62 protein-coding genes (1 of these 62 cut by a window edge) are annotated in these 52,938 nt (G+C 64.8%); 28 read left to right on the plus strand and 34 right to left on the minus strand.

The annotated features are described in order from the left end of the window. Positions 1 to 223, minus strand: the 5' end (the start) of a protein-coding gene (locus tag KUV26_RS04965; RefSeq protein ID WP_222507559.1) for an alpha/beta hydrolase. The gene continues 527 nt to the left of window position 1, outside the view; the window shows 223 of its 750 coding nt (coding positions 1-223); it begins with the start codon at positions 221 to 223; the stop codon falls past the left edge of the window. Positions 224 to 355: 132 nt separating this feature from the next. Between KUV26_RS04965 and KUV26_RS04970 the strand changes: the two genes are divergently transcribed. Beyond that, positions 356 to 1,363 (plus strand): DUF4105 domain-containing protein, encoded by a 1,008-nt coding sequence (locus KUV26_RS04970; protein ID WP_222507560.1) that lies wholly within the window; start codon positions 356 to 358, stop codon positions 1,361 to 1,363. 70 nt (positions 1,364 to 1,433) lie between these two features. Here the strand turns inward: KUV26_RS04970 and KUV26_RS04975 are convergent, their stop codons facing one another. Beyond that, positions 1,434 to 1,682 (minus strand): hypothetical protein, encoded by a 249-nt coding sequence (locus tag KUV26_RS04975; protein WP_222507561.1) that lies wholly within the window; start codon positions 1,680 to 1,682, stop codon positions 1,434 to 1,436. Between the two features lie 278 nt (positions 1,683 to 1,960). Here KUV26_RS04975 and thrS point away from each other — a divergent pair, with 278 nt between their 5' ends. From thrS to KUV26_RS05000, 5 genes are all read left to right on the plus strand, one after another. Continuing rightward, positions 1,961 to 3,907, plus strand: coding sequence for a threonine--tRNA ligase (gene thrS, locus KUV26_RS04980; protein ID WP_222502863.1), 1,947 nt, complete (start codon positions 1,961 to 1,963; stop codon positions 3,905 to 3,907). 221 nt (positions 3,908 to 4,128) lie between these two features. After that, positions 4,129 to 4,434 (plus strand): DUF2282 domain-containing protein, encoded by a 306-nt coding sequence (locus KUV26_RS04985; protein ID WP_222502862.1) that lies wholly within the window; start codon positions 4,129 to 4,131, stop codon positions 4,432 to 4,434. Between the two features lie 69 nt (positions 4,435 to 4,503). Beyond that, entirely contained in the window at positions 4,504 to 5,358 is an 855-nt protein-coding gene (locus KUV26_RS04990) for a DUF692 family multinuclear iron-containing protein (protein ID WP_222507562.1), read from the plus strand. Beyond that, on the plus strand, positions 5,355 to 6,110 hold the full coding sequence (locus KUV26_RS04995) for a DUF2063 domain-containing protein (protein WP_222507563.1): 756 nt from the start codon (positions 5,355 to 5,357) through the stop codon (positions 6,108 to 6,110). Before KUV26_RS04990 ends, KUV26_RS04995 begins: the two co-directional genes overlap by 4 nt. Positions 6,111 to 6,114: 4 nt before the next feature. Then, positions 6,115 to 6,678 (plus strand): DoxX family protein, encoded by a 564-nt coding sequence (locus KUV26_RS05000; protein WP_222507564.1) that lies wholly within the window; start codon positions 6,115 to 6,117, stop codon positions 6,676 to 6,678. 71 nt (positions 6,679 to 6,749) lie between these two features. Here the strand turns inward: KUV26_RS05000 and KUV26_RS05005 are convergent, their stop codons facing one another. Beyond that, on the minus strand, positions 6,750 to 7,118 hold the full coding sequence (locus tag KUV26_RS05005) for a hypothetical protein (RefSeq protein ID WP_222502858.1): 369 nt from the start codon (positions 7,116 to 7,118) through the stop codon (positions 6,750 to 6,752). Between the two features lie 42 nt (positions 7,119 to 7,160). Further along, a complete protein-coding gene (locus KUV26_RS05010) occupies positions 7,161 to 7,478 on the minus strand; it encodes an arsenate reductase family protein (protein WP_222507565.1) in 318 nt (105 codons plus the stop codon). A 190-nt stretch (positions 7,479 to 7,668) separates the two neighbouring features. Here KUV26_RS05010 and KUV26_RS05015 point away from each other — a divergent pair, with 190 nt between their 5' ends. After that, a complete protein-coding gene (locus KUV26_RS05015) occupies positions 7,669 to 7,875 on the plus strand; it encodes a cold-shock protein (RefSeq protein WP_222502856.1) in 207 nt (68 codons plus the stop codon). Positions 7,876 to 7,937: 62 nt separating this feature from the next. Here the strand turns inward: KUV26_RS05015 and KUV26_RS05020 are convergent, their stop codons facing one another. Next, complete coding sequence (locus KUV26_RS05020) at positions 7,938 to 8,417, minus strand: dihydrofolate reductase (protein WP_222507566.1); 480 nt, start codon at positions 8,415 to 8,417, stop codon at positions 7,938 to 7,940. A 31-nt stretch (positions 8,418 to 8,448) separates the two neighbouring features. Continuing rightward, on the minus strand, positions 8,449 to 9,282 hold the full coding sequence (locus KUV26_RS05025; protein WP_222507995.1) for a thymidylate synthase: 834 nt from the start codon (positions 9,280 to 9,282) through the stop codon (positions 8,449 to 8,451). Positions 9,283 to 9,533: 251 nt separating this feature from the next. Between KUV26_RS05025 and KUV26_RS05030 the strand changes: the two genes are divergently transcribed. The 3 genes from KUV26_RS05030 to KUV26_RS05040 all read left to right on the plus strand — a co-directional run bounded on the left by KUV26_RS05030 (position 9,534) and on the right by KUV26_RS05040 (position 12,444). Next, positions 9,534 to 10,568, plus strand: a complete 1,035-nt coding sequence (locus KUV26_RS05030) for a hypothetical protein (RefSeq protein ID WP_222507567.1) — start codon at positions 9,534 to 9,536, stop codon at positions 10,566 to 10,568. Then, the gene (locus KUV26_RS05035; RefSeq protein ID WP_222507568.1) at positions 10,568 to 11,950 is read left to right on the plus strand and encodes a surface lipoprotein assembly modifier; all 1,383 of its coding nucleotides are present in this window, start codon (positions 10,568 to 10,570) and stop codon (positions 11,948 to 11,950) included. Before KUV26_RS05030 ends, KUV26_RS05035 begins: the two co-directional genes overlap by 1 nt. Before the next feature lie 65 nt (positions 11,951 to 12,015). Beyond that, positions 12,016 to 12,444 (plus strand): VOC family protein, encoded by a 429-nt coding sequence (locus KUV26_RS05040; protein WP_222502851.1) that lies wholly within the window; start codon positions 12,016 to 12,018, stop codon positions 12,442 to 12,444. 408 nt (positions 12,445 to 12,852) lie between these two features. Here the strand turns inward: KUV26_RS05040 and KUV26_RS05045 are convergent, their stop codons facing one another. The 3 genes from KUV26_RS05045 to KUV26_RS05055 all read right to left on the minus strand — a co-directional run bounded on the left by KUV26_RS05045 (position 12,853) and on the right by KUV26_RS05055 (position 14,110). Beyond that, positions 12,853 to 13,350, minus strand: coding sequence for a MarR family winged helix-turn-helix transcriptional regulator (locus KUV26_RS05045; RefSeq protein ID WP_409996796.1), 498 nt, complete (start codon positions 13,348 to 13,350; stop codon positions 12,853 to 12,855). Between the two features lie 76 nt (positions 13,351 to 13,426). Continuing rightward, positions 13,427 to 13,684, minus strand: coding sequence for a succinate dehydrogenase assembly factor 2 (locus KUV26_RS05050; protein ID WP_222502850.1), 258 nt, complete (start codon positions 13,682 to 13,684; stop codon positions 13,427 to 13,429). A gap of 9 nt (positions 13,685 to 13,693) precedes the next feature. Next, complete coding sequence (locus tag KUV26_RS05055; RefSeq protein ID WP_222502849.1) at positions 13,694 to 14,110, minus strand: helix-turn-helix domain-containing protein; 417 nt, start codon at positions 14,108 to 14,110, stop codon at positions 13,694 to 13,696. Between the two features lie 97 nt (positions 14,111 to 14,207). Between KUV26_RS05055 and KUV26_RS05060 the strand changes: the two genes are divergently transcribed. Together KUV26_RS05060 and KUV26_RS05065 are read left to right on the plus strand one after the other, a co-directional pair. Then, positions 14,208 to 15,410 (plus strand): pyridoxal phosphate-dependent aminotransferase, encoded by a 1,203-nt coding sequence (locus tag KUV26_RS05060; RefSeq protein ID WP_222507569.1) that lies wholly within the window; start codon positions 14,208 to 14,210, stop codon positions 15,408 to 15,410. A 13-nt stretch (positions 15,411 to 15,423) separates the two neighbouring features. Further along, positions 15,424 to 15,837, plus strand: coding sequence for a hypothetical protein (locus tag KUV26_RS05065; protein ID WP_222502847.1), 414 nt, complete (start codon positions 15,424 to 15,426; stop codon positions 15,835 to 15,837). Positions 15,838 to 15,852: 15 nt separating this feature from the next. Here the strand turns inward: KUV26_RS05065 and KUV26_RS05070 are convergent, their stop codons facing one another. Next, entirely contained in the window at positions 15,853 to 16,617 is a 765-nt protein-coding gene (locus KUV26_RS05070; protein WP_222507570.1) for a hypothetical protein, read from the minus strand. Positions 16,618 to 16,826: 209 nt separating this feature from the next. Here KUV26_RS05070 and KUV26_RS05075 point away from each other — a divergent pair, with 209 nt between their 5' ends. Together KUV26_RS05075 and KUV26_RS05080 are read left to right on the plus strand one after the other, a co-directional pair. Continuing rightward, positions 16,827 to 18,458: a hypothetical protein gene (locus KUV26_RS05075; protein ID WP_222507571.1), complete on the plus strand. Its 1,632-nt coding sequence runs from the start codon at positions 16,827 to 16,829 to the stop codon at positions 18,456 to 18,458. 175 nt (positions 18,459 to 18,633) lie between these two features. Beyond that, on the plus strand, positions 18,634 to 19,308 hold the full coding sequence (locus KUV26_RS05080) for a hypothetical protein (RefSeq protein ID WP_222507572.1): 675 nt from the start codon (positions 18,634 to 18,636) through the stop codon (positions 19,306 to 19,308). Positions 19,309 to 19,324: 16 nt separating this feature from the next. Here KUV26_RS05080 and KUV26_RS05085 read toward each other — a convergent pair whose 3' ends face one another. Further along, entirely contained in the window at positions 19,325 to 20,308 is a 984-nt protein-coding gene (locus tag KUV26_RS05085; protein ID WP_222507573.1) for an NAD(P)H-binding protein, read from the minus strand. A gap of 216 nt (positions 20,309 to 20,524) precedes the next feature. Here KUV26_RS05085 and KUV26_RS05090 point away from each other — a divergent pair, with 216 nt between their 5' ends. Then, the gene (locus tag KUV26_RS05090; protein ID WP_222507574.1) at positions 20,525 to 20,887 is read left to right on the plus strand and encodes a PRC-barrel domain-containing protein; all 363 of its coding nucleotides are present in this window, start codon (positions 20,525 to 20,527) and stop codon (positions 20,885 to 20,887) included. A gap of 152 nt (positions 20,888 to 21,039) precedes the next feature. Here KUV26_RS05090 and KUV26_RS05095 read toward each other — a convergent pair whose 3' ends face one another. Together KUV26_RS05095 and KUV26_RS05100 are read right to left on the minus strand one after the other, a co-directional pair. Then, a complete protein-coding gene (locus KUV26_RS05095; protein ID WP_222502841.1) occupies positions 21,040 to 21,288 on the minus strand; it encodes an EF-hand domain-containing protein in 249 nt (82 codons plus the stop codon). Positions 21,289 to 21,598: 310 nt separating this feature from the next. Next, positions 21,599 to 22,042, minus strand: coding sequence for a nucleoside deaminase (locus tag KUV26_RS05100; protein ID WP_261398550.1), 444 nt, complete (start codon positions 22,040 to 22,042; stop codon positions 21,599 to 21,601). 176 nt (positions 22,043 to 22,218) lie between these two features. Between KUV26_RS05100 and KUV26_RS05105 the strand changes: the two genes are divergently transcribed. Next, the gene (locus tag KUV26_RS05105) at positions 22,219 to 22,587 is read left to right on the plus strand and encodes a DUF1428 domain-containing protein (RefSeq protein ID WP_222507575.1); all 369 of its coding nucleotides are present in this window, start codon (positions 22,219 to 22,221) and stop codon (positions 22,585 to 22,587) included. 27 nt (positions 22,588 to 22,614) lie between these two features. Here the strand turns inward: KUV26_RS05105 and KUV26_RS05110 are convergent, their stop codons facing one another. Beyond that, positions 22,615 to 23,994 (minus strand): MATE family efflux transporter, encoded by a 1,380-nt coding sequence (locus KUV26_RS05110; protein ID WP_261398549.1) that lies wholly within the window; start codon positions 23,992 to 23,994, stop codon positions 22,615 to 22,617. 115 nt (positions 23,995 to 24,109) lie between these two features. Here KUV26_RS05110 and KUV26_RS05115 point away from each other — a divergent pair, with 115 nt between their 5' ends. Further along, on the plus strand, positions 24,110 to 24,760 hold the full coding sequence (locus KUV26_RS05115; RefSeq protein ID WP_222507576.1) for a TIGR02453 family protein: 651 nt from the start codon (positions 24,110 to 24,112) through the stop codon (positions 24,758 to 24,760). 3 nt (positions 24,761 to 24,763) lie between these two features. Here KUV26_RS05115 and KUV26_RS05120 read toward each other — a convergent pair whose 3' ends face one another. The 3 genes from KUV26_RS05120 to KUV26_RS05130 all read right to left on the minus strand — a co-directional run bounded on the left by KUV26_RS05120 (position 24,764) and on the right by KUV26_RS05130 (position 27,883). Then, the gene (locus KUV26_RS05120) at positions 24,764 to 25,672 is read right to left on the minus strand and encodes a nickel/cobalt transporter (RefSeq protein ID WP_222507577.1); all 909 of its coding nucleotides are present in this window, start codon (positions 25,670 to 25,672) and stop codon (positions 24,764 to 24,766) included. Position 25,673: 1 nt separating this feature from the next. After that, positions 25,674 to 26,309 (minus strand): DUF1007 family protein, encoded by a 636-nt coding sequence (locus tag KUV26_RS05125; protein WP_222507578.1) that lies wholly within the window; start codon positions 26,307 to 26,309, stop codon positions 25,674 to 25,676. Between the two features lie 158 nt (positions 26,310 to 26,467). Further along, positions 26,468 to 27,883 carry a pyridoxal phosphate-dependent decarboxylase family protein gene (locus tag KUV26_RS05130; RefSeq protein ID WP_222507579.1) on the minus strand — a complete coding sequence of 472 codons (1,416 nt, stop codon included), beginning with the start codon at positions 27,881 to 27,883 and terminating at the stop codon, positions 26,468 to 26,470. 313 nt (positions 27,884 to 28,196) lie between these two features. On the opposite strand from KUV26_RS05130, the gene parE reads away from it, so the two are divergent. From parE to KUV26_RS05160, 6 genes are all read left to right on the plus strand, one after another. Then, a complete protein-coding gene (gene parE / locus KUV26_RS05135; protein ID WP_222507580.1) occupies positions 28,197 to 30,155 on the plus strand; it encodes a DNA topoisomerase IV subunit B in 1,959 nt (652 codons plus the stop codon). A 17-nt stretch (positions 30,156 to 30,172) separates the two neighbouring features. Next, a complete protein-coding gene (locus tag KUV26_RS05140) occupies positions 30,173 to 30,604 on the plus strand; it encodes a RusA family crossover junction endodeoxyribonuclease (RefSeq protein WP_222507581.1) in 432 nt (143 codons plus the stop codon). Continuing rightward, complete coding sequence (locus KUV26_RS05145) at positions 30,601 to 31,242, plus strand: hypothetical protein (protein WP_222507582.1); 642 nt, start codon at positions 30,601 to 30,603, stop codon at positions 31,240 to 31,242. Before KUV26_RS05140 ends, KUV26_RS05145 begins: the two co-directional genes overlap by 4 nt. A gap of 889 nt (positions 31,243 to 32,131) precedes the next feature. Continuing rightward, positions 32,132 to 32,896, plus strand: a complete 765-nt coding sequence (locus KUV26_RS05150; protein ID WP_222507583.1) for a hypothetical protein — start codon at positions 32,132 to 32,134, stop codon at positions 32,894 to 32,896. 29 nt (positions 32,897 to 32,925) lie between these two features. Then, positions 32,926 to 33,582 carry a DNA-3-methyladenine glycosylase I gene (locus tag KUV26_RS05155; RefSeq protein ID WP_222507584.1) on the plus strand — a complete coding sequence of 219 codons (657 nt, stop codon included), beginning with the start codon at positions 32,926 to 32,928 and terminating at the stop codon, positions 33,580 to 33,582. 14 nt (positions 33,583 to 33,596) lie between these two features. After that, positions 33,597 to 34,277 carry a hypothetical protein gene (locus tag KUV26_RS05160; protein WP_222507585.1) on the plus strand — a complete coding sequence of 227 codons (681 nt, stop codon included), beginning with the start codon at positions 33,597 to 33,599 and terminating at the stop codon, positions 34,275 to 34,277. Here KUV26_RS05160 and KUV26_RS05165 read toward each other — a convergent pair. Next, positions 34,258 to 34,935 (minus strand): hypothetical protein, encoded by a 678-nt coding sequence (locus KUV26_RS05165; protein ID WP_222507586.1) that lies wholly within the window; start codon positions 34,933 to 34,935, stop codon positions 34,258 to 34,260. The two genes, KUV26_RS05160 and KUV26_RS05165, sit on opposite strands and share 20 nt — an antisense overlap. 202 nt (positions 34,936 to 35,137) lie before the next feature. Between KUV26_RS05165 and KUV26_RS05170 the strand changes: the two genes are divergently transcribed. Continuing rightward, positions 35,138 to 35,572: a DMT family transporter gene (locus KUV26_RS05170; protein ID WP_222507587.1), complete on the plus strand. Its 435-nt coding sequence runs from the start codon at positions 35,138 to 35,140 to the stop codon at positions 35,570 to 35,572. Positions 35,573 to 35,588: 16 nt separating this feature from the next. On the opposite strand, the gene KUV26_RS05175 is transcribed toward KUV26_RS05170, so the two are convergent. The 4 genes from KUV26_RS05175 to KUV26_RS05190 form a co-directional block, all read right to left on the minus strand. Further along, positions 35,589 to 35,981 (minus strand): GFA family protein, encoded by a 393-nt coding sequence (locus KUV26_RS05175; protein ID WP_222503195.1) that lies wholly within the window; start codon positions 35,979 to 35,981, stop codon positions 35,589 to 35,591. A 41-nt stretch (positions 35,982 to 36,022) separates the two neighbouring features. Then, positions 36,023 to 36,340, minus strand: coding sequence for a polymer-forming cytoskeletal protein (locus KUV26_RS05180; protein WP_222502827.1), 318 nt, complete (start codon positions 36,338 to 36,340; stop codon positions 36,023 to 36,025). Positions 36,341 to 36,540: 200 nt separating this feature from the next. Beyond that, the gene (locus tag KUV26_RS05185) at positions 36,541 to 37,224 is read right to left on the minus strand and encodes an ABC transporter ATP-binding protein (RefSeq protein WP_222502826.1); all 684 of its coding nucleotides are present in this window, start codon (positions 37,222 to 37,224) and stop codon (positions 36,541 to 36,543) included. After that, positions 37,217 to 38,503, minus strand: a complete 1,287-nt coding sequence (locus KUV26_RS05190; RefSeq protein WP_222507588.1) for a lipoprotein-releasing ABC transporter permease subunit — start codon at positions 38,501 to 38,503, stop codon at positions 37,217 to 37,219. Before KUV26_RS05190 ends, KUV26_RS05185 begins: the two co-directional genes overlap by 8 nt. A gap of 300 nt (positions 38,504 to 38,803) precedes the next feature. Here KUV26_RS05190 and KUV26_RS05195 point away from each other — a divergent pair, with 300 nt between their 5' ends. After that, positions 38,804 to 39,292 carry an HPP family protein gene (locus tag KUV26_RS05195; RefSeq protein ID WP_222502824.1) on the plus strand — a complete coding sequence of 163 codons (489 nt, stop codon included), beginning with the start codon at positions 38,804 to 38,806 and terminating at the stop codon, positions 39,290 to 39,292. Between the two features lie 13 nt (positions 39,293 to 39,305). Here the strand turns inward: KUV26_RS05195 and KUV26_RS05200 are convergent, their stop codons facing one another. From KUV26_RS05200 to KUV26_RS05210, 3 genes are all read right to left on the minus strand, one after another. Further along, entirely contained in the window at positions 39,306 to 39,929 is a 624-nt protein-coding gene (locus tag KUV26_RS05200; RefSeq protein WP_222507589.1) for a GDSL-type esterase/lipase family protein, read from the minus strand. 110 nt (positions 39,930 to 40,039) lie between these two features. Beyond that, positions 40,040 to 41,395: a proline--tRNA ligase gene (gene proS, locus KUV26_RS05205; protein ID WP_222507590.1), complete on the minus strand. Its 1,356-nt coding sequence runs from the start codon at positions 41,393 to 41,395 to the stop codon at positions 40,040 to 40,042. Positions 41,396 to 41,600: 205 nt separating this feature from the next. After that, positions 41,601 to 43,202, minus strand: a complete 1,602-nt coding sequence (locus KUV26_RS05210) for a BCCT family transporter (protein ID WP_222507591.1) — start codon at positions 43,200 to 43,202, stop codon at positions 41,601 to 41,603. A 371-nt stretch (positions 43,203 to 43,573) separates the two neighbouring features. On the opposite strand from KUV26_RS05210, the gene KUV26_RS05215 reads away from it, so the two are divergent. The 3 genes from KUV26_RS05215 to KUV26_RS05225 are packed head-to-tail and all read left to right on the plus strand — an operon-like array spanning position 43,574 to position 47,004. Beyond that, the gene (locus KUV26_RS05215; protein WP_222502820.1) at positions 43,574 to 44,647 is read left to right on the plus strand and encodes an AI-2E family transporter; all 1,074 of its coding nucleotides are present in this window, start codon (positions 43,574 to 43,576) and stop codon (positions 44,645 to 44,647) included. A 4-nt stretch (positions 44,648 to 44,651) separates the two neighbouring features. After that, positions 44,652 to 45,359: an HdaA/DnaA family protein gene (locus tag KUV26_RS05220; RefSeq protein ID WP_222507592.1), complete on the plus strand. Its 708-nt coding sequence runs from the start codon at positions 44,652 to 44,654 to the stop codon at positions 45,357 to 45,359. Between the two features lie 52 nt (positions 45,360 to 45,411). Further along, positions 45,412 to 47,004 carry a Ppx/GppA family phosphatase gene (locus KUV26_RS05225; RefSeq protein ID WP_222507593.1) on the plus strand — a complete coding sequence of 531 codons (1,593 nt, stop codon included), beginning with the start codon at positions 45,412 to 45,414 and terminating at the stop codon, positions 47,002 to 47,004. A 33-nt stretch (positions 47,005 to 47,037) separates the two neighbouring features. On the opposite strand, the gene KUV26_RS05230 is transcribed toward KUV26_RS05225, so the two are convergent. The 9 genes from KUV26_RS05230 to KUV26_RS05270 all read right to left on the minus strand — a co-directional run bounded on the left by KUV26_RS05230 (position 47,038) and on the right by KUV26_RS05270 (position 52,683). Next, positions 47,038 to 47,418, minus strand: a complete 381-nt coding sequence (locus KUV26_RS05230; RefSeq protein ID WP_222502817.1) for a hypothetical protein — start codon at positions 47,416 to 47,418, stop codon at positions 47,038 to 47,040. Between the two features lie 262 nt (positions 47,419 to 47,680). After that, positions 47,681 to 48,202 carry a GNAT family N-acetyltransferase gene (locus KUV26_RS05235; protein ID WP_222507594.1) on the minus strand — a complete coding sequence of 174 codons (522 nt, stop codon included), beginning with the start codon at positions 48,200 to 48,202 and terminating at the stop codon, positions 47,681 to 47,683. 102 nt (positions 48,203 to 48,304) lie between these two features. Beyond that, the gene (locus KUV26_RS05240; protein ID WP_222502815.1) at positions 48,305 to 48,751 is read right to left on the minus strand and encodes a GNAT family N-acetyltransferase; all 447 of its coding nucleotides are present in this window, start codon (positions 48,749 to 48,751) and stop codon (positions 48,305 to 48,307) included. Positions 48,752 to 48,761: 10 nt separating this feature from the next. Then, the gene (locus KUV26_RS05245; protein WP_222502814.1) at positions 48,762 to 49,019 is read right to left on the minus strand and encodes a YjhX family toxin; all 258 of its coding nucleotides are present in this window, start codon (positions 49,017 to 49,019) and stop codon (positions 48,762 to 48,764) included. Positions 49,020 to 49,295: 276 nt separating this feature from the next. After that, positions 49,296 to 50,291 (minus strand): endonuclease/exonuclease/phosphatase family protein, encoded by a 996-nt coding sequence (locus tag KUV26_RS05250; protein WP_222507595.1) that lies wholly within the window; start codon positions 50,289 to 50,291, stop codon positions 49,296 to 49,298. Further along, positions 50,272 to 50,970 carry a molecular chaperone DjiA gene (locus tag KUV26_RS05255; protein ID WP_222502812.1) on the minus strand — a complete coding sequence of 233 codons (699 nt, stop codon included), beginning with the start codon at positions 50,968 to 50,970 and terminating at the stop codon, positions 50,272 to 50,274. Before KUV26_RS05255 ends, KUV26_RS05250 begins: the two co-directional genes overlap by 20 nt. A gap of 9 nt (positions 50,971 to 50,979) precedes the next feature. Next, a complete protein-coding gene (locus KUV26_RS05260) occupies positions 50,980 to 51,507 on the minus strand; it encodes a GNAT family N-acetyltransferase (protein WP_222507596.1) in 528 nt (175 codons plus the stop codon). Next, positions 51,504 to 52,112 carry a VOC family protein gene (locus tag KUV26_RS05265; protein WP_222507597.1) on the minus strand — a complete coding sequence of 203 codons (609 nt, stop codon included), beginning with the start codon at positions 52,110 to 52,112 and terminating at the stop codon, positions 51,504 to 51,506. Before KUV26_RS05265 ends, KUV26_RS05260 begins: the two co-directional genes overlap by 4 nt. Before the next feature lie 82 nt (positions 52,113 to 52,194). Then, a complete protein-coding gene (locus KUV26_RS05270) occupies positions 52,195 to 52,683 on the minus strand; it encodes an MAPEG family protein (RefSeq protein WP_222507598.1) in 489 nt (162 codons plus the stop codon). Between the last annotated feature and the right edge of the window lie 255 nt (positions 52,684 to 52,938).

Here is a 52,938-nt window from a genome sequence, read left to right on the forward strand (position 1 = left end):
AGCCTTCCTCAAACGTGCCGGAGCTTTCCCCGTGGCCGGAATAGTCAAACCGCAGAAACGCCTGGCCGCGGGTCTTGGCCCAGGCCTCCAGATGCACTGCCTTGGTGCCCTCCATGTCCGACTTCAGCCCGCCCAGGAACACCACGCACGGCCCCCGCCCCTCGCTCTTGTGATAGGCAATCCGGCGGCCCTGGGCGGTCTCTAGGTAAGATGCGGCTGGCATGTCTTTGCTCTCCTGTGCTTTTCCCCAGATGTGGCATGGCTCCGCCCGCCCCGCAAGCCGCAGCACAGCCTGCTTGCGACTCCCCCGCAGGCTTCCTTATGGTCCGCGAAAACTTTTATAGGGACCCGGGGCATGTTCAGACTCATCAAGGGCATTTTCACAGGCGCCGCCATTCTCGCGGTCGCGCTGGCCACGGCCTGGGCTGTGCTCGCACTGTGGTACCGGCTGCCGTTTGAGGCGCTGGGACGCGGCGCGCTGGCAGGCAGCTTTGCCTTGCTGGGCCTTGCCGTCATCGCGGGGCTGTTCCGCCGCCGGGCGCTGCGCGCGCTGACCACCTTCACCCTGGCGCTGGCCGCGGTGCTCCTGTGGTGGTCGACCCTCACCCCGCCCGCAGACCGCAACTGGGCTCCCGACGCGGCCCGCCAGGTGACCGGCACGGTCGAGGGCGACATCCTCACCCTCACAGATGTGCGCAACTTTGCTTGGGACAGCCCGGAAGAATTCACCGAAAGCTGGGAAACCCGCAGTTACGACCTGACCAAGCTGCAATCCACCGACCTGTTCATGTCCTACTGGGCCGGCCCGCAGATGGCGCATATGATTGTCAGCTTCGGTTTTGAAAGCGGCGATCATATCGCCTGGTCGGTTGAAGTGCGGCGCCAGGCGGGCGGAGGCTTCTCACCCATTGCCGATTTGTTCAAATCCAACACCCTGGTCCTGGTCGCCGCGGATGAGCGCGACGTGGTCGGCACCCGCACCAACGCCCGCGGCGAGGATGTGCAGTTGTTCCGCATTGGCATCAGCCCCGACACCGGCCGGGAACTGCTGCTGAAATATGTGGAGACCGCCAACAGCCTGGCCGCCCGGCCCGAGTGGTACAATTCACTGACCACCAATTGCACCACAGTAGTGATGACCCTGATCCGCAGTTTCGCCGAAGAGGTGCCGCTGGATTGGCGCGTGCTGGCCAACGGCTACCTGCCGGAATTTGCCTGGGAACAGGGCGTGCTGGACCAAAGCCGCAGCGTTGGCGAATTGCGCGCGCTCGGCAGCATCACCCCGATCGCACAGGCGCATGGGGTCGGTCCCGACTACTCCGCGATGATCCGCGAAGGCGTACCGGCACCTGCACAAGACTGATCGGCTTCGTACTGGGTCAAAGCACCCCGGGGAGCGCGAAGGACAGGCCCATCGCTTACCTGATGTCGGATCAGGACAGGCCGGCGGCAGGCGTCCCGCCGCCCTTCTGCATCTGCAACCGGCCCAGCAGGTTCTGGATCCGGCTCAGGGTCTCCCCGGTGCGCACCACCTTCTCCTGGTTCGCCCCGCCTTCGATATGCGCGCCATGCTCATATGAGAGGTGTCGCTGCGACAGGATCTTCTGTGACTGTGACAGCGCGGTTTCAATCAGATCCACATCTTCAACCGTCAGGTCAAAGCTCGGGTTCGGGCGGGTCATCGGAACACTCCTGGTATGTCCATCAGGCTAAAGTTCCGGCCACCCTGCCCCGGATCACCACCTAAGGCAAGATTTTTCTCGTTATTTTTCAGACGTTTACCAGTATACACATATGTGCAATCGCATGCGCAAGCACACATTCCGGTTTTCCGGCGCAATTACAATCACATGCAAAGCCGCCTTGACACCGCTCCTTGCTGGCCGCAAAACGCGCGGACCAACACATACCCGCAACCGGGCGTTCTGTGGGCGCCAAACCGACGAGGAGCAGCCAGACAATGGCCCAAATCTCTCTCACCTTCCCCGATGGCAATGCACGATCCTATGACGCAGGCGTGACCCCTGCGCAGGTGGCGTCCAGCATTTCCACCTCGCTGGCCAAGAAGGCCATCTCCGCCACCGTCAACGACAAGCACTGGGATCTGCAGTGGCCGATCGACGGCGACGCCACCATCGCCATCCACACCATGAAGGACGAGGTTCAGGCCAACGAGCTGATCCGCCACGACCTGGCGCACGTGATGGCCCGCGCGGTGCAGGAAATCTGGCCCGACACCAAGGTCACCATCGGCCCGGTGATCGAAAACGGCTGGTACTACGATTTCGACCGCGCCGAACCCTTCACCCCCGAAGACCTCGGCGCCATCGAGAAAAAGATGAAGGAAATCATCAACAAGCGGGATGAGGTCCGGACCGAGGTGTGGGAGCGCGACCGCGCGATCCAGCATTACACCGACAACAACGAGCCCTATAAGGTCGAGCTGATCGAGAGCATCCCCGGCGATGAGCCGCTGCGGATGTATTGGCACGGCGACTGGCAGGACCTCTGCCGCGGTCCGCACCTGCAGCACACCGGCCAGCTGCCGGGAGACGCCTTCAAGCTGATGTCGATTGCCGGCGCCTACTGGCGCGGCGACAGCTCCCGCGCCATGCTGCAGCGGATCTACGGCGTTGCCTTCACCGGCAAGGAGAAGCTGAAGGCCCACCTCACCATGCTGGAGGAAGCTGCCAAGCGCGACCACCGCAAGCTGGGCCGCGAGATGGACCTGTTCCACATGCAGGAAGAGGCACCGGGCCAGATCTTCTGGCACCCGAACGGCTGGAAAATCTACACCCAGTTGCAGGACTATATGCGCCGCCAGCAGGAGCGCGGCGGTTATGTCGAGGTGAACACCCCGCAGGTCGTGGACCGTAAACTGTGGGAAGCCTCCGGCCACTGGGAAAAGTACCAGGAGAACATGTTCATCGTTGAGGTCGACGAGGAGCACGCCCGCGAAAAGGCCGTAAACGCGCTGAAGCCGATGAACTGCCCCTGCCACGTGCAGATTTTCAACCAGGGCCTCAAGTCCTACCGCGACCTGCCGCTGCGCATGGCCGAATTCGGCTCTTGCAACCGTTACGAGCCCTCGGGCGCCCTGCACGGCATCATGAGGGTGCGCGGCTTCACCCAGGACGACGCGCATATCTTCTGCGCCGAAGACCAGATCGAGGCTGAAACCAAAAAGTTCATCGACTTCCTGTCGGTGATCTACAAGGACCTGGGCTTCGAGAAATTCTCGGTCAAGTTCTCCGACCGGCCGGAGAAGCGTTCCGGCTCGGATGAGGTCTGGGACAAGTCAGAGGCCGCACTGAAGGCCGCGACAGAGGCGGCAGGCTGCGCCTATGAGCTGAACCCCGGCGAAGGCGCCTTCTACGGGCCCAAGCTGGAGTTCGTGCTGACCGACGCCATCGGCCGCGATTGGCAGTGCGGCACCCTGCAGGTGGACTTCGTGCTGCCCGAACGCCTGGATGCCACCTACATCGGCGCGGATGGCGCCAAGCACCGCCCGGTCATGCTGCACCGCGCGACGCTGGGCTCCTTCGAGCGCTTCATCGGCATCCTGATCGAGGAGCACGCGGGCAAGCTGCCGTTCTGGCTGGCGCCGCGCCAGGTCGTGGTCGCCTCGATCACCTCCGACGCGGATGACTACGTGATGGAGGTCGTCGCCGAACTGAAGAAGGCAGGCGTGCGCGCCGAGGCCGACATCCGCAACGAGAAGATCAACTACAAGGTCCGCGAGCATTCGGTGGGCAAGGTTCCGGTCATACTCGCCGTCGGCCACCGCGAGGTCGAGGAACGCACCGTCTCCGTCCGCCGTCTTGGCGAAAAGCAGACCAAGGTGGAAAGCCTCGAAAATGTTACAAAGGCGCTGGCGGTGGAAGCCACCCCGCCGGACCTTCTGTAACAATCCGCCCCGAAAACAGCATCAGCGGCCCCCATTCGGGGGCCGTTTTGTTTCATGAACTGGTTAGACTCCATTATTTCAGGGCTTTGCGCAGCTTTCCGCTCTCACATGCACTGACGCGGGCGTGAGACACGGCCTCGTGACTTAATTTCCCGAAAACCTCGGGTTAGTGTTTTCCTGTCAACACGACACCGCACGTTTAACCGAAAGGAATTCACGAGATGTCGACCACCGCAAAATCCCTGGCCGTTGCCAGCGCCGTTGCTGCCGCTCTGACCGCTGCTTCGACCATCCCTGCTGCCGCTGCAACCAAGGAAAAATGCTACGGCGTGTCGCTGGCCGGCCAGAACGATTGCGCCGCTGGCCCCGGCACCACCTGCGCAGGCACCTCGACCGTCGATTACCAGGGCAACGCCTGGACCCTGGTGGACGCAGGCAGCTGCGAAGGCCTGGAACTGCCGGCCATGGCCGACGGCACCGAGCGCAAGGGCTCGCTGGAGCCGCTGGAACGCGACCTGCCTGCATAAGAACGGCTTGAATTCAGGGGCGGGAGTGCGAGTTCCCGCCCCTTTTGCACCCGGACCACAGGACCCGCCATGCTTGACACCGCTGCACATAACAGGCTGCCGGCCGCCCCCGGCGTCGGCTACAAGCCGCAGCACTTTGCCCAGATCACTGCAGATCCGGGCCGCGTCAAATGGCTGGAAATCCATGCGGAAAACTACATGGGCGACGGCGGGCGGCCGCTTGCGCAGCTGCGCCACCTGTCTGAGCGCTTTGCGATATCGGTGCACGGCGTCGGCCTCTCCATCGGCGGAGAGGACCCGCTTGATGCAGACCACCTTGCCCGGCTCAAACATCTGGTGGGATGGCTGAACCCCGCCAGCTTCTCCGAGCATCTGGCCTGGTCCACCCACGACAGCCATTTCTATAACGACCTGCTGCCGCTGCCTTACACGGTCGCCAGCCTGCAGCGGATCTGCGATCATATTGACGAACTGCAGGACACCATCGGCCGCCGGATGCTGCTGGAAAACCCCTCCAGCTATCTCGTCTTTGCAGAGAGCACCTGGTCCGAGCCGGAGTTCCTGGCAGAAATCTCCCGCCGCACCGGCTGCGGCCTGCTGCTGGACGTGAACAACGTCTTTGTCTCCGCCACCAACCTCGATTTCTCGCCGCAGGGCTACATCGACGCCTTCCCGCTGGACAAGGTCGGCGAAGTCCACCTTGGCGGCCATGACGAGGATGAGGACGACCACGGCCATCCGCTGCTGATCGACAGCCACGGGCGCGCTGTCGTGGACCCGGTCTGGGCGCTCTTGGACTATACGCTTGCCAAATCCGGCTCCAGGCCGGTGCTGATAGAATGGGACAACGACGTGCCGGACTGGCCGGTGCTGGAGGCCGAGGCCGCCCGCGCCGCAACCGCGCTGGAGCGCATTCCGGCATGAGCGTGAAACAGGCAGAGTTCACCCGCGCCATGATGGATGCGGGCCAGCCGGTGCCGGACGGCCTGATCGACCACCAGGCCCGGCCCGCCGGACGCCGCTTCAGCGTCTACCGCAATAACGTCGCCGTTTCCCTGACCGAGGCCATGCACAGCGCCTTCCCGGTGATCGCCAAGCTTCTGGGCAAGCAGAACATGGACGGGCTGGCCGGCATCTATCTGCGCCGGCACCCGCCCTCCTCGCCGCTGATGATGTTCTACGGCGAACAATTCCCCGCGTTCTTGGAAGGCATGGAGCAGCTCAGGCACCTGGGCTACCTGGGCGATGTGGCACGGCTGGAGCTGGCCCTGCGCCGCGCCTACCACGCAGCGGATGCAGACCCTATCGCACCGGAGGCGCTTGGCGCGCTGCCGCCGGACCAGCTGATGTGCACCCGCCTGGCGCTGGCGCCCGCCGTGCAGGTGCTGCGCTCGCCCTGGCCCGTTTACGCCATCTGGCGGTACAATACTGAAGACGGTGCGCCCAGGCCCCCGGCGGTGTCCCAGGATGTGCTGGTCACCCGCCTTGAATTCGACCCCATTCCCCAGGTCTTGCCGAGCGCGGGCGCCGATTGGATCCGCGCTCTGATGGCGGGCGCCACCATTGGCGAAGCCCTGGAACAGGCCGCCGCCGCAGACGAAACTTTCGACCTGGGCGCTACGCTGGCCCTGCTGCTGCAGAGCGGCGCTATCACCGGATTGGACATCAAAGGGTAAACCCATGCACGCACTTGTCTCCCTTCACGACGCCGTTTTCCACCAGGTGGAAAGGGCCGGTAACTGGCTGCTTCCGCTGGCGGCGCGCTTCGTCTTTGCCTCCACCCTGCTGCTCTATTTCTGGAATTCCGGCCTGACCAAGCTGGGCGGCGGCTTCACGGGCCTGTTCAGCCCCTCGATCGGCGCCTACAGCCAGATCTTCCCGAAACAGCTGGAGGCCGCCGGCTATGACGTCTCCCAGTTCGGCCTGTTCCACAAACTGGTCGTGCTGGCCGGCACCTACGCCGAATTCATTCTGCCGCTGATGATCGTGATCGGCCTACTGACCCGGCTCGCCGCGCTAGGCATGATCGGCTTTGTCATCGTGCAGTCGCTGACCGACATCTACGGCCACGGCGCCACCGATGACAAAACCCTCGGCGCCCTGTTCGACCGCTTCCCCGATGCTGTGATCCTCGATCAGCGCTTGTTCTGGGTCTTCCTGCTGGCGGTCCTGGTGGTTAAAGGCGCCGGCGCCCTGTCAGTGGATGCCCTGCTGCGCCACCGGATCGAGCCCGCAATGGCCTGACGCGACGGCCCCGCAAAGGAAAAGGCGCCCTGCCCCGGCAGCGGCGCCTTTTGGTTTTGGCCGTTCAAGGATCAGAAATGCGCTTTAGGCTCATCCGGTTTGCCGGCCGCCAGCGCCATCAGCCCGCCCGCGGCTGCAAAGCTGAGCGGAAAAATGGTGAAGACGTTGAGGCCGAACCCCGCATACATCCCCGCAGCCGACCCCAGCAGCAGGATCCCGCCCCACAAGGCCCGCGCCCGCGCCATCGCACCGCCGGCAATTGCCAAGAGCGGCGACAGCACCGCCAGCAGCCGCAGTTGTTCAACGTTCTCGACCTGCTCCGCCAGCCCTTCGACTTCGCCGAAATGCTCCACCGCGGCGGTGTAGCCATAGCCGAAGAACCCTACCACCATGCCGAAAACACCGGCGATGATCCCCAGAACAAGGGCTGCATTGCGCATTATCCGTCTCCCAAAATCTGCGGTAACGACATATGCGCCGCCTCAGGCTGCGCCAAGGGCCGACTTCGTGTTCTGATCCCACCCCAGGAATAATTCCCCGTCACGGTCGATGAGCGGCCGCTTCATCAGCGCAGGATGCGCACGCAGCAGCTGCAGCGGCTCGCCAGCGCGCTCCGCCTCGCTCAAGCCCCGCCAGGTGGTGGAGCGGGTATTGACCAGCTTGTCTCCGAATTGCGCATGCGCGGCCTCCAGCAGGCCGTCCGGCATGCCGTCCGCGCGGATATCGACCAGAACCGAATCCTGAAGCTGCTTCAATGCCTTGCGGCAGGTATCGCAGTTCTTGAGCCCGTAGATTTTCATGATGCCTTGATGCTCCCTAAGCGGATTTCACACAATTTATGGTAGAATCCACCAGTTTCTCTTGATTTTCGTTCAGCCCGTGCAAAACTCTAGGTTGTTCGGCTTCGCCGTGTTCCTTTGCGGACAGGGAACGGGCCGGATGCCCCGGGATGCCCCTGGGCAAAGTGCAAAGTAGAAGGAGACACGGGAAATGCCAAGCGGCACCGTGAAGTGGTTCAACACCACCAAAGGGTACGGGTTTATTGAACCCGATGAAGGCGGCAAGGATGTGTTTGTGCACATTTCAGCGGTGGAGCGCTCCGGCATGACCGGCCTCGCCGACAACATGAAAATCGGCTACGAGCTGGCCGAGGGCCGCGACGGCCGGAAAATGGCGGCTGACCTCAAGGCGATCTGAGACTTCGTTTCTGCGCTGCGCCCGGATCCACCTGGGCGCAGGCACATGCGCAGGCGCCAGCCTCAGGCCCGGCGCAGGTACTCCACCATCACACAGGCCGGATCGCTTTCGCGAAGCACCGTTTCTCCGGCCTTGCTCCAGTCGTCTGCCCGGAAATCCGGGAAATAGGCATCCGCATCCTCGATAGTCAGGTCCACCTCGGTCACCAGCAGCCTGTCCGCCATTGCCAGCATGCCGCGGTAAATCCTCTCGCCGCCGATGCCGTAAACGCGGCGGTATCCCTGCGAATAGGCCTCCTGCACCGCGGCCTCGATCGATGGCAGCACGGTCTCTGCCGCCTGCGGATTGGACGACACGACCAGGTTCAGCCGGTTTTTCAGAGGCTTTACTGGCAGGCTGTCCCAAGTGTTGCGGCCCATAATCAGGGCCCCGCCCAGGGTTTCGCGCTGAAACGCCTTCAAATCCTCCGGTGCGAACCAGGGGATATCATTGTCCTTGCCAATGGCCCCGTTGCGCGCCCGCGCAGCGATCAGCGTGATCATGCTTCAAATCCTTGCCTGTCATTAGTGCCTGTCAGACCGCAACCGGCGCTTTGATCGCCGGATCAGGGTCATAGTTCAGAATCTCGAAATCCTCGAACTTGAAGTCGAAAATCGAATTCACCTGCCGCTTGATCCGCAACTGCGGCAGCGGCTTGGGCGTGCGCGACAGCTGCAGCTGCACCTGCTCCACATGGTTGGAGTAGATATGCGCATCACCCATCGTATGCACGAAATCCCCGGCCTCGTATCCGGTCACATGCGCCAGCATCGCCAGCAGCAGCGAATAGGAGGCGATGTTGAACGGCACCCCCAGGAACATGTCCGCCGAACGCTGGTACAGCTGCAGATGCATTTTCCCGCCGGCAACCCGCACCTGCCACAGCGTATGGCACGGCGGCAGCGCCATGTCCGGCACATCCGCAGGGTTCCAGGCCGACACGATCAGGCGGCGGCTGTCGGGGCTTTTGCGGATCATGTCGACCAGACCGGCGATCTGATCGACACTGCCCGCACGGTAGAGCGGCTCATCCCCGGTGGTGCCTTCGGCCAGTTCCAGCTTGGGGAAGCGGCGCCACTGGTGGCCGTAGACCGGCCCAAGATCGCCATTCTCATCCGCCCATTCGTCCCAGATCGAAACGCCGTTTTCCTTCAGGTAGCGGATGTTCGTGTCTCCGGACAGGAACCACAACAGCTCATGAATGATCGAGCGCAGATGCAGCTTCTTGGTGGTCACCAGCGGAAACCCGTCCTTCAGGGAGTACCGCGCCTGCATGCCGAAGCATGACAGCGTGCCGGTGCCTGTCCGGTCGCCCGAAGTTTCGCCGTGATCCAGAATATACTGTAGCTGATCGAGATACTGCTGCACCGCCGCCCCCTGCCGCTGCCCGGAATTTTCCACCTTGGCATAGCCTCTGGAACGGCCGGGGCCAAGGGCGAAAATATTCCCTGTTTGACATGGCAACCCTACCATATGTGCCACTGCCAATCATACAGCAAACTACATGCAGGTAGCGTATCCGCCACGGTTGCGCCCAAAACCGCCCTGTTCAATTGACAACTGCAACGCCGCGGCCGAAGGTAGCGCAAAACGATAAAAGCACATTGAGGTAGAGGCAGATGAGGCGCTTTTGGCTAGGGCTCGCGGCGGCGTCCGTAGTGTCCGCATGCGGCGGGGGAAACCCCTTCACCACCACGACGGATGACGATACCGGCACGGATACCGGCTCCGGCAGCCGGGAAGGCCTGCCGCCGGGCACCGACAACCCGTCTGCCAATGCGGCCATATTCCGTTCTGAGCCCACCGAAGCGGACGGCGGCGAGCGCGGCGACGGTTACGCCACCGGCATCAGCTATGACGCGGACACCGATACTTTTACGGTCGACAACCTGGGTTTCGACGGTGACAACACCTACAGCAGGGGCACAGCCATCGCCTCGCTGGGACCGTATTCCGTGTATGAGGCCGACACGACCTTTCCGGATATCATCGACGGGCAGCTCATTAACCAGTTCGCTCACCGTGCGATTTATGGCGTCAGCACCTCCGGCAATACTGAATTTGCCATCGTCAGGACCGGCGACTACGTCGATTACGGCTTTGGCGGCTTCATCTATCAGCGCCATAACGGCGTGAGCCTACCCTCCAGCGGCCAGGCGGTTTACACGGGTTCGATGGCAGGCATCCGGGACTTCGATGGCGCAGGTGGCCTCGAATACTCCACCGCGGACGCGCAGATCGCGATCGACTTCGACGACTTCAATGACACCACTGGCACCCGCGGCGACGCCGTGCGCGGCGTTTTCAACAACCGGCGGATCTTTGACATCAACGGAAATGACATCACCAGCGACGTGATTTCCCGGATCGAAACCCAAAACAGCATCGATCTCAACGGTGAACTGCCGACACTGGTCTTCGATGTCGGACCGGGCGCGCTGGACGACAACGGCGAATTGGTGGGCACGCTGCACAGCAATTACATCAACAGCAGCGGCGCAATCTCAACCTTCGAGGAAGGCAACTACTACGCTGTCATGTCCGGCGACAACCCGGATGAGATTGTCGGGGTGATGGTTGTGACCACCGGGCTTGATCCTGCCGCAACTACTGTGCGGGAAACCGGCGGCTTCATCGTATACAACCCGGACTGATGACACCGGGGCGTGTCAGGTTCTGGCGCAGCGCCTTTCAGGCGCTGCTGCTTGCCGCGGTGCCGCTGGCCGCTGCTGCCTCGCCGCAGGGACAGCAGCCGGCAACCGCAAAGCAGGTTCGCGCGGCTGCAGCCGGCGCCCTGGAGGCAGGCGATTCCAAAACCGCCTACGCCTTTTCCAGCGCCCTGCTGCAGCGCGACCCCAATGACCGCACCGCCCTGCTCCTCAACGCTCAGGCCGCCCGGTCGCTCGGCAACTTCAAAACTGCCCGCCAATCCGCCCGGCGGGCGTGGCAGCTTGCCGACACTGGCGAGGACAAGTTCAATGCATCGCTGATCATGGCCCAGGCTCTGTCGTCCGGCGGACAGCGCAACCTGGCGCAGTTCTGGCTCCGGCGCGCGGCCCATCACGCGCCGAGCCGGCTGCACGAGCGGCGCGCAATCCGCGATTTCCAGTACTTGCGCGCCACAACCCCCTGGCATCACCGGCTTTCCTTCTCCATCACACCGGATTCCAACGTCAACAACGGCTCCAGCGAAACTTCGATATACGTGCCGCTCTATGGGCGCCGCTTCGGACTTTCGGGAAGCGCACAAGCCCTGTCCGGAATCGAGCACGCCGTGGAGTTGAATTCTCGCTACCGCTTCAAAGCCTCCGAAACCCGCGCCCACGACCTGCTGGTGTCGGCTGAATACCGCACCTACACCCTGTCGTCAGAGGCCAAGGCCCAGGCGCCCGGCACCAAGGGCAGCGATTTCGCCTTCGGATCACTGACCGCCGGATACGCTCACAAGGGACTGAACTTCGGCCGCCGCGGAGAGTACCGTCTGGGCATCGACACCGGCCAGAGCTGGTACGGCGGCGAGGAATACACCCGGTTTCTGCGGTTGAATGCCGGTCAAAGCTACAAGCTGACTCCTAACCGGACCCTGGGCGCCAAGGTGCTTGCCGAAAGCCATAACGGCCTGCGGGCAAACGATCTGGATACCCTGCGCGGCGATCTGTCTTACAGCTTCCGGACCAAGTCCGGGCTGTCTGTCTGGAGCAGCCTGTCGGTCGCGGAAGCAGACTCCAGCTCCGCGGTCGAGGACTTCACCGAACTTGGCCTGCAAGCGCAAATCACCCTGCCCAAGCCCGTCTTCGGCGCCATAGCGCGTTTCGGTTTCTCAGCCCGCAGCCGGGATTATCCGCTGTCAAGCTTCAGCCCGGCAGGCCGGCAGGACGACAAGTTCACTGCGGATTTCTCCCTGACCTTCCGACAGGTTGACTACTACGGCTTCAGCCCGACCCTGCGGCTGTCCGGCTCCACAACCGACAGCAACATCGACCTGTATAAGTCGAACCGCTTGGGTGTGAACTTCGGAATCCAGTCCGCTTTCTGACCCCTGCCTCTCGACATTGCTGCCCTCTGCAATAGGCTGCGGGCAAATTCAAACAGGAGACCGCCATGCCCCTCACATACCTGCACACCATGGTCCGGGTGAAGGACCTTGAGAAATCCATCGCCTTCTACCAACTTCTCGGCCTGCAGGAGACCCGCCGCTACGAGAACGAGCAGGGCCGCTTCACCCTGGTGTTCATGGCGCCTCCGGGCCAGGAGGAGGCGCCGGTTGAACTTACCTACAACTGGGACGGCGACGAAGGGCTGCCCAGCGACAGCCGCCACTTCGGCCATCTGGCCTATGGGGTGGATGACATCTATGCCGCCTGCCGGCACCTGATGGACAACGGCGTCACCATCAACCGGCCGCCGCGCGACGGCCGCATGGCCTTCGTGCGCTCACCCGACAACATCTCCATTGAACTGCTGCAGAACGGCGATGCCCTGCCCCCGGCAGAACCCTGGGCGAGCATGGAAAACACCGGCCACTGGTAAGGCCGGCAGCGGGCACCCTGGGCTTTCGCAAAGCGGGCCGGACCGCGCGCGGAACCGCTTCACAGGCGCGGCCGCGGGCACACGGCACCCGCTGCTCCCGCAGGCTTCGGGTTGCGTGCCATGCCGGCGGGTTTCCAGTCTGCTGTGCGAAGGCCTGCGGCGACACAAATAGCCGACTCAGCCCCTGGTGGGGGCTGCCGGTGATCTCCGCCAGTCTTCCATGAATGAAAACGCGGGAAAAGGGCGGCGCTTCTGCAGCCTTCTGCCGTGCCCCCGGCCGGGGCCCGGCGCATTACCCTTTGATACGGTCAGAGCATGGTTTCCCCTCATGCCCCGTCTGCGGCCAGCCGGTGTTTCCCCGGCTTGTCCGGCCATCGCCTTCTGGAACGGCTTGCCCCAGGCGGCGCCTCAGTAGATGTAGCGGATCTGGTCCGACCAGTAGCGCTCCATCCGCTTCAGCGAAGAGGTGATGTCCTCGATGCCTTCCGAGGTGATCACATTCTTGCCTTCCAGCCCTTCGGCATGGCGGGAGAACAGCGCCGACACGATGTCGCGGATCTCGCGGCCGCGCTGGGTCAGGCGGACCCGCACCGAGCGGCGGTCGATCTCGCAGCGCTGATGGTGCATATAGCCCATCTCGACCAGCTTCTTCAGGTTGTAGCTGACGTTGCTGCCCTGATAGTAGCCGCGGGTTTTCAGTTCCCCGGCAGTCACCTCATTGTCGCCGATGTTGAACAGCAGCAGCGCCTGGACCGCATTGATCTCCAGCACGCCGACGCGTTCGAATTCATCCTTGATGACGTCCAGCAGCAGGCGGTGGAGGCGCTCAAGCAGCCCCAGCGCCTCCAGGTAGCCAGTCATGAACCCTTTGCGGTCCGTCTGGCTGATTGGCAATTCCATACTCATTCGCATCTCCGACTCGAATTTGCTCCTGAGACAAGATGCCAACAATTCCCGAAAAATCGGTTAAGCTGGATTTTTATTATTTTTGGTGCGTTTGCGCTATATCCGCGATCAGGGCGCGGAACCGCTCCTGCGGTTCCGCCTGGCCGGTCACCCACTGGTACAGATCCTGGTCGTTTTCGTGCAGCAGCTGGTCATAAAGATCCAGCTGCGCCGCGTCCATCTGCTCCAGGCTGGCGGCGGCATAGGCCGACAGCAGGATATCCATTTCCTTGATACCCCGGCGCATCGATCGCATCTGCAGCCGCTTCAGGCGGGTGGCTCGGTCCTCTTGCATACTGCGGCCTCAGGCGGTTTCCGCCGCCGGGGCCTCATTGACCTGCAGCAGGGTCCGCAGCTTTTTCTCCAGCCGCGCCGCGCGTTCCGCGTTCTGGCGCATTTCGCTGCGCAGCGCGCGCAGTTCGTTCAGAACGCTGGTGAAATCACCCGCTTCCAGCTCCAGCGGCGCCGGTTCCGACATCCCCTCGCCTTCGCCGGTCAGCAGCCAGGACATCGACACGTTCAGCAGCCCGGCCAGCATGGTCAGCTTGTTGGCGCGCGGCTCCGACAGGTCCCGTTCCCAGGCGCTGAGCGTCGATTTCTTGACCCCGATCCGCCGCGCCAGCTGGCCCTGGGTCATCCCGGCGGCTTCCCGCGCAGCGGCGACACGGTCGCCGAAAGTTGCAGCATCGGGGCCGTACCAGTCAGTGGTCTGCTCAGTCATTGCCAGTTCTCCTACTCCAGAATCCAAGGCGGCTTGATCGCCGATTAGCCGCACCCTATGACAGTTGCAAGAAACATACAAACCGAGGCCCAGCCCCATGTCGTTCCTGTCGGAGACTCTATCCCGCGTAAAACCGTCACCCACCATTGCAATGACCGCAAAAGCGGCAGAGCTGAAGGCGGCAGGACGCGACGTCATCGGCCTCAGCGCCGGTGAGCCTGACTTTGACACGCCGCAGAACATCAAGGATGCCGCTGTTGCGGCCATAGCCGCGGGCAAGACCAAATACACCGCCCCCGATGGCATCCCGGAGCTGAAACAAGCGGTCTGCGCCAAGATGAAGCGCGATCACGGGCTGGAGTACACGCCCGCGCAGGTCTCGGTCGGCACCGGCGGCAAGCAGACGCTCTACAATGCGCTGATGGCGACGCTGAACCCGGGTGACGAGGTTGTGATTCCCGCTCCCTACTGGGTCAGCTACCCGGACATGGTGCTGCTGGCGGGCGGCACGCCGGTTGTTGTGGAAACGGCGCTGGAAAACAAGTTCAAGCTGACTGCGGACCAGCTGGAGGCCGCAATCACTCCGAAAACCAAATGGTTCATCTTCAATTCCCCGTCGAACCCGACCGGTGCTGGCTACAGCCGGGACGAGCTGAAGGCGCTGACCGGTGTGCTGCTGCGCCATCCGCATGTCTGGGTGATGACCGACGACATGTACGAACACCTGGCTTACGACGGTTTCGAGTTCTGCACGCCCGCGCAGGTGGAGCCGGGGCTTTACGAACGCACCCTCACCTGCAACGGCGTTTCCAAGGCCTACGCGATGACCGGCTGGCGCATCGGCTATGCCGCGGGCCCCGAGAAACTGATCGCCGCCATGCGCAAGGTGCAGTCGCAGTCGACTTCCAACCCCTGCTCGGTCAGCCAATGGGCCGCGGTGGAGGCGCTGAACGGCACCCAGGCGTTCCTGGCTCCCAACAACGAGACCTTCAAACGCCGCCGCGATCTGGTGGTCTCCATGCTCTCCGAAATCGAAGGCATCACCTGCCCCACGCCTGAGGGCGCGTTCTATGTCTACCCCTCCATCGCTGGGCTGATCGGCAAGACCACCCCTGCCGGCAAGCGGATCGAAACCGACGAGGACTTCGCCATCGCTTTGCTGGAAGAGGCCGATGTCGCCGTGGTTTTCGGTGCCGCTTTCGGGCTGTCGCCCAACTTCCGCGTCAGCTACGCCACCTCGGATGCCGCGCTGGAGGAGGCCTGCCGCCGCATTCAGGCCTTCTGCGCCGCGCTGACCTGACAGGAGACCAAGCATGAGCGCCGATCTGCCGGATTATTACTTCCGCGTCCGTGAGAACGGCGCCTTTGTCTTCCGCGTCGACACCGAGAACCGCAACCGGCGGATCGAGATGGACCAGATCGCCGTTGTGAACATCCGCAACGGCGAGATCAAACCGCACGGCCAGCGCCAGCTAACGGACCAGGACATCACCGAGATCAAATCCTGGATGGAGGCCCGCGCCGCCACCCTGGCGTCCCGCGACCTCGACGACATCCGCCGTGCCATCGACCACCTGAACCTGACGGCCCACTGGGCCAACAGCCGCGCCACCGATGAGCAGCTGGAGGACATCACCGATGAACTCCTGCTGGCAATGCACGACCTGCGCAGCGTGCTGGTGCGCAAAAAAGCCGACCGGCTGATGAAAGACCGCGGCGGTGAGTAGGTGCTTGCCGCCCCTTCAGCCGCAGTACAGCGACCGCACGGAGTAGGACCGGGACCGGGGCTCCGGCTGCAGTTCCGGTAAATCCGGGCTGAAGGCCTCCGGCCCCTGCCGGGGCAAATTCGGATGCCCCAGCACGAACAGGCTGCGCTGCCGCATCGCATCCGGCGTGCCGGGCTCCACCGGCGCCACTCCCAGCCGCCACCTCAGATGCAAGACCGCCCTGCCGTGAGGGCCGCCGCCCAGGGTGAACCCGCCGGGCAGCTCCGCCAGAGGCTGTGCCGGTGCCGGACTTTCCAGGCTGGCGATCTGGCAGACAAACTGGCCCTTCACCTCGGCCCGCAGCCCGCCGCCCCGCGGCTGCCGTGCCAGGGTCACCAGATGACCGGCCTTGATACCCGCGCCGCGGACCGCAAAGTCCAGGGGCTCCGGCATCTCGAACACCAGCGTTTCCGGCCCGAACAGCCGATCTTCGCTCTGCCAGCCGCTGCCGCTGGCAATGCGCAGCACATAGCGCCCCGGCGGCACCAGCACCTTGAAGAACGCGCCGCCCTCGATATAGGCCGCCAGCGCGTCGCCGCCGCTGCCGGACAGCACCAGGTAATAGTCCGCCCCTGCCGGGGTCTTGACCTGCAGCGGGAAAACCGCAGGCAGCCCCGTGCGGTTCCACATCAGCCCGGTCCGCGGCTGCTCCGCCAGCACCGGAGCAAGGCACAGGAGCAATCCCGCCAGCAGACCAGCCGCCAGCCGCCGCCATACCAGTTCTGCAGGCCTCCAAATCATGGCCTTCCGTTCCTGTCCGCCAAGGTCCTCCGGAACCCTACCACAGCCACCGCCGCTGCCGCACACCGCGATCAGCCGGAAGGCATGGCACAGCCCGGCTCAAGGCGTGATGTGAAAGCTACGGAGACAGCCTAATCACGGGCGGAAACACCGATACCGCTGGCAGGCCGCCAAGATCCCGGCCAGAATCAAGGCATAAAAACAAAACGATGAGGACCGGAGCACCACCCGCCCCGGCAGAGCAGATGCTAGAAGCGCAAAGACTTTGGCCTTACCGCCCGCGGCTGTTCGCCAAGGCGTTCCGCTACCAGTATGTGATTTCGCGCCAGGAAGAACAGATTCATTCCTTTTCCCATCACACCTGCGGCCAATGGCACATCCATGCCGGCAAGGACCTGCCGGCCTGTGCCCTGCATGATGCGTTGGGCCGCCCGTTCGGTGTCCTGCTGGGCATTGCGGTCGGGCCAACGGGCCTTCTGTCCGCACCGCTGCAGCACCTGCCGCTGGACAGCACTGCACCGGACTTCTGGGACCGGCTGGAAGACTTCATCGTGGACACGGCGGGCCGCTTCGCCCTTATCGCCGAAAGCGGCGGGCAGGCCCGGTTCTATACCGATCCGGTTGGCATGATCGGTGCCGTCTGCGACCCGCTGGCACGCCGCGTGGCAGCCTCGCCGCTGCTGGCGCTGGACCGGCCGGTGGTTCCCAACCCCAAGGTCGACCCGGAGATTGTCGCGCATCACGGCGGCAAGATTTCCCTGTTCCACACCGCCGACAAACACGTGCGGCGCCTCAACCCGAACTTCTATTTGGACCTGCGCACCTTCCGCGAGCACCGGTTCTGGCCGCGCGAAGATGACAGTCTGAACGCGCCCGCAGACCCGGTGGAAGCCTTTGACAGGATCTATGCCCAGGCCAGTTTCAACATCGGCGCCATTGCCGCCGCCCACCCGACAGCGCTGCCGCTGACCGGCGGTCAGGACAGCCGCCTGCTCCTGACCTTCGCCAAACCCCATGCGGACCGGATCAAGCACTATTTCTCGCATATCAACAACTACGCGACCCGCCGGGATGCAGCCATCGGCGGGATCCTGTGCCAGCGCCTGAACCTGCGCCACCAAGCGCTGGACAAGCGGGACTATTCCCTTCCAGAAGCGGAAATCGAAAAGCGGCGCAGCATCTATCACCTGACAACCGGCGCGCCCATGCCGCCGCCGCAGGAGCATCTCAACGGCACCGCCAACGGGCTGCCCGAAAACACCGTCATCCTGCGCGGGCACCTGACCGACCTGCTGCGCGCGGTCTTTGTCACCCGGCCGCAGGGGCTGTGGGATGTGGTGAACTGGCAGATCAAGAAGCTTCTGATCGTGCCCAACAGCATGTTCGGCCCCGAAACCGCATCGCTGTTCCGCGACGACTTCACCGCCTGGCAGAAGACGCTCAACACCCCGGCCCGCAGCAAGGCCGTCGATTTCCTGTTCCTGGAGGTCTACTACAGCTCCACCGTCGGCGCCGTCTTCCCGGCCCTCTGGCAGCATTTCTACCTGTCGCCCTTCAACAGCCGCAGACTGATCGCCCTGTCGCTCAGCTTCGCGGACAAGCACCGGGTGGAATCCGGACCGGTCTTCGGCATCATCGAACGCTTTGCCCCGGAACTGTCGGATGTCCCCTTCGACTTCGAGGCCCCCGCGGACCTGGGCACGCTGCACGGCTGCGAGGGCAGCTTCGGCAGCATGACCCGCGACCGCCGCCTGGCCGCCATTGCCCGCCTGGCCCGGACGCGGCCGGGCCCCGGTGCGGAACCGCAGCAGCAAGAAGATCTGCCAGCCGGAACAGTCTGAAGGCAGCGCGGACCGGCCCCGGCGCCGGGATCACGCCCGCCGCCGCATTGGCAAGGCTTCGCCGGTTCCTGCGCCGCCGGGCCGCCGCGGCTGGACGCGGCCGCCGCCGCATGATTGAGGGTATGGTGATCCCGCCGGACAAAAAACCGGCCACAGGCAGAATACGAGAACGCAAATGCGCCCCGGTTTCCTCCTCAGCACCCTTCCTTTTGTCTGCGCCCTGGCCCTGCCCCATCCCGCCGCTGCCGGCGGACCCTCGATTAAGGTTCAGGACAAAGGCAACCAGTACAAATACGAGTACAAGGACCACCGCTGCCAGTTCAAATACCACCTGAAATACGGCAAGGGTGACGCCAAGACCTCAACCAAGGGCGATTGCTCCCAAATCGCCCGCTTCCCGCAGTTTGCCCCGCCCGCGGCTTATGCCCGCGGCGGCAGGCGCCCGGCTCCGCAGCCCGCGTCCTGGCCATCCTGCAACTCGCAGGCCTTGGGACGGCTGCTCGGCGGCGCGGCCGGGACTGCGGCAGGCGCCCGGCTTGGCAATGGCGACACGGTGACAATTGCGGCCGGAACCGTGCTGGGCGCCCTGCTGGGCGGCGAGATCGGCCGCCGCCTGGGCGCCGATGACCACCGCTGCATCGGCTCGGCGCTGGAATACGCCGGCCCCGGCCAGGTCTTCGATTTCAGCAACCCGCAATCGGGCCTGGCCTATGCGCTGCGCCCGCTGGAGCGCAGCAGCCGGGGCGGCACCGCCTGCCGCAGCTTCGATGCCCGTTTCGACGGCGGCCACTGGCGCCGCGGCCTGGCCTGCCGTGAGGGCGGCGAATGGCGGATCGTCAGCCTGGACTGACGGCCCGCCCGGCGCCTCAGGACGCCTTGGCGCCTGCGGCGTCCTTCATGGCATCAACGCCCTTCTTCCACAGGTTGCCCTGCCACAGCTCCTCAAGGCCGGTTTCGCCGCTGGCCCCCTTGGTGGTCAGGTAATCATAGTAGGACGTCGGCTTGCGGCCGGTGATGTTGTAGAAGTCCGGGCTGCAACGGGTGTAGAAGCCATTGGTCAGATATTCGAAGAACTCCGCGCGGGTTGCCCCGAAATCCGCCTCGAACTGTTCCATGGATTGCGGGCGGTATTCGATCTCCCGGCCCATGGCGCGGCCCAGATCGGCGGCGATTTCCGCCATCGACTGCGGCACCGGGCCGGTGATGTCATAGAACTTGTTGCCGTGCCGCTCCGGCCCCTCGGCCAGCACCGCCGCCGCCGCCTCGGCAATGTCGCGGGTGGCGACAAAGGAATTGCGCATATCCCCCAGCGGGTTGGAGAACCAGCCTTCGTTTTCAATGGTGTCGCAGTCGGTCTTCAACAGGTGATTCATGAAGAAGTTGTTGCGCAGCGCAGTCACGGTCAGGCCCGCGTCGATCAGCGCCTTCTCACCCCACCAGTAGTGCTGCAGCATCAGCGGAATGCCGGCCCCCGGGCGCGAGGCATGGGTGTCCGCATCGTAGTCTGCGGTATTGGTGTCCGCGCCCATGCAGCTGACGCGCACCACATGTTTGATCTGGTCCTTGCGCGCCCCCAGCGCCTTGCAAAAGTTCAGATGCCCCTCCAGCATCGGGTCCAGCGAGGCGGAATAGACCGCCGACACGCCCTCCAGCGCGGCGTCCCACGTGGCCGGGTCCGACAGGTCGAACTTCACCGTTTCGTCGGCTCCCAGCGCCTTCAGCTGCTCCTCCTTGGAACCGCTGAAATAGCAGGCGCGGACGGTGAACCGGCCCTGTTGCGCCAGACGCGCCACCAGCTCGCGGCCGATACGGCCGGTGGCCGAGGTAATAAGAACGATGGGTTTGGACATGGAAGGGCCTCCTGATGCCGCGGACGGGCTGCCGCCCGCGCAAATGTTTCAATTCTGCGCGGACCCTACAGCCATGCCGCCCGCCGCAATCCCTGAAACCCGACTCAAAAGGCTGCGCATTCGTCACGCCGGCCCGCCGCGCCGCGGACGAACCCGGAACGTTTCCCCTGGTCCGGGCGTTATTTCCCTATCCACGCAAAGCAAGGGAGAAACACCATGCAACAGGTTCACAGCGAACCCGGCAGCAGTCTGGTCTCCACCAACGACGTGACCGGAACCGACGTTTATGACGAACGCGGAGAGAAGGCCGGAACCATCGACCACCTGATGATCGACAAGCAGTCCGGCAAGGCAGCCTATGCTATCATGAGCTTCGGCGGCTTCCTCGGTCTGGGCGAACGGCAGTTCACCATTCCCTGGGGGGCGCTCTCCTATGCGCCTGAGCTGGGCGGCTTCCGCACCAGTGTCACCCCGGAGCAGCTGAAAAGCGCCCCGGAGCAGCCCGAGGGCTGGCACCGCGACCGCAGGCACGAGGAGAGCATCTACGATCACTATCAGGTGCCGTATTACTGGTTCTGATCCGCTGCCATGCCGCTGCAAAGAAAGAGGCCCCGCAATTCTGCGGGGCCTTTTCGCCGGTCTGCCGCCACGCCGTGCGGTTGGAAGGGACTATAGGCCGCCCCCATCAGGATTTCGGGGGAGCGTGACGGCAGTCAGGCGTGACCCGGGGATCAGCCCGCCTGAGTCAGAACGCCGGCTTCGATTGCCGCGCTGACCTCTGCTGCATCGGCTTCACCGTCGGCATTGGCATCAACAGTGGCAAAGGTTTCCGCGGTCAGTTCCGGGAACGCCAGCTGAAGCTCTTCCAGCGAGAAAGTTCCGTTGCCGTCTGCGTCCAGCTCTGCGGCCAGGTCCTTTGCAGCCAGCGGGGATGCGAGCAGGGCAGCAACAGCGGTAGCGGTCATGGCAAACTTTTTCATGTGAGACACTCCAGTCATAATTTGGTTTGTTGCGGTCCGCGGCTTGTCCTGCGAACCGTGACAAACAGCTATGGCGTGCCCCGCCGCTCCGCCATCCCCTGACTGCTGCCGCCCGAAACCCCGGCACAATGGCGCCGGGTTTTCCCTTTCATGTAAGCAGGTTACCGCCACGACTGCGGGACCGGCCTTTGTCCGCGCAGCGCCGCTGCTAAATTCCGCGGCTTTCCGCCCTGCGATCGAAGGATGCAGCGGTGCAGGGAACCAATCAGCGTTTCAGGATTCCTGTGACGCCTGCAGCAGCAGCCGAATCCTACTCGGCGATATCCTCGGCCCACAGCTCCGGCTTTTCGCGGATAAACCGCTCCATCAGCGCGATACAGTCCGGATCCTCTGCAATCACCACCTCGACGCCGTGCTTGCGCAGAAACTCCTCGTTGCCGCCAAAATTTTGCGTGTCGCCGATCACCACCCGCGGGATGCCGAACTGCACGATGGTGCCGCTGCACATCATGCAGGGCGACAGCGAGGTATACAGCACCGTGTCCCGGTAGGTCTTCTGCCGCCCCGCCTTGCGCAGCGCGTCCATTTCGCCGTGGGCAATCGGGTCGCCCTTCTGGACCCGCTGGTTGCGCCCCTGCGCCACCACCTGGCCATCCCGCGCCAGCACCGATCCGATCGGGCAGCCGCCCTCGCCGAACCCGGCCTTAGCTTCCTCATAGGCAATGCGCAGCAGGCGCCTGTCATCGTCGGTCATCATAGGAAACGGCCTCTTTGTGAATGAATACAACGCTGTTGCGGAATCCTGCCTCCCGGTCGCAAGACGGTCAACCCCGCCCCCGCCGCACCGGCTCAGGGCTGGAGCGAAACGCGCCCCCGTGCCACACTTGCCAGGGCCGGGCGCCGCCCGGGCCGGAACCAGGGAGGCCTGCCATGTATGTCGCCGGATTTGTCATTCCCGTCCCCGCGGGCAATTTCGAAGCCTACAAGGCCTGGGCGGAAGCCAGCGCCGCGCTGTTCCGGGAGTACGGCTGCCTGGAAATCGTCGATTCCTGGGAAGACAATGTGCCGGACGGGCAGCAGACCGACTTCCGCCGCGCCGTCGCTGCCCGCCCCAACGAGCGGATCGTGTTCAGCTGGCAGATCTGGCCCAGCAAGGAAGACATGGAGGCCGCTGAGGCCCGGATCGCCAAGGACACCCGCTTTGACATCCCCGTCGAAATCCCCTTCGACCACCGGCGACTGATCCTTGGCGCCTTCACTCCGGTCCACATCCTGGGACGCCAGGCAGGGACGGGCTGACCGGTGCCGCTGCGCGGCCTGCCGGCATCAGGCAGGGGCGCCCACTGCCTTGATCGAGCGGCGCCAGAACCGCAGCATCAGGAACAGCCCGGCTGTGGTCAGTCCCGCAACCAGCCCCATCCAGACGCCGACACCGCCCCAGCCCAGCATGAAACCGAAGACATAGGACGCCGGAATGCCCACAGCCCAATAGCTGAGCGCGGCAATCACCATCGGCACGCCGGTGTCCTGCACCCCGCGCAACAGGCCCAGCGCAACCGCCTGCATCCCGTCCATCAGCTGGAACAGCGCGGCCGCCGCCAGCAGCACGCCGCCGATCAGCAGGATCGCGTCCTTCTGCGGGTCGTCCGCGTCCAGGAACAGCGACATCAGCGCATCCGGGATCGTCAGGAACAGCACAATTGCCACCGCCGACACCAGCAGCGACATTACCGTCACCACCTTGCCGCCGCGCGCCAGGTGCTCCCGGTCGCCGCGGCCAAAGGCATTGCCTGCCCGGATCGTGGCGGCATTGGACAGCCCAAGGTGCACCATGAAGGTAAGCCCGCCCAGCGAGATCGCGATCCCGTGCGCCGCCAGCGGCACCGTGCCCAGCCAGCCCATCATCATCGCCGAGGCCGCAAACAGGCTGGCTTCGGCCAGCGTCGTCAGGCCGATTGGCGTCCCCATGCGGAACACCTTGCCCAGCATCTCCCAGTCCGGGCGCTGGAAGTTCTTGAGCAGCTCATGCTGCGGCAGCGCCCGCAGCGCATAGGCCAGCACCAGCACGAAAGACACGCCATTGGTCACCAGCGAAGCAATTGCCGCGCCGGTAATGCCCAGTTCCGGCGCCCCCCAGTTGCCGAAAATCAGCGCATAGTTCACCAGCGCATTGATCACCGCCGCAAAGACCGACAGCCACAGCACGATCTGGGTCCGCTCCAGCGCCGCCAGGTAGGATTTCGCCACCATGTACAAAAGCGCCGGAAACAGCGCCCAGCCGGCAATCCGCAGATACTCTGCCGCGTCATGGGCCACCTGTGCCTCCTGCCCCAGGAGCAGAAGAATCGGTTCCGACCACCACAGCAGCGGCATCGCCGCCGCGCCATAGGCGAGCGACAGCCACAGCCCCATCCGGGTCGAGCGCCGGATCTGGCGCTCCTCGCCCGCGCCGGCCGCAGCCGCCACCATCGGCATCACCGCAAAGGCAAAGCCGGAGCCCAACAGGAAGATCGAGAAGAAATAGGACGAGCCCAGCGTCACCGCCGCCAGCTCCGCCACCCCGTACCAGCCCAGCATGACGGTATCGGTCAGCCCGATGGCAAACTGCGCCACATGGCCGCCGATCAGCGGCAGGCCAAGGACGGCAACCGCCCGCGCGTGGCCGCGCAGGGGCATCTCGGTGTGTCTGGTCGTTAACGTGCTCATGAAGTCAGCCTTAGGCCCCGCCGCGCATTCCGGCAAGGGCAGAGTTTCCTTGCCAGCGCACAGGCTCATGGTGGTATTCTGCACAGGCTGCCCCTTGACCGCAGGACCAAATGTAATGACCGATGCCTTCGCCCAGCTGATCCCCGACGCCCGCGCCTTTCTGGCGGATCTTGCAGAAAACAACAGCCGGGACTGGTTCACCGCGCACAATGACCGGTATGACGCGCAGCTGAAAGCCCCCGCGCTCCGTCTGATGGATGAGGTCGCACAGGCAATCACCCGGCGCCACGGCACGCAGGTCACAGGCAAACTGTTCCGCCCGCAGCGCGATGTGCGGTTTTCCAAGGACAAGACGCCCTACACCACCCATCTGCACATGATGTGGACACTGAACGGCGCCGGCTGCGCCCTGTTCTTCGGCATCGCGCCGGATTACTGCACCGCTGGCGGCGGCCTGATGGGGTTCAGCAATACGCAAATGCCGCGCTGGCGGCAGGCCATCGACGGCGCCTTCGGCGATGAAACCGCGGCGCTGGTGGACATCCTGGCGCTCAAGGGCTTTGCCGTCGGGGAACCGGAATTGAAACGCGTCCCCGCCCCCTACAGCAAGGCGCACCCGCACGGGGTGCTCCTGCAGCGCAAGTCGCTGACTTTCTGGCATGAGATGACCCCGCGCGAGCAAGCGGCCCCGATGGGGGCGCTGCTGTCGGCCTACCTCACGCAGGAGCCGATGTTCGCCCTGCTGGACAGCGCTTTGGCAGAGTGAGGCTTACAGCGCCCGCAGCATGATCTGGCTGGCCAGAACCGCCACCACCGCGCCCGCCAGGACCTCAAGCAGCGCAGCCGCACGCAAGGCGCCCGTGCCCTGCATCTGCGCCAGCGCGCCCTTGCGCATGGTGACCGCAGCAGCCGCCACCGCCACAGTCACCGTTGCGGTGCCAATCCCCATAGCAAAGGCGCCCGCGATCCCGGCCCACAGCACCCCCATGCGCCAGGTCAGGAGCAGCAGGAACACTGCCCCGGTGCAGGGCCTGAGCGCCACCGCCCCGATGATCGCCAGCGCATCGCGCAGCGAATGGACATCGGCGGCCTCTTCCGCCGTCGGCCCGTGCCGGTGGCCGCAGGAGGCGCAGACCTCCCCGTGCGCATGACCGTGATGAGCTTGGCGGGCCGCTGCCGCGGGCCGGCTCGCCAGCAGCCGCCGCACGCCCCGCGCCAGCAGCCAGACGCCCACCAGCGCAATCAGCCCGTAGGACACCGGCGCCAGCACATCCTCCGCTGCGCTGGTCAGCTGCTCGCGGCCCCAGTCCAGCAGCAGCAGCCCGCCTGCGACCAGCAGCACCGCCGTGGCTGCCTGCGCCAGGGACGACGCCAGCGCCAGCCCGGCCAGCCGCAGCAGCGGCACAGGCTTGCCCATGCCGTAGCCGCCGATGACCAGCTTGCCATGGCCCGGCCCGGCGGCATGAAAGAACCCGTAGGCAAAGCACAAGGACAGCAGCGCCATCAGCGCTCCCGGCTCGCCTGCGCGCAAGGCCCTGAGTCCCCGCGCCATCGCGTTCTGCGCCTCGCGCTGGCCCTCCGCAGCCCAGACAGACACTGCCCCGGCGCCGCCAAAGCCCCAAAGCCAGACTGCCAGGGCAGCCACGCCCAGCGCCGCTATTGTTAAGAAAACCCTCACCTTACGCGCCGCAGCTCAACCGCACGGTATCGGCAAAGGCTTCACCGACCTCCGGATAAGCCTCCTCTGCCTGGTCCGCTGGCATCGCATAAAGCAGTTCCTCCACCAGGGTATAAGCCTGATCCAGGTTGGGCGGGGTTATGCTGCCCTGGCAGCCGCCGGTGATGTCCAGTCCCTGGTTCATTGTATAGGCGGTGTAATAGGTCGGGTCATAGGCCTTGATCACCACTCCGTCCGCTGCCTGCGGCTGTGCCAGCACCCGCCGGTGCCGCGTGGTGATCCGCCCGTCCTGCACTTCGGTGGACAGATGTTCCGGCGCCCCGAGCTTCAGCAGCTCGCCGCCGAGCGTCAGATAGGTATCGCCCTGGAACCCCTCGCTCCAGGCCAGGTCGAAACCCTGAAGCTGCGCCAGTTCCGCCGCGGTGAGGGTGCCGTCGAAATCACCGTCCAGTCCCTTATCCTCGAAGATCAGCAGCGAGTAGAACTCATCATAGGCCCAGGTGATCTCCACCGCCTGCAGCTGCCCGTCGTCCGAGACCACAACCTTCATCCCGGTATCGACAAAGATATGCGGATGCGCCCCGGCGCCCTGCGGCGCCAGAAATGCAAGCGTGAGCAAAGGAACAAAACGTTTCATGCCCAAAGATCTAAGCCCTGCACCGCCGCCCCGCAACAGTCTAGACCCGCGCAGGCGGCGTTCAGCGCAGCTGCTTCTTTCCGGCCCCGAATATCCAGGGGTGAAGCCGCCAAAGCTGACGGGGAGCGCCCCTCCCGGCCGTCTTCAGCCCGCGGAGTTCAGCCCGCCGCTTCCCGCGCCACCGCGGCAATGGCCGCCTGCACATCCGCCTCGCGGCTGCGGTGATTGGTGATGGCCGCGCGCAGCATCACCCGGCCGCCTGCCCTCGTGGTCGAGAACACCGCCTCGCCGCTCTCCTGCAGGGTCTGGGCGATATGCGCGTTCAGCATTGACTGTGCCTCAGGTTCCAAATCACTGCGCGCGGTGAACACACAGACATTCGACACCACCGGCGCCCCCAGCGCCATATACGGCTGCGCCTCAACCTCGGCCGCCATGAAGGCCGCCAATGCGCAGTTGCCGGTGATCGCCTCGGAGAACGCCGCTTCGCCGTAGGTTTCCAGCGCCGTCCAGACCTTCAGCGCCCGGTTGCCGCGGCTGAGGTCGATGCCATAGTCGCAGAACCACGGCTCGCCGCCCGCCAGCCCGCGTTCGGCCCCTTCCAGGTAGGAGGGCCGCGCCGCAAAAGCCGCCCGGTGCTCGGCCTCGTTGCGCAGCAGCGCCATGCCGCAGTCATAGCCCACATACATCCACTTGTGGAAATCCAGCGCGATGCTGTCGGCCCGCCCGATCCCGTCGGACAAGGACCGGTAGGGCTCGGCCGCAATCCGGGTCCAGGCACCGAAGGCCCCGTCGACATGCAGCCACAGCCCCAGCGCCGCCGCTGCATCGGCCAGCGCATTCAGGTCGTCAAACAGGCCAAGGTCCACCGACCCCGCTGTGCCCACCACCAGGAACGGCAGCGCGCCTGCCGCCTTGTCCTCCGCCACCATCCGGGCCAGCGCCACGCAATCCATCCTGCCATCCGTCAAAGGCACCTTGCGCAGGTTGTCCGAACCGATGCCCAGAAGCTCCACCGCCTTCAGAGTCGCGTTATGCACGCCCTCGCCGGCATAGGCGGTCAGCCGCGCTTCGCCCTGCCCCTGCTTGCGCAGGTCCTTCAGCACCCGCAGCCGCGCCGCCTGAAAGGCAATCACCGTCGCCTGCGAGGTTCCGGTCACCAGCAATCCGCTGGCGCCTTCCGGCAGGTCCATCTTGCGGCGGGTCCAGTCCACCACCGCGCGCTCCATGTAATTCGCACCGTGATCGCGCCCGCCCATATTGGCATTGACCGCCGCCGCCGCGACCGAACTGATCAGGTCCGAAGCCAGCCCCGATCCCTGCACCCAGCCCCAAAACCGCGGATGGGTGTTGCCGCCGTGGTACGGCAGCACATCCGCAATGATCCGGTCCACGGTCTGCTGCGGCCCGCGCGCTTCGGCGGTCACCGCATAACGCGCGTCAATGTCTTCCGGCACCGGCTGCCAGGGACGCTCCGCCGCCTGCTGCATCTGATCCAGCGCCGCCTCCAGCATCCGCTGCGCCTCGGCCCTGAAGGCCGCCCAGTCCTGCGTCCTGATCCCTTTCTCAGCCATCCGCGTGCCCTCCTCCTGCCTGCCGGTGGCCGAGGTTTAGCCCGCTGGCGCGCGGACCGCACGGAGAATATCGCCGCACCCGGATTACCGGAACTTAGCTTCGATGGATTGAAAACTTGCCGGGCACGGAACGCCCGCCGCCGCCCAGCACCGCCTTGCCCCCCTGCAGCCTCTCGGCCCTATCCGTCCGTTTCCGCAGGCATTGCAAAGGCCTGCCCGCCTTATCCACAGCCCCTTGCGTCCCTCTTCCACCCGGCCCCAACACCTGCCATAATGGGCGGCAATCAACACCAAGGAAGAGCAGTTCCCGCACATGGCCGACGACCTCCTCAGCACGCCCGCAGCCGAGACCTATGACGCCTCCTCGATCGAGGTTCTCGAAGGTCTCGAACCGGTCCGCCAGCGCCCCGGCATGTACATCGGCGGCACCGATGAGCGCGCGCTGCACCACATGGTGGCGGAAATCCTCGACAACTCGATGGACGAGGCCGTCGCGGGCCACGCCAACCGCATCGAGGTGACGCTGCATTCCGACTACGCCGTCACCATCTCCGACAACGGCCGCGGCATCCCGATCGACCCGCACCCCAAGTTCCCGGACAAATCCGCGCTGGAGGTGATCCTCTGCACCCTGCACGCGGGCGGCAAGTTCTCCGGCAAGGCCTATCAAACCTCCGGCGGCCTGCACGGGGTCGGCTCCTCGGTGGTGAACGCGCTCAGCGATTCCATGGTGGTCCAGGTCGCCAAGAACAAGGAGCTGTTCGAACAGCGCTTCTCCCGCGGCCTGCCCCTCGGCCCGGTTGAAAAAATCGGCGCCGCCCCCAACAAGCGCGGCACCTTCGTGACCTTCCACGCCGACGAGCAGATCTTCGGCCACCACCGCTTCAAGCCCGCGCGCCTGTTCAAGCTGGTGCGCTCCAAGGCCTATCTGTTCTCCGGCGTCGAAATCCGCTGGAAATCTGAAATCGACGACGGCGAAACCCCGACTGAGGCCACCTTCCACTTCCCCGGCGGCCTCAAGGACTACCTGACCGAAGTCCTTGGAAAATCCTCCGTCTACGCAGACCAGCCCTTTGCCGGCAAGGTCGAGTTCCGCGAGAAATTCGGCGAGCCGGGCTACGTGGAATGGGCGATCAACTGGACCCCCTCGCGCGACGGCTTCACCCAGTCCTACTGTAACACCGTCCCCACGCCCGAGGGCGGCACCCATGTCACCGGCTTCTGGGCCGCCATCCTCAAGGGCATCAAGGCCTATGGCGAGCTAGTGAGCAACAAGAAGGCCGCCCAGATCACCCGCGACGACCTGATGGCGGGCGGCTGCGCGCTGGTCTCCTGTTTCATCGCCGACCCGGCCTTTGTCGGTCAGACCAAGGACCGCCTGTCGACCGAGGCCGCCAGCAAGATGGTGGAAAACTCGGTCCGCGACCATTTCGACAACTGGCTGGCCGCCGACACCAAATCGGCCGGCGCCATCCTCGACTTCCTGATCCTGCGCGCCGAAGAACGCCTGCGCCGCAAGCAGGAGAAAGAGACCCAGCGCAAATCCGCCACCAAGAAGCTGCGCCTGCCGGGCAAGCTCACCGACTGCACCTCCAAGGACCGCTCCGGCACCGAGCTGTTCATTGTCGAGGGCGACTCCGCGGGCGGCTCCGGCAAGGGCGCCCGCAACCGCGTGAACCAGGCGCTGCTGCCCCTCAAGGGCAAGATCCTCAACGTCCTTGGCGCCGCCTCCAACAAGCTCGGCTCCAACGCCGAGATCAACGACCTCTGCGAGGCGCTTGGCGTCGGCCTCGGCACCAAGTTCAACCTCGACGATCTGCGCTATGACAAGATCATCATCATGACCGACGCGGACGTCGACGGCGCCCATATCGCGTCGCTGCTGATGACCTTCTTCTTCACCCAGATGCGCCCGCTGATCGACGGCGGCCACCTCTACCTCGCCTGCCCGCCGCTGTTCCGCCTGACCCAAGGCGCCAAGCGCGTCTACTGCCTGGACGAGGCCGAGCGCGATAAATGGCTGGAGAAGGGCCTTGGCGGCAAGGGCAAGATCGACGTCTCCCGCTTCAAGGGTCTTGGCGAAATGGACGCCAAGGACCTGAAGGAGACCACGATGGACCCCACCACCCGGAAATTGATCCGGGTGACCATCGACGAGGACGAGCCCGGCGAGACCGGCGATCTGGTTGAACGTCTGATGGGGAAAAAACCCGAGCTTCGCTTCCAGTATATTCAGGAGAATGCGAAGTTTGTGGAGGAGTTGGATGTTTGAGGGGCTAACCGCACCCAATGAATGACGATGTTTTTCATGAGGTTACCCTACCTTTAGAGTTCATGGTCTCAGGAACACCTGTTTCACTTCAAGGCTCGCCAAAGTCGAAAAGTGCTTGGAAACAGGAAGTCCGCAAGGCAGTTCATGCTACTGTTCCTGAAGGTGCCTGGCTATTCGAGCACAAGATCTCAGTGACGATTTACGATTTCCCAGCTGATACACCGGCTGGAGACGTGGATAACATCGTGAAAGTAATCTTGGATGCCATGAACGGAACCGTATATGCTGATGACAACCAAGTTGCTCGTGTTGCGGTTCAGAGGTTTCTACCGGAAGAGGTGGCCAATTTCACAGATCCGCCTAACGTTGTTGCAAAGGCAATGGCGATTGGCGATCCACCTTTCGTATTCATTCGTGTCTCGGATGACCCTATTGGAGAAGCGCAATGATGGCATATGAACTGGAAAAAGAAGCGCTAGATCAAATTCGTAAAGAGTACGAAAGCCAGGAATACGAAGTATTTCTTGAACCTTATCGCTATAAGTTTGACACATACATTCCCGACTTGATCGCCAAGAAAGGCGACGAAGTTATTGCCGTGGAAGTCAAAACGAAACGTTTTCCTAGCGTTGAGAAACATCTAGAAGAACTTCGGCGAAAGTTGCTCGACGAAAAAGGATGGACCCTGATTGTACGTTACTTGGACGAAATGGCGTTACCTCTTGGGCCAAGAACACAAAGCAACCAAGAAATTGACGGCGCCATTCAAGAGGTTAAAAAGTCCTGCAATTTGGGCAACAAACGGGCTGCATTCTTGCTTTCTTGGGCTGCGCTCGAAGCCGCTGCTCGCAGGGTACCCGGCAACTTTTTCGCGAGACCTCAATCACCGGGACGTATTGTTACTGTGCTCGCCGAACATGGTATTGTTCTCCCAAGTGAAGCACGAGAACTTAGGGGCCTAATCGAAAAAAGGAACTCGCTTATTCATGGCGATGTTTCGGTTGAGATAAGCAAGGATGATCTTCAGAGGATGCTGAAGAGTATTGTAAGAGTTCAGCACTATTCAAGTCCACCAGAGGCTGGATAAGTTCTGACGCCAGATTTAGACCCTTTTTGTCGAACCAAGTACTAACAATCTATGTCCTCCTTAGAAGGAAGGAGCTAAAGGCGCGCTTGCCTGCCAATAACCCACACCACAAGGCCCGCGCCTGACCTTGGGAGGGCGCGAATGCGCCTTCCCGGGGGGAAGGTCAGGCGCGGGCCGTGCCGCTGCGCGCCACGTTCCAATCGGCACACTGCCCCTCCAATTCACCTTCCGCAAATACTCCCGCCGGAGGCATTCCAACGCTAGGTCTGCATCTGTCTGGGCGGGCGCGAATGCGCCTGCCCGTTTTGCCGGAGGCAAACCTACGGATTGACGGGCAGGCAGGCGCAGACCGGGCCGCAACCGCCCCGGTCGTAGGGTGGGCAATCTGCCCACCATTCCCCGGTCGCCACACCAAACCCCGCCAAACGGTGGGCGGAATCGACCACCCTACGCCGCCGCGCCCCCGTTGCGCCAAACCCCAATCCACCGCACGCCCCGCTTGCGCGCCCTTAACCCCGCCCTGCCATACTCCCATGCGTCGCGACACACCGGTGCGGACTGACACCCCGCACCGCCAGGAGATACGGGAGCCCCCAAGACCACCTCTTCATCAGGTGCAGGGGTTCTCCGCAGATGAGAGCTTTCGAGCGGACATGGGGGCTTGCGACCCCCTGCCCGGCCCTCCGCCCTCCAGCGGCGCCGCCTCCTCTTACCCGGCCACTGAACACCGGCCAGAAAACAATCCGGCCCCACAGCCATTTCCCCCGGACGGAGCCCCCTCCCGCCGGGCCAAACCCATGTGCCCGCATGACACCTGCGTGAAGCCGGTTGCCTGAAACCCCTTTCCCTTCCTAAGCTTAGGCCAGCATCCCCAACCAGGAGACCGGGCATGGCCTTCATCGCGGACAACCAGCTGCCCCTGCTCCTCTTGTTCTTCTTTGCCGGCCTCATCGGCACCGCCTTCCTGTTCCGCAAACCGGCAGGCCACCGTGCGTGGAAGCTGGCGGACCTCGTCTGGGTTGTCCTCGGCGGCTTCGGCGCACTGGTGGCGGTGATCTCCGGCATTTACGCCGCCGACTCATCCAAGCTCGAACGCCAGATCGACATCGCCTATGCCGCCACCGCGGCCTTCGACCGCGACGCCGCCCGCTTCCGCCTGCGTTTCTGCGATCCCGCCTATGACGCCGACATCGCGGTCTTGTGCGAAAAGGTCGAATTCCTCTCCGCGTCTACAGCGGGCAACGCCGAGCTGCCGCTGTTCATCGCCGTGACGGATGAGGTCGCCCCCTTGCAGGGCCTCAGCTTCCTGTTCGGCGGCAGCCGCACTGAGATGGACGAGATGAAGGACATGGAAGCCCAGGCCAGCGCCTTCGACCCGGAGGCCTTTCTGGTTTTCACCGCGCTTGACGCCCCAACGCAGGCCGCGGTCGACACCCTGCGCCGCAAGGTGCCCGCGATTGCCGGCGATTTCCTGATCATCGCCCGCGCCTATGACGACCTCATCGCTCATGTGTCAAAGCTCAAGGACGAATGGGAGTACCTGCAGGACAACGCCCATATCCTGGTCCTGCAGATCATCGCCCTTTGCCTCGTCAGCTTCGCCGCCCCCTTCCGCCTCGGCAAATCCATTGTCGAGCTGCGCCAGCGCCGCTAACCTGACCGGACCGCCAACAGGAACCCGCCATGCGCAGTTTCGACGAGATCCACGCCATTTCCGCAGACCGCCACGGCGGCCCCGCGGCGCTGGAGGAAAAGCTCACCAGACCCGACCCCAAGATCACGGAGCTGCCGGAAGACCGCTGGCTCTCGGTGATGACCAAATGCATCTTCCAGGCGGGCTTCAACTGGAAAGTGATCGAGGCGAAATGGGACGGCTTCGAGGAGGTCTTCCACGGCTTCGACCCGGGCGCCTGCGCCTTCATGCCAGAGGACGAGTTTGACCAGATCCTCAGCGACACCCGCGTGGTCCGCAACGGGGCCAAACTGGCGACCGTGCGCGCCAACGCCGCCTTCCTGATGGAGCTGCGCGACCAGGGCGGCGCAGGTCAGGTGCTGGGCGGCTGGCCCTCATCCGACTACATAGAGCTCCTGGAGATGCTGAAAAAACGCGGCGCCCGCCTCGGCGGCAATACCGGCCAATACGCCATGCGCTTTGCCGGCCGCGACAGTTTCATCCTCAGCCAGGACGTCACCGCCCGGCTGATCGCAGAAGGGGTGATCGACAAGCCCGCCGCTTCCAAGACCGCGCTGAAGGCGGTGCAGGCCGCGTTCAACACTTGGATGGAGCAATCGGGCCGCTCGCTCACCGAAATCAGCCGCGTGCTGGCGATGAGCTGCTAAGGCGGGGCCTGCGCATGATCCGCTGCCTGCTCCTCGCGCTGCTTCTCCTCGCCGCCTGCGGCCGTCCGCTGACAGAGACCGAACGCGCCTATCTCGGCACCCTTCACGGCACCAGCCTGAAGGCTGACAAGGTGCGCATCGTCGAGGGCGCACCGCTGGGGCCCGTCACCTTCCGCCGCATGCCGCGCCCGCGCGTCACCTGCCGCGAGCGCATCCTGCCGCCTGTCAAGGAAGAGATCGTCACCTCCAAACCCGCCGCCGTGGCGCTGTTCAACCGCATCTTCTTCACCCGCGACTGGTATGTGGACAACTACCTGCCGGAATACCCGGACCGTCTGCATCTGGTGGAGGCGATGCTGCTGGCGCATGAGGTGACGCATGTCTGGCAATGGCAGAACCGCCGGCAGACCGGCTACTCACCGCTGCGCGCCGCGGCAGAGCACGGCCAGAGCCGCGACCCGTACCTGTTCGACCTGGAAGGCGACCCGGATTTCCTCAGTTACGGGTTCGAGCAGCAGGGCGCCATTGTCGAGGAATACGTCTGCTGCCGCGCCCTTGCCCCCCAGGCGGCCCGCACCAAACGCCTGCACCTTATGCTGGCTGCGGCGATGCCTGTCAGCCCGCTGCCGCACAGCCGCGAAAGCGATGTTTACCTGCCCTGGAAGGATGCCCGCATCAAAGGGATTTGCGATTAGCTGCGGGCAGTTCCGCATCTCCCTGACCCGCTGCCTGACCGGCTTGCGCAGCGGAGCGCCGGCCTAGCACTCCGGCCACGGCGGCAGTCACGGCCGTCATCGCGGCGATCAGCAGCAGGTATCCCGTCAGGATTTGGGCGGCGGGAAGCGTGAAATTCAGCTGCGGGAACGCGCCCAGGGCCACCGGCATGTACCAGGACACCGCCGAAACCGCGCCCGAGGCCGCGAACAGCGTCCGCTGGGCCGCCCCCATGCCCTGGAACAGCGGCCGTCCCGTCTGCCTGCGCAGATGCGGCAGAACCACCGCATGGATAAACAGCCCGTTCAGTGTCAGCACCGCAACCACCAGAAGCTTGGCGTGAATCTTCGGGTTCTCCAGCTTCACCGGGTCGGCCAGCGCATAGTGCAGCAGGAAGCCGAAACCGGTCAGCCACAGCAGTTTCAACCCCGCATCAACCACCTTGGACGCGAACTCGAAAACCGCAACACGCTCGGCAGTAACCTCCCCGCGCAGGAAGAAGCGCAGCAGAAGCAGGTCCAGCAGCGTGGCGCTGCCCAGCCCGGCGGCAAGGCCGATGAAATGCAGGAACCTGAGGCCGGTTCTGGCAGCTTCGGCGGGATCATCAAGAAACAGGCTGGGCAGGCTGGATAGAGGCATCGGGACCTTCGGCGGGTTTGGGGTTGCAGATCATGCAGCCCCCCTTACATGCAATTGCGAGTCATTCGCAATAATAAAGTGAACGGCCCGCCCGCGCGGCTGCTCCGGGTGCAGGCCCGTCCCCCGCCGCCGCAACGTAGCTCTTGTTCTTCCAGGGGCATTCCGTCCACAACACTGCCAAGCAATCATCAGGAGCCGCCCCGTGTCCCAATACGCTCTCATCATGCTGGCCGCAGGCCTCGGCATCCCAGTTCTGGCCGCCTTGAACGCCGCCCTGGGCAAGCTGATCGGCTCCCCTGCCTCCGCCGCCGTGGTGCTGTTCCTGATCGCGCTGATCGCCACCGCCCTCTACGCGCTTTTTGCCGGGCCGCAAGCGCTCGCAAAGATCCCCGGCGCGCCCAAGCACCTGTTTCTGGCGGGCGTTCTGGTGGCCTTCTACGTGCTGTCGATCACCTATGTGGCGCCGCATTTCGGCGTCGGCAATGCGGTGTTCTTCGTGCTGATCGGCCAGCTGATTTCAGCCGCCGCCATCGACCACTTCGGACTGTTCGGCGCTCAGGTCAGCCCGCTGACGCTGACCCGCGCGGCCGGCATTTCGGTGATGGCGCTGGGAGTCTGGATCACCCAGATGGCCTGAGGCCGCCGCCCCGGCCTTACCCGCCGCGCTGCTGCGGAGTCTCGCGGTCGCGGCGGTAGCGCTTTTGCAGCGGAAACTCCGGCAGCCAGGATTCGCGGCGCTCGGTCCACAGCTCGTAGGTCGGCACCAGCTGATCCGGCGCGTCCAGCGCTCCCAGATGCAGCTCGATCTCATCGCCGCTGCATGAAAACACCGGCGAGCCGCAGCGCGGGCAGAAATGCCGCCCCTGATAGCTGGCGGTTTCGCCCTCGACAGCAACCGCGTCCTGCGGGAACACCGCCGAGGCATGAAACAGCGCTCCGTGATGCTTGCGGCAGTCCAGGCAGTGGCACAGCCCCACCCGGTACGGCCGGCCCGTTGCAATCATCCGCACTGCGCCGCACAGGCAGCCGCCGGAAATCCGCTCCATCATGCACCTCCCCTGGCACCGGCGGACGGCAGCACGGGTGCCTACCCCTTGCCGCTCACCTTGATATTGCCCTGCAGCTGGGCGCCGTTCTCGGTCGACATCGTCTGCGCCGAGACATCCGCCTTCACTTGGGAACTGGCTGCCAGCCGCAAATCCTCGCATTCGATCCTGCCGCTGTAGGCGCCTTCCACGGTCACCGATTTCGCGTTCAGCGCGCCGTCCACGGTGCCGCCTTCCAGCACGGTCACCGCCTGCGCCGACACATCGCCGACAACCCGGCCCCGGACCTCGACGCTGCCTTTGCTGGAGGTGATATTGCCTTCAACCGTCACATCTTTCTCGATTACCGAATTCACCACGTCTCAGCCCTTTCTGCGCATCCCCGGACAGCCTAGCCCGCCGGGTCGAATTTGAACAGCTGATAGCAAAGTGCCGCCCAAGCGCCAAAGCGGCCGCCGCCCGGGTGGCAAGGTTCCGCCGCTCCGCCCCCGGAAGCCGCCTGTCCCGCCGGCGGAACCGGCGCCGTGCAGCGGGCCGCCCGGTGCCCTTCTCCGCCGCGCTACACCGCTGCCAGCAGGCCGTTCTCCAGCTTCACCTGCCGGTCCATCCGCGCCGCCAGCTCCAGGTTGTGAGTGGCGATCAGCGCCGACAGGCCGGTGCCGCGCACCAGCTCCATCAGCGCTGCAAACACCTGGTCGGAGGTGCCGGGATCGAGGTTGCCTGTCGGCTCATCCGCCAAGAGAACCCGAGGGCTGTTGGCCAGCGCCCGGCAGAAGGCCACCCGCTGCTGCTCGCCGCCCGACAAGGCCGCAGGCCGGTGATCGGCTCGGCCCGCCAGCCCGACGGTGCCCAGCAGCTCCGCCGCCCGCGCCACCGCCGCCTTCTGCGAGGCGCCATTGGCAAGCTGCGGCAGCACGATGTTCTCCAGCGCGGTGAACTCCGGCAGAAGGTGGTGGAACTGGTAGACAAACCCGACTTCCTGGCGGCGCACACGGGTGCGGCGGCGGTCGCCCTTGCGGGTCACGTCCTCGCCCGCCACATGCACCTCGCCCGCGTCAGGCGTATCGAGCAGCCCCGCGATGTGCAGCAGCGTCGACTTGCCCGCGCCCGACGGCGCCACCAGCGCCACGACCTCACCTGCCTGCAGGCTCAGATCGGCGCCGCGCAGCACATCGACCTGGCCCGGCGTGCCTTTCAGGTAGGATTTGGTGATCCCCTTCAGCTCCAGCGTGATCTCACTCATAGCGCAGCGCCTCCACCGGGTTGAGGCGCGCCGCGCGGCGGGCCGGGAAAATGGTCACGAAGAACGACAGCCCCAGCGACAGCGCCGTCGCCGAGACCACATCGGCCAGCCGCAGCTCGGCCGGAAGCGCATAGATGCCGCGGATCGACGGATCCCAGACGCCGCCGCCCATGACGTAGTTCACGAAGGAGAAGATCGGATCGATGTAGAGCGCGAACAGGCAGCCCAGCACCACGCCGCAGATGGTGCCGATCACCCCGGTGAAAGCGCCGCAGATGAAAAACACCCGCATGACGGAACCCTCGCTGAGGCCGATGGTGCGCAGGATGCCGATATCGCGGCCCTTGTTCTTGACCAGCATGATCAGGCCGGAGACGATGTTCATCGCCGCGATCAGCACCAGGATCGACAGGATGATGAACATCACGTTGTCCTCGACCTCCAGCGCCCGCAGGAACCCGCCGGAGGCATCGCGCCAGGTCCACACCCCCGCGGCACCGCCCGCGGCGGTCAGGATCGGCAGCGCGATTTCGTCCACGTTCTCCGGGTCTTCCACCATCACCTCGATCTCATCCGCCGCCCCCTCGCGGTTGAAGAACGCCTGCGCCTCAGCAAAGGGCAGGTAGACGCGGGTGCGGTCTATGTCCCAGCGCCCGGCGGTGAACACATAGACCACCTCATAGGCGTTCACCCGCGGGCTGGTGCCAAAGGCGGTCTTCACCCCGTTGGGGGATATCAGCTTGATCTTGTCCCCCACTGTGACCCCCAGCTCCCGCGCCACTCCGGAGCCGATGGCAATCCCCTCCTCAAACCGCGCAAGGTCGCCTATGGCCTCCTCGCTTTGGGCGACGCCGGGAATGCCCTGGATGTCCTCGGCGGAGATCCCGAACACCTCGACGCCTGCATTGCGGTCGCGCAGGTTCGCCATCACCTGCCCTTTGACCAGCGGCGCGGCACGGGTGACGCCCGGCACTGCGGCGACTTTCTCAGCCAGCGCCTCATAGTCTTTCAAGGACCGGTCGAGCACGCCCGCCTCATTCACCTCGCCATAGGAATAGACGGTGACATGGGCATTGGCGCCCAGGATGGTGCCGACAAACTCCGAGCGGAAGCCGGAGCGCACCGCCAGCGTGGCAATCAGCGCAAACACCGCCAGGGTGATGCCGATCAGGCTGATCCAGGTCATCACGCTGACCCCGCCCTCGGCCTTGCGGGCGCGAAGGTAGCGCCAGGCGATGATCCATTCGAAACGTGAAAACGGCGGTGGTGTGGTGGCCATGTAGCGGTCCTGCCCGGAAATTTTGCCTGCAACCTGTGCTGCCGGACGCCCGGGGTCAAGGTGCGGTTGCCTTTCGGCCCGAAAATCCGCCTGCCGGCAGCCGCAACCGGCCGGCGCGGCGCTGCAAATCCCTTCTGAAAGGATTTGCCGGGAGTTTTTGAAAACTCTTGGGCGCAGGGGGCAACTGATCCGCCTGACGTCACCGCAATGTGACATGCCGTATTTGCCTATTCCCTTGCCTCCGCCCGGCGGTAAGGCTGTAACGGGCCGGTTCCGGTTACAGACAAGGGTGAGGTCGATATGGACAGGTATTTCAAACGCGCGCTGCCGAATCCGTCACCGCGCACGGTGATCACCGCTGGGCTCGGCGCCTTTCTGGCGATTGCGGCGCTGTCGCTGCTGACCACCCACGCCAATCTGCTGCTGCTGATGGCTCCCTTCGGGGCCAGCTGCGTGCTGCTGTTCTCGGTGCCCGCCAGCCCGCTGTCGCAGCCCGCGCATGTGGTCGGCGGCCATGTTCTGGCCACCGCCGTCGCGCTGACGCTGAACGCGCTGCTGCCCGATACCTGGTGGGCGCTGGCGCTGGCCGTGGGCCTGTCGATCGCCCTGATGGCGGCGCTGCGGCTGACGCACCCGCCCGCTGGCGCCGACCCGCTGGTGGTCTTTGCCACCGATCCCGGAATAACATTCCTGCTGTTCCCGGTGATGACCGGCGCGGTGGCGCTGGTGGTGATCGCCGCGGTGTTCCACCGCTGGTCCGGCCATGAATACCCGTTGAAACACGGCTGAGCGCCGCCGCGATTCAGAGCGCCAGCATCGCCGACACCGGTGCCCGCAGCGCTTCTCCCAGCGCCCGCGAATCCGCTGCCTCCAGGTGATAGCCATCGGCGGCGGAGGCCCGCGCCACCTGCGCCGCATCGAAGTAACCGCAGCCCAGGCGGTCCGCCAGCGGCTCGATCACCCCTGCCAGCGCCTCGGACTGCGCCACCATCTGAGGCGTGATGTCGGGATCATCGCACAGGCTCATCGGCGGCGGCGAGACCAGCAGCACCTGCGGCACCGCGGGCTGCGGCAGCCGCCAGGGGTGGTGGCGGATGATCTCCACCAGCCGCTCCAGCCCGTCGCGGACCAGATAGCCGGGGCGGCCCTCGTAGATGTCATTGGTGCCCAGCATGATCACTGCCAGGTCCAGCGGCGCATGGCTGTGCAGCAGCATCGGCAGCACCGCATCGCCGCGCATCTCGACGCAGGCCGAGTGGCGGGCATGCGCCGTGGTGCGGCCGCGCAAGCCTTCCGCAAAGACCACCGCATCCGCCAGCCCCGCGCCCAGCGCCGCCGGCCAGCGGTCGCCATAGGAATGCCGCCCGCCGCTGTGCGGGTCGCTGCCCCAGGTCAGGCTGTCGCCAAAAGCCAGGATCTGTTTCATGCCGTATCCTCCCGTTTCCGGCACCCTGCGGCGGACGGCGGGTTCGGGCAAGAAAAAAGGGAGCCGCCCGGCCCCCTTCTCTTGTTCTTCAGACAGTTGCGCAGCGAAGCTCAGAAGCCGCGGCCGGTCGGGTGCGCCTTGTAGACCTCGACCACCTTCTTCACCGCCTCTTCCGGGGACAGCTCCTCGCTCTCGCCGCTGCGGCGCGAGGTCAGCTCCACCACGCCGTTCTTCAACCCGCGCGGGCCGACGGTGATGCGCCAGGGCAGGCCGATCAGGTCCATGGTGGCAAACTTGCCGCCCGCACGCTCGTTGCGGTCGTCATAGAGCGGGTCCAGACCGGCAGCGGTCAACGCCGCATAAAGCTGGTTGCAGGCCGCATCCGCCTCATCATCGCCCTGCTTGAGGTTGACGATGCCGCAGTGGAACGGGGTCACGCCCTCGGGCCAGATGATGCCCTTGTCGTCGTGGCTGGCCTCGATGATCGCGCCCAGCAGACGGGAGACGCCGATGCCGTGGGAGCCCATATGGACCGGCACGTTCTTGCCGTCCGGGCCTTGCACGGTGGCGCCCATCGCGTCGGAGTACTTGGTGCCGAAGTAGAAGATCTGGCCGACCTCGATACCGCGGGCCACCCGGCGGCGCTCCTCGGGGATCTGGTTGAACAGCGCCTCGTCATGGGTCTCGTCGGTGCGGGCGTATTTGGAGGTGAACTCCTCCAGCACCGCCTGGCACTGCTCGACGCTGTCATAATCGATCTCACGGTCGCCGAAGGTCAGATCGGTGACGGCGCTGTCATAGAAGACCTCGGACTCGCCGGTGTCGGCCAGCACCAGGAACTCATGGGTGTCATCGCCGCCGATCGGGCCGGAGTCGGCGCGCATCGGGATCGCCTGCAGCCCCATCCGCTCATAGGTGCGCAGGTAGCTGACCAGATGGCGGTTGTAGGCGTGCAGCGCGTCTTCCTTGGTCAGGTCGAAGTTGTAGCCGTCCTTCATGTAGAATTCGCGGCCCCGCATCACGCCGAACCGCGGGCGGATCTCGTCGCGGAATTTCCACTGGATCTGGTACATGGTCAGCGGCAGGTCCTTGTAGCTGCTGACATGGGCGCGGAAGATGTCGGTGATCAGCTCTTCGGCGGTGGGGGTGAACAGCATGTCGCGGTCATGCCGGTCCTTCACCCGCAGCATCTCCTGGCCATAGGCCTCGTAGCGGCCCGACTCGCGCCACAGATCGGCGGACTGCATCGTCGGCATCTGCATCGGGATATGGCCCGCGCGGATCTGCTCGTCATGCACGATGCTTTCGATCTTTTTCAGCACCTTGAAGCCCAAGGGCAGCCAGGAATAGATCCCGGCGGCGGATTGCTTGATCATCCCGGCGCGCAGCATCAGCCGGTGGCTGACGATCTGGGCTTCCGAGGGGTTCTCTTTCAGAACCGGCAGAAAATAGCGGGACAGGCGCATCTTGGCTCCATCGGTGATGTGGGTTCGAGTTCCCGCCCGGTTTAGTGGGTGATGGGAGTGCGGGCAAGAGGTGGATCAAGTCCTTGTTCGCCCCGTATTGAACCCTATGCTCCGGATCACCGCATCAGCTGGTACCCCTTGTGTTGCGGCCTCTTTGCAAAACAGTGTCTCTGCGGGCGGCAGCACCGCCCGCAGCTCACTGAGGTCACATCTTCGCCCGTTCCGCGCGCAGCGCCAGCCACAGGCAGTAGCACATGATCAGCACCACCAGCGTGAACGGGATGCCGGTCGAAACCGCCGCGCCCTGCAGCGCCGTCAGGCCGCCGCCGAGCAAGAGCGCGATGGCCACCAGCCCTTCGAGGGTGCACCAGAACACCCGCTGGATCACCGGCGCGTCCATCTTGCCGCCTGCGGTGATCGTGTCGATCACCAGCGAGCCGGAGTCCGACGAGGTCACGAAGAAGATCACGATCAGCACCAAGGAGATCGGCGCCACGATCGAGTAAAGCGGCAGTTCCTTCAGGAAGCCGAACAGCGCGCCCTCGGGCTTGTAGCTGTCGATCACCGTGGCCTTGACGCCTTCGGCGCCGCCGGCGTTCAGCATGTCGATGGCGCCGCCGCCAAAGGTCGACATCCAAAGCGCGCAGACGGCTGTCGGGGCGATCAGCGCGCACAGCACGAACTCGCGCACCGTGCGGCCCTTGGAGATGCGGGCGATGAACATGCCGACAAAGGGCGACCAGGCGATCCACCAGGCCCAGTAGAAGGTGGTCCATCCGTGGAAGTAGCTGGTATCCTCGCGCCCGAAGGGATTGGAGAGCGCCGGAAGCAATTGAATATAGTCCGCCATCACGCTGAAATAGCGCGCAATTGCGGTGCCGATGCCGGTCACAAGGATCACGAAGATGAACAGGCCCACCGCCATCACCATGTTGATTTCCGACAGCCGCTTGACGCCCGCGTCCATGCCCAGCAGCACCGACCCCAGCGCAATCGCGGTGATGCCGATGATCAGCAGCACAACCACCGTGTTGGAGGGCTCGATCCCGAACACCTCATAAAGCCCGGCCGCAACCTGTTGCGCGCCCAGGCCCAGCGAGGTGGTCAGCCCGAACAGGGTGGCAAACACCGCCAGCGTGTCGATGGCATGGCCCCACCAGCCCCAGACCCGTTCGCCCAGCAAGGGATAGAAGGCCGAGCGCAGGGTCAGCGGCAGATCGAGGTTGTAGCAGAAGATCGCCAGCGACAGGCCGACCGCGGCATAGACCGCCCAGCCTTCCAGCCCCCAGTGGTGGATGGTGCCGACAATGCCGATGTATTCATTGCCCGGCTCATTGATGTCGATCCCCAGCGGCCGCGCTGCGCCGCCTTCGGAGAAATTGTAGTAGACCGGCTCCAGCACGCCGAAGAACAACAGGCCGATGCCGATGCCGGCCGCGAACATCATCGCGATCCACCCGGCATAGGAATAGTCCGGCCTGGCATCCTTGCCGCCGATCCGGACAGAGCCGACCGGCAGGACGATCAGCGCCAGGCAGAACAGGGTGATGGCATCCACCGACAGCACCAGGAACCAGTCGAAGGTGCTGGTCAGCCAGGGCCGCAGCCAGCCGAAGAAGGCCGCCGCGGCCTCCTGGTTGGCAAGCGCGATCAGCACGAAAGCGGCGATCAGGATACTGGAAATCAGGAAGACAGGATTATGGATATCCAGCCCCAGCGGCCGGATGTTGTCCTGTCCCAGTTCATACTCCGTCTCGAAGTCCATGACCCTCGGGTCCGGGTCGAGCATTTTTTTCGTTTCCGGCATGACGCCTCCCCTTACTCGCTAAATACCTCCCAAGTGTCGCATTAAATTCGGAAATCTCCTAATCCGGGCCGCCCGGCGGGGATATGCGGCGGGCCGCGCCGCCGTTTCCGGGCGCGGGCGGGAACGCCAAAGGGGGCGGTGCCGCTTTCTTGCACCCCCTTCCGCCCGGCCGGAAGACCGCTCCGCCGGGGGCGGAACACCGGCTCCTGCGGACAGGCGCATCATTTCCCTGACTTGCCCCCGCCCTTTTCCGCCTTATCCCCGCCTTGCCCACAGGGGAATCGCCCGCGCCCCTTGCATGCCCCAGCGGCTTCGGGGAAGACTGGCGCCAAGTTCCGGAACCAATGGACCAAGAACGGGCGCACGAGAGCATGGCATTACCGGCAAAACAGCAGCTGAAATACTGGGGCATTGCCGCCATTGTCTTTGCCGTGGTGATGTGGGCGCTGGGGAATGTGCTGATGCCCTTCATCCTCGGCGCCGCCATTGCCTACATGATCGATCCCATCGCCGACCGGCTGGAGGCCTGGGGCATGAGCCGCACCGGCGCCACCGCCGCAATTACCGTCGGCACGCTGCTGATCTTTCTCCTGCTGCTGGTTGTCGTGGTGCCGACGCTGGTTGCGCAGATGATCGACCTGGCCCAGGTGCTGCCTCAGCTGGTGCGCGACGCCCGCGCCTTTGCTTCTGAGCATTTCCCCTCGGTCTTCGAGGAGAACAGCCGCATTCACCAGGCGGTGACCTCCTTTGCGCAGACGCTGCAGTCGCGCGCGGTGGAGGTGCTGCAATCGGTGCTGGGCGGCGCAGCCTCCTTCCTCAACATCGTGATCCTGCTGGTGATCGTGCCGGTGGTGGCGGTCTATCTGCTGCTGGACTGGGACCGCATGGTCGCCCGCATTGACGAGCTGCTGCCGCGCGACCACCAGCCGGTGATCCGCCGCATCGCCAGCGAGATCGACGCGGTGCTGGCCTCCTTCATCCGCGGCATGGGCACCGTCTGCCTGATCCTTGGCACCTATTACGCGGTGGCGCTGATGCTGGTGGGTCTGAACTTCGGCCTGGCGGTGGGCTTCATCGCCGGGCTTGTCACCTTCATCCCCTACCTCGGCGCCCTGATCGGCGGCGCCCTGGCCATCGGCCTGGCGCTGTTCCAGTTCTGGGGCGACTGGGTGTCGATCGGGCTGGTCGCCATCATCTTTGCCATCGGCCAGGTGGCAGAGGGCAATTTCCTGACCCCCAAGCTGGTGGGCAGCTCCGTCGGCCTGCACCCGGTGTGGCTCTTGCTGGCGCTGTCGGTGTTCGGCGCCTTGTTCGGATTTGTCGGCATGCTGGTGGCGGTGCCGGTCGCGGCGGCGCTTGGCGTGATCGCACGGTTCCTGACCGAGCAGTACCTGGACAGCCGCCTCTATCAGGGCCAGAGCCACCGGGACGCGGGGGCGGAGTAAACCCATGGCGCAGCAGCTGAGCTTTGATCTCCCGGCGAAACCGGCGCTGGGGCGGGAGGATTTCTTTGTCGCGCCGTCCAATGCGATGGCGGTGGCGCTGCTGGACCCGCAGTTCGCCTGGCCCAGCGGCAAGCTGGTGCTGACCGGCCCCAAGGGCGCCGGAAAGACCCATCTGGCCCACGTCTGGGCCAGCCAGACAGGCGCCCGGATCATCCGCGCGGACAGGCTGACAGAGCATACCGTGCCGGAGCTGGCGCAGGGCCCGGTGGCGGTCGAGGATGTTCCCCAGATCGGCGGGCACTGCGGGCGGCAGAACGCCCTGTTCCACCTGCACAATCTGGTGCTGGCCAACGGCCATTCGCTGGTGATGACCGGCCAGGGCGCACCCAACCTCTGGGGGCTGAGCCTGCCCGATCTGCAAAGCCGGGTGCAGGCCGCCACCCATGCGGAGCTGCAGCCGCCGGACGACCAGCTGCTGGCGGTGGTGCTGGCCAAGCTGTTCAACGACCGCCAGATCACCCCGAAACCCGACGTGATTCCCTATCTGGTGGCGCATATGGACCGTTCCTTTGCCGCGGCGGCGCGGATCGTGCGGCGGCTGGACCAGCTGTCCCTGGCGGAAAAACGCAGCCTGACCCGGCCGCTGGCGGTGCGGGTGCTGTCGGAAGCGCGCGAAGAGGCCACGGAAAATGCCGCATCCGCAAGCGGTTGACCCCTGCCCTCCCATACCCCATCCTGACCCCGGATTGCCAGACGGAGCCCTCATGAACGTCACCCAGGACCCCGCCGCCGCCGCCACCGATTGGGGCCCCTTCGGGCGTCCGATCTTTGACGACCCCAAAGCCCGGGCGCTGTCGCGGGTGGGGGTGGTCGATGTCGGCTCCAACTCGGTCCGGCTGGTGGTGTTCGACGGCGCCGCCCGCAGCCCGGCCTATTTCTACAATGAAAAGATCATGTGCGCGCTGGGGGCCGGCCTGTCCGACAGCGGCCGCCTGAACCCCGAGGGCCGCGCCCGCGCGCTGTCGGCGCTGCGCCGGTTCCAGCATCTGGCCAGGGGCATGGGGCTGCCGCCCTTGTCCGCGGTGGCCACCGCCGCGGTGCGCGATGCCGAGGACGGGCCGGATTTCTGCGCCGAGGTGCTGCGCGAAACCGGGCTGAAGATCCACGTCATTGACGGCCGCGAAGAGGCCCGGCTGTCGGCGCAGGGGGTGCTCTTGGGCTGGCCCGGCGCCTATGGGCTGGTCTGTGATATCGGCGGCTCCTCGATGGAACTGGCGGAGATCCACGAAAACACCGTCGGGCGCCGGGTGACCTCGCCGTTGGGGCCGCTGAAGCTGCGCGACATCAAGGGCGGCCGCAAGGGCCGCAGGGACTACATCCGCGAGGTGATGGAGCAGCTGAAATCCGAAATGGGCACGCAGCGCGACCGCCTGTTCCTGGTCGGCGGCAGCTGGCGCGCCATTGCCCGCATCGACATGCACCGGCGCGGCTACCGGCTGAAGGTGCTGCATGAATACCGGATGTCGGCCAAGGACGTGCGCGAAACCGCGAAGTACATCGAGAAACGGGATATGGACAAGCTGCGCAGCGACTGCGGCATCTCCTCCACCCGGATGGCGCTGGTGCCCTATGCGATCGACGTGCTGACCCGGCTGATCCACACCTTCAAGCCCAAGGATATCGCGGTCTCCAGCTACGGCATCCGCGAGGGGCTGCTGTATGAGCAGATGCCGCAGCGGCTGCGCGCCCGCGACCCGCTGATCGAAGCGTCGCGCTTTGCCGAAATGAAGGACGCGCGGGTGCCGGGGTTCGGCAAGACGCTCTATGATTTCGTCAGCCCGCTGTTCAGCGGCGCCCGGCACAGCAAGCGGCGGCTGGTCAAGGCCGCCTGCCTGCTGCACGACGTCAGCTGGCGGGCGCATCCCGACTACCGCGCCGAGGTCTGTTTCGACAATGCCACCCGCGCCAACCTGGGCGGGCTCAAGCATTCCGAACGGGTGTTCCTGGGCCTGGCGCTGCTGCACCGCTACAGCAACAAGCGGCACGGCAGCTCCTTCGAATATCTCTATGATCTGCTGGACGAAAAGGGCCAGCACGAGGCCGAGGTGCTGGGCAAGGCGATGCGCTTCGGCGCGATGCTGATGGTGACCAGCAACGGCGAGATCGGCGATCTGCAGTGGCAGCCGCGCAAACGGGTGCTGCACGTGACGCTGCCCGATTCCGCGCGGCCGCTTTACGGCGAAGTGGCGGAATCGCGGCTGAAATCGCTGGCCAAGGCGCTGGATGCGTCGGTCGATCTGAAATTCAGCAAACCCGCGCCGGAGCCGGAACCGGAGCCCGAACAGGCGCCGGAGTGACGGCCGCGGGGCACGGGCAGACCCGTCAGGGCATCAGATTTCGGTGACGCCTTCCTCGCTGTCCTTGTCTTCCTTGGCAGGCGCGTTGTCCTTGGGCTTCTTGCGGATGATGATGTCGCCGTTGGGCAGGATTTCCGGCAGCTCATAGGCGCTCCAGTCCTCCACCTCCTTGGCGATATCCGCCAGGGCCGGCCCCATCTCGGCCAGGAAGGCGCCCATTGAGGGGCCGATCTCCTCCATCATGCCCTGCAGGTCTTCGAGCGCCGGCGCCATCTCCTGGCGCAGGCCTTCCCAGAACAGCTCCGCCCCGCGCTCCATCAGCGAGGGGCCGCTGCCCTCCTCTTCCGCTTCCTGGGCAGAAAGCGGCGCGGACATCAGGGCAATCAGGGCGGCAGGCAGGATGAGGTGTTTCATGACGGATAATATAGGGAGGACGGATGCGCGGGAACAGGGGGAACCACAGAGGCAAGCGCGGCGGGAAGTGTACCGGGGCGAAAGCTTGGCGGGTTCCCGGAATTTTCCGGCAATCACTCTTCAGGTTGAGGGCGGTCCTGGCGAGCAAAAAAGGCCGGCGCGCATATTGCACCGGCCTTCCTTGCCAAAGCAGTAGAGGCAACCTTTCTGAGTTCAGGCAGATGATGAAGCCCCGTTGCGTTCAGATGCAGGGGACCGGCTCCTAGCCGTGCGCCGATGTGTCCCACATTGCCGGCTGCATGAACTGAGGGACTGCCTTCGTCCTGCCGCTCAGTTTCCCGGCCGTTCCGGCTGTCAGCTCAAGCGCCATCCATGCCTCCGGCACCGTCAGCAGATCCGGGTAGGGCGTCTGCTTGCCGGTCGGGACAAAACCGTACCGGGGATAGAAGGCCGGGACGCCCAGCACGAAAACCGCGTCCATGCCAATGGACGTGAGGTGTTCGATGCTGGTTTCCATCAGTTCCTTGCCGACCCCATGGCCTTGATGCCCCGGCAACACGCCGCAGGGCGCGAGCAGGCAGCATTTTGCGTCCGGGTGGTCAAGGAAGACAAACGGTGTGAACAGCACGTTGCCGGCGATTTTGCCGTCCCGGCTGACACTGATCGAGATCGTGTCCGGGCGGCCAAGGAGGCTTTCCGCAAGTTGTGCGACTTCCGGTCCTTCCTCCGGGCCGAATGCCAGCCGGTGAACGTCTATGATGGTTTCTTTTTCAATGTGGTTCATTTCTGGTTTCCTTGTGATGAATTGCCGCGCCGGGCAAGAGCGTTGCATCCGGTGCGCGCCAGCCAGCTGCCCCCCCGCAAGGGACAGCCTGTTGAAAAAAGGTCAGGCACCGGGCATCGCCATTTTCCAGCTCACCTGCCCGGACGGTTCGTGAACCTCGTCCCCGGCAAACTCGAAGCCGCAGCGTTCATAGAACCGGCGCCCGATGGCGTTGTCGCGAAAGACCTCGACCTTCAACGGTCCCTTCAGGGCAACGGCATGATCAACGAGCGCCTTGCCGTATCCCCTGCCGTGCCTGGACGGATCCAGGAACAGGCCGCCGATTTCATTGCCGAGCAGGGCAATGAAACCGGTGACCGCGCTCGCTTCCTCCAGCACCCAGGTTTCCGCATTGGGCAGATAGATGCCGCGCAAGTCCTGCCGCACCTTTTCCACGAATGCCTGGGAGAGGAACGGATGAGCGAGCGCGTTGGCCTTTTGCCAGGCTGCTATCACCGCATCCGTGTCACCGGCCTGATAGGGGCGGATCAAAAATGCTTTGTCTGTCACTTCTTCTCTCCTATCGCTGGTTCATTTGCGCGCGCACGGATTGGTTCCCTAAATGCGTGATGCGATAGGGGCGGCCGTTCGTCGACTTGATGAAGCGCTTGTCCTTGAGGCGCTTGAACACGTCCATTGTGCAGGCTGAGAGGACAAAGCCGTCGCGTGTATAACACTGAACGGATCGTACTTTGCCGTTGCCGCCGCGCGCGTATTTAATCTCGCCGCCCAGGGCGAGTTCATGCAAAACACGTTGCTCGTGCTTTGAGATATTCATTGGGATGTCTCGTTTTATGAAAGCACAGAAAAAGGATCACTCAGCGTCGCGCGTGAGTGTGCCTATCTTTTCCGGTGTTCCTGAGAGTTTCGCCAGGAACGGGCGTTAGGCCCGGGGCTCTTTCATAAAATCTCCATTGCAAGAGGCATCACGCCCCTCGTGCGCCGGTCCTCTAATCTGCGAACCGGGACCTGTCAAGCCCGGCGGGGCCTGCAACTACCCTGACACGGCAGGAGGGCTTGGGAGTGCTGCAATTGAACGAGCCGGCCGAGGCCCTCACGCCAGCTCGAGATCCAGCGTGACCGGAAAATGGTCCGACGCATCCAGCAGCGCCTGGCGCATCTCCGCATCGGCGTAGCACTCGCCGTCCTCGAAAGGGTGCCAGATCCGCCACTCCGGGCGCAGCGCCATCAGGCTTTGCGAGATCATCACGTAGTCCAGCAGCGCCCGGGTGAAGCGCTTGCGTTCGGCGTTGTAGAAGCGCGAGGTGCTGGGCGGAATGTCCGGGCGGGACTGCAGCAGGCATTCCGCGTGCGGGTCGTGCAGCAGATCGCCCATCACGATCTCCACCGAGGACTTGCCGAACAGCCGTTCGTACTGGTCGAGGCCGGGTCCGTCGTTCATGTCGCCGAGCACGATCACATGATCGCCCGCCGCCGCGTGCTCCGCCACCCGGCGGTGCAGCCAGATCGCCTGCGCCAGCTGTTTGCGGCGGTTGGCGATCGCCAAGGCGGTGACCGCTTCCGGCGTTCTGGCCCCGTGCGGCGCCTTGGATTTCAGATGCGCCCCGATCATCCGCACGGAGGTGCCGCCCCTGGTTGTCACCGCCAGCTCCAGCGGCGGTTTGGAGAAGGCCACCTGGTCCAGCCGCTCATCCACGTCGAGGTCGATCTCGAACACCCCGTCAAAGCGCGGCGCGGAGGGGCTGGAGCGGGCATCATGCACCGCATCCAGCGCATCCGGGTCATAGAGCAGCGCAATTTCCTGGTGGGTGTCGTTCGGAAAGCCGCTGACCGCCTCGCGCGCCCGCAGCCCGGCCTCGGCGGCGAAGTTCTCCAAAGCGCGGGTGGTGCGCTGGCTGCGGCCGGTGTTGGGCGCCTCGATCACCATCACCGCATCGGCGTCGATGCGGCGCAGCACATGGGCGATGGCCCGCCCCTGGGTGTAGCGGTCAACACCGTGAACGCCGGACGGCTGGGCGTCCAGCATCAGCGTGTCGTCCTTGTCGAACAGATAGGCGAACCATTCGATGTTATAGGTTGCGATCCGCATGGGCACCGCATCCGCTGATTTCGTCCCAGGCGCGGTTGATGTCGATCATCCGCTTCTCCGCCAGGCGCACCGCCTCCTCCGGCACGCCGCGGGCGATCATCGCATCCGGGTGAGTGTCGCGGACCAGCTTGCGCCAGTGCTTGCGGATCTCTTCGCGGGTCATCTCCGGCGAGACGCCCAGCACCGTGTAGGGGTCCTTGGGCGCATCCGGCACAAAGCGCGCCCTGAGCGCCTGGAACTGCTGCGGGCTCTGGCCGAAAATGCGGCTCACCTCCTCCAGGAACTCGTTTTCGCCGGGATGGTAGAAGCCGTCGGCCATGGCGATGTGGAACAGCCCCTCCATCAGGTCGCACAGCGTGGTGGGATCGTTGGCGAACATGCTGTGGATGCGGCGGGCGTATTCCTGGTAGCCGGCCACATCGGTGCGCGCCATGTTGAAGACACGGGCGGCGCCGGCCTCGTCGTCCCGCGCGATCTGGAACACCTCGCGGAACGCGGTGACCTCGTCCCGCGTGACCTGGCCGTCGGCCTTGGCCATCTTGGCGCCAAGGGCAATGACGGCAATGGCGAAGGCCACGGTTTTCTCGGGCGGCGCGCGCAGTTTGTCGAACACTTCCGCCAGGCTTTCGCCTGCGGCAAGCGCCGACAGCGCGTCGGATATGCGGGTCCAGAGTGACATGGGCTCAGCCTATCCGGGTTCAGCGGCGCTGTCAGGGGCGGGAATACCCGGCGTCAGGATTTTCTGCATCAGAACAAGGTCCAGCCAGCGCCCCCATTTGCAGCCGACCTGCGGCAGGCGGCCGGTCTCGGCGTAGCCGCAGGCCCTGTGGAAATCCTGCGCCGCCTGGTTGGCGCTGCTGATGGCGGCCACAAGCACATGGATGCCCTGCTCCTGCGCCTGCTTTTCCAGCGCCGCCAGCAGCCGGCGCCCCAGCCCGCACCCGGCCGCAGCCTCGGTCAGGTAGATCGAATGTTCGGCGGTGCGGGCATAGCCGGGGCCGCCGCGGAAGCTGGTGAAATAGGCAAAGCCGAGGAAGCCGCCGCCCTCCTCCTCCGCCACCAGCAGCGGCGGGCTGAAGAGGATGTCGTCCTGCCAGTCGCCGAGGCTGCGCCGCTCGGTGGTGAAGGTGACCAGCGTGTGATCGACGAAATAATCGTGCAGCGCGGCCACGGCCTCGGTGTCGGCATCGCGGGCGGGGCGGATGATGACGCTCATCGCAGCACCCTCGCCCCGTGCGGGGTTGCAAACTCGGCCATCATCGCGGGCGCCCCCTGCTCCACCTTGATGCGGGGATCATCGAGGATGCGGTCCAGCGCTGCCTGCAGCGCGGCGGCCTGCGGGTGGGCAAGGACCAGGCGGCTGAGGCGGCACCCCGACTGCGGCAGTCTGGCCGCGGGCGGCTCCGCCTGCCACTGCAGGACCGCGGGAAACAGGTTGTCAAACGGCAGCAGCCCGTCCGCGGGAACCGTCATCAGCCAGCTGAGATCGCCGCGCTGCATCTGCACGTGCCGCTGCGCATGGGGCGGCAGCAGCGGTTTTTCCGCGTTCAGGTCTTCGCTGCGCAGGATCCAGTTGCTGAGCCGCGCGGGGCCTTGGAACCGGTCGAGATTGAACCAGCGCGGCTGCTCCTGCGGCTGGGCGTCCGGGTCAATGGCGATGGCCTCCAGGTAGAGGCCGTCCTCCAGCCCGGTCAGCCGGTTATGGGTGCCGTAGCGGGCATGGCAGCCGCCGCGGCCGAGAGGAATGCCGAGCGATTGCTCCGCATGCGCGACAGCGTCTTCAAGTGTTTCACCAGCCACCGCCAGGTGATCCAGTATCATGGCGCCCTCCCCTTTTGCGCGTGAGACTAGCGGGGCTGCGGCTGGGCGCAAGACGGGAATTTCAGGTGGGCAGGCAGACGCTTCAAAGCCAGAGCGCTGCCGCCCAGATACCGGCAATCACCGTCGGGTAGAACGTCCCGGCAAACCCCAGCGCCCGCAGCGGCAGCGACAGGTGGCAGCCTGCCCAGAACACAATCCGCATGCACGCGAAGGAAAGTCCGAGCGCGATCGCCACGGCGCCGCCCAGGGTGACGGCGGCAAACGGCCAGACGGCCAGCGCCAGCACCAGCTGCTCGACAGTGTTGGCCAGCACCCGCTGATCAGTGTCAGCTGCGGAGCCGGGGGCAAAGGGCTGCCCGCCGATGAGGGCATCATCAAAGAACCGCCTCTGCGCCAGCCGTCCGATCATCAGCGCCAGAACCAGCCCCGGAGCAAGGAAGGCGCCGGGCAAGGCGATGGGGGCCGGGATGTAGGGCAGGCCCAGCCATTGCGGCAGGCCGGTGACCAGCACGCCCCAGAGGGCGCCGAGGGCCATGCCGGCGAGGATTTGAGGGCGTTTGAAGCGCTGCATGGCGCCACTCAATCACCGCGCTGCCGGTTTGCCAAGCCGTAGCGCATCGGCTCCGGCGGAAAGCTGCGGCTGCCGGTGTCAGGGTCTGGAAAAACAAGCACTCCCGCCCGCTGCCGGCGGTGCCGGAGGCACATCCGCACCGGTTGGGCATGGCATCGCGCATCCGCGCGATGCAGGCAGCCCGCCCCATCGGGGCGGGCTGCCGGACCCAAAGCCGCCAAGGGGGCGGCCCGAAGGGCAGGCACCTGCGGGTGC

The sequence above is a fragment of the Leisingera daeponensis genome (assembly GCF_019801465.1).
Taxonomy (GTDB): Bacteria; Pseudomonadota; Alphaproteobacteria; order Rhodobacterales; family Rhodobacteraceae; genus Leisingera; species Leisingera daeponensis_A.

Bases quoted from the DNA above. Each gene is read 5' to 3' on its own strand.
- KUV26_RS04970 (WP_222507560.1), top strand. From the start codon at position 356: ATGTTCAGACTCATCAAGGGCATTTTCACAGGCGCCGCCATTCTCGCG.
- KUV26_RS04975 (WP_222507561.1), bottom strand. From the start codon at position 1,682: ATGACCCGCCCGAACCCGAGCTTTGACCTGACGGTTGAAGATGTGGAT.
- thrS (WP_222502863.1), top strand. From the start codon at position 1,961: ATGGCCCAAATCTCTCTCACCTTCCCCGATGGCAATGCACGATCCTAT.
- KUV26_RS04985 (WP_222502862.1), top strand. From the start codon at position 4,129: ATGTCGACCACCGCAAAATCCCTGGCCGTTGCCAGCGCCGTTGCTGCC.
- KUV26_RS04990 (WP_222507562.1), top strand. From the start codon at position 4,504: ATGCTTGACACCGCTGCACATAACAGGCTGCCGGCCGCCCCCGGCGTC.
- KUV26_RS04995 (WP_222507563.1), top strand. From the start codon at position 5,355: ATGAGCGTGAAACAGGCAGAGTTCACCCGCGCCATGATGGATGCGGGC.
- KUV26_RS05000 (WP_222507564.1), top strand. From the start codon at position 6,115: ATGCACGCACTTGTCTCCCTTCACGACGCCGTTTTCCACCAGGTGGAA.
- KUV26_RS05005 (WP_222502858.1), bottom strand. From the start codon at position 7,118: ATGCGCAATGCAGCCCTTGTTCTGGGGATCATCGCCGGTGTTTTCGGC.
- KUV26_RS05010 (WP_222507565.1), bottom strand. From the start codon at position 7,478: ATGAAAATCTACGGGCTCAAGAACTGCGATACCTGCCGCAAGGCATTG.
- KUV26_RS05015 (WP_222502856.1), top strand. From the start codon at position 7,669: ATGCCAAGCGGCACCGTGAAGTGGTTCAACACCACCAAAGGGTACGGG.
- KUV26_RS05020 (WP_222507566.1), bottom strand. From the start codon at position 8,417: ATGATCACGCTGATCGCTGCGCGGGCGCGCAACGGGGCCATTGGCAAG.
- KUV26_RS05030 (WP_222507567.1), top strand. From the start codon at position 9,534: ATGAGGCGCTTTTGGCTAGGGCTCGCGGCGGCGTCCGTAGTGTCCGCA.
- KUV26_RS05035 (WP_222507568.1), top strand. From the start codon at position 10,568: ATGACACCGGGGCGTGTCAGGTTCTGGCGCAGCGCCTTTCAGGCGCTG.
- KUV26_RS05040 (WP_222502851.1), top strand. From the start codon at position 12,016: ATGCCCCTCACATACCTGCACACCATGGTCCGGGTGAAGGACCTTGAG.
- KUV26_RS05045 (WP_409996796.1), bottom strand. From the start codon at position 13,350: ATGAGTATGGAATTGCCAATCAGCCAGACGGACCGCAAAGGGTTCATG.
- KUV26_RS05050 (WP_222502850.1), bottom strand. From the start codon at position 13,684: ATGCAAGAGGACCGAGCCACCCGCCTGAAGCGGCTGCAGATGCGATCG.
- KUV26_RS05055 (WP_222502849.1), bottom strand. From the start codon at position 14,110: ATGACTGAGCAGACCACTGACTGGTACGGCCCCGATGCTGCAACTTTC.
- KUV26_RS05060 (WP_222507569.1), top strand. From the start codon at position 14,208: ATGTCGTTCCTGTCGGAGACTCTATCCCGCGTAAAACCGTCACCCACC.
- KUV26_RS05065 (WP_222502847.1), top strand. From the start codon at position 15,424: ATGAGCGCCGATCTGCCGGATTATTACTTCCGCGTCCGTGAGAACGGC.
- KUV26_RS05070 (WP_222507570.1), bottom strand. From the start codon at position 16,617: ATGATTTGGAGGCCTGCAGAACTGGTATGGCGGCGGCTGGCGGCTGGT.
- KUV26_RS05075 (WP_222507571.1), top strand. From the start codon at position 16,827: ATGAGGACCGGAGCACCACCCGCCCCGGCAGAGCAGATGCTAGAAGCG.
- KUV26_RS05080 (WP_222507572.1), top strand. From the start codon at position 18,634: ATGCGCCCCGGTTTCCTCCTCAGCACCCTTCCTTTTGTCTGCGCCCTG.
- KUV26_RS05085 (WP_222507573.1), bottom strand. From the start codon at position 20,308: ATGTCCAAACCCATCGTTCTTATTACCTCGGCCACCGGCCGTATCGGC.
- KUV26_RS05090 (WP_222507574.1), top strand. From the start codon at position 20,525: ATGCAACAGGTTCACAGCGAACCCGGCAGCAGTCTGGTCTCCACCAAC.
- KUV26_RS05095 (WP_222502841.1), bottom strand. From the start codon at position 21,288: ATGAAAAAGTTTGCCATGACCGCTACCGCTGTTGCTGCCCTGCTCGCA.
- KUV26_RS05100 (WP_261398550.1), bottom strand. From the start codon at position 22,042: ATGACCGACGATGACAGGCGCCTGCTGCGCATTGCCTATGAGGAAGCT.
- KUV26_RS05105 (WP_222507575.1), top strand. From the start codon at position 22,219: ATGTATGTCGCCGGATTTGTCATTCCCGTCCCCGCGGGCAATTTCGAA.
- KUV26_RS05110 (WP_261398549.1), bottom strand. From the start codon at position 23,994: ATGAGCACGTTAACGACCAGACACACCGAGATGCCCCTGCGCGGCCAC.
- KUV26_RS05115 (WP_222507576.1), top strand. From the start codon at position 24,110: ATGACCGATGCCTTCGCCCAGCTGATCCCCGACGCCCGCGCCTTTCTG.
- KUV26_RS05125 (WP_222507578.1), bottom strand. From the start codon at position 26,309: ATGAAACGTTTTGTTCCTTTGCTCACGCTTGCATTTCTGGCGCCGCAG.
- KUV26_RS05130 (WP_222507579.1), bottom strand. From the start codon at position 27,883: ATGGCTGAGAAAGGGATCAGGACGCAGGACTGGGCGGCCTTCAGGGCC.
- parE (WP_222507580.1), top strand. From the start codon at position 28,197: ATGGCCGACGACCTCCTCAGCACGCCCGCAGCCGAGACCTATGACGCC.
- KUV26_RS05140 (WP_222507581.1), top strand. From the start codon at position 30,173: ATGAATGACGATGTTTTTCATGAGGTTACCCTACCTTTAGAGTTCATG.
- KUV26_RS05145 (WP_222507582.1), top strand. From the start codon at position 30,601: ATGATGGCATATGAACTGGAAAAAGAAGCGCTAGATCAAATTCGTAAA.
- KUV26_RS05150 (WP_222507583.1), top strand. From the start codon at position 32,132: ATGGCCTTCATCGCGGACAACCAGCTGCCCCTGCTCCTCTTGTTCTTC.
- KUV26_RS05155 (WP_222507584.1), top strand. From the start codon at position 32,926: ATGCGCAGTTTCGACGAGATCCACGCCATTTCCGCAGACCGCCACGGC.
- KUV26_RS05160 (WP_222507585.1), top strand. From the start codon at position 33,597: ATGATCCGCTGCCTGCTCCTCGCGCTGCTTCTCCTCGCCGCCTGCGGC.
- KUV26_RS05165 (WP_222507586.1), bottom strand. From the start codon at position 34,935: ATGCCTCTATCCAGCCTGCCCAGCCTGTTTCTTGATGATCCCGCCGAA.
- KUV26_RS05175 (WP_222503195.1), bottom strand. From the start codon at position 35,981: ATGGAGCGGATTTCCGGCGGCTGCCTGTGCGGCGCAGTGCGGATGATT.
- KUV26_RS05185 (WP_222502826.1), bottom strand. From the start codon at position 37,224: ATGAGTGAGATCACGCTGGAGCTGAAGGGGATCACCAAATCCTACCTG.
- KUV26_RS05190 (WP_222507588.1), bottom strand. From the start codon at position 38,503: ATGGCCACCACACCACCGCCGTTTTCACGTTTCGAATGGATCATCGCC.
- KUV26_RS05195 (WP_222502824.1), top strand. From the start codon at position 38,804: ATGGACAGGTATTTCAAACGCGCGCTGCCGAATCCGTCACCGCGCACG.
- KUV26_RS05200 (WP_222507589.1), bottom strand. From the start codon at position 39,929: ATGAAACAGATCCTGGCTTTTGGCGACAGCCTGACCTGGGGCAGCGAC.
- proS (WP_222507590.1), bottom strand. From the start codon at position 41,395: ATGCGCCTGTCCCGCTATTTTCTGCCGGTTCTGAAAGAGAACCCCTCG.
- KUV26_RS05210 (WP_222507591.1), bottom strand. From the start codon at position 43,202: ATGCCGGAAACGAAAAAAATGCTCGACCCGGACCCGAGGGTCATGGAC.
- KUV26_RS05215 (WP_222502820.1), top strand. From the start codon at position 43,574: ATGGCATTACCGGCAAAACAGCAGCTGAAATACTGGGGCATTGCCGCC.
- KUV26_RS05220 (WP_222507592.1), top strand. From the start codon at position 44,652: ATGGCGCAGCAGCTGAGCTTTGATCTCCCGGCGAAACCGGCGCTGGGG.
- KUV26_RS05225 (WP_222507593.1), top strand. From the start codon at position 45,412: ATGAACGTCACCCAGGACCCCGCCGCCGCCGCCACCGATTGGGGCCCC.
- KUV26_RS05230 (WP_222502817.1), bottom strand. From the start codon at position 47,418: ATGAAACACCTCATCCTGCCTGCCGCCCTGATTGCCCTGATGTCCGCG.
- KUV26_RS05235 (WP_222507594.1), bottom strand. From the start codon at position 48,202: ATGAACCACATTGAAAAAGAAACCATCATAGACGTTCACCGGCTGGCA.
- KUV26_RS05245 (WP_222502814.1), bottom strand. From the start codon at position 49,019: ATGAATATCTCAAAGCACGAGCAACGTGTTTTGCATGAACTCGCCCTG.
- KUV26_RS05250 (WP_222507595.1), bottom strand. From the start codon at position 50,291: ATGCGGATCGCAACCTATAACATCGAATGGTTCGCCTATCTGTTCGAC.
- KUV26_RS05255 (WP_222502812.1), bottom strand. From the start codon at position 50,970: ATGTCACTCTGGACCCGCATATCCGACGCGCTGTCGGCGCTTGCCGCA.
- KUV26_RS05260 (WP_222507596.1), bottom strand. From the start codon at position 51,507: ATGAGCGTCATCATCCGCCCCGCCCGCGATGCCGACACCGAGGCCGTG.
- KUV26_RS05265 (WP_222507597.1), bottom strand. From the start codon at position 52,112: ATGATACTGGATCACCTGGCGGTGGCTGGTGAAACACTTGAAGACGCT.
- KUV26_RS05270 (WP_222507598.1), bottom strand. From the start codon at position 52,683: ATGCAGCGCTTCAAACGCCCTCAAATCCTCGCCGGCATGGCCCTCGGC.